This is a genomic window from [Erwinia] mediterraneensis, assembly GCF_900604315.1.
Taxonomy (GTDB): Bacteria; Pseudomonadota; Gammaproteobacteria; order Enterobacterales; family Enterobacteriaceae; genus Pantoea; species Pantoea mediterraneensis_A.
In genome coordinates this window covers 2123300-2180970 of the sequence record NZ_LR026978.1, presented here as the reverse complement: position 1 = coordinate 2180970, position 57671 = coordinate 2123300, and the positions used below count along the sequence as shown (strand labels likewise).

Below are 57671 nucleotides of genomic sequence, written 5' to 3'. Positions count from 1 at the left end.
CGCGCTGAGATGCCGCGCTGGGTGCGCATACCGTCGCCCACCACCGAGATCACCGCCAGCTGCTCCATCACGTCGATGGGATCGAGCAGGCCATCTTTCAGCTCCAGATAGAACTCCTCTTCCAGCACGCGACGTGCCCGCGTCTGCTCATTCTGCGGTACACAGAAGCTGATGCTGTATTCGGAGGAGGACTGGGTAATCAGCACCACGGAAATGCCCGCGCGTGACATCGCGGCAAAGACGCGCGCCGCCATGCCGACCATCCCTTTCATCCCCGGGCCGGAGACGTTAAACATCGCCATGTTATTCAGGTTGGTGATGCCTTTTACCGGACTTTCATCCTGGTCCACTTCGCCGCCAATCAGGGTGCCCGGCGCTTGCGGATTGCTGGTGTTTTTGATCAGGCAGGGGATCTGAAACTGCGCGATGGGCGCGATGGTGCGGGGGTGCAACACTTTCGCGCCAAAATAGGAGAGCTCCATCGCTTCCTGATAGGACATCGACTTCAGCAGGCGCGCATCAGGCACCTGGCGCGGATCGCAGGTATAGACGCCATCCACATCGGTCCAGATCTCGCAACAGTCGGCGCGCAAGCAGGCAGCCAGCACGGCGGCGGAGTAATCTGAGCCGTTGCGGCCCAGCACTACCAGCTCGCCGCGTTCATTACCGGCGGTAAAACCCGCCATCAGGATCATATTCTCCGCCGGGATCTGGCTGGCGGCGATGCGACGCGTTGACTCGGCAATATCGACGGTGGATTCGAGGTAGTGCCCCACCGCCAGCAGTTTTTCTACCGGATCGATCACCGATACGCTGTGACCGCGCGCCTGTAACAGCGCTTCCATAATCGCGATAGAGAGTTTTTCACCGCGGCAGATAATGGCCGCATTCACGCTGTCCGGGCACTGCCCCAGCAGACTGATGCCGTGCAGCATCTGCTTCAGCTGGGCAAACTCCCGCTCCACCTGAGCCTGCAGGCGATCCAGTGCGAATCCCGGCTGCTGCTCCGCCAGCCCCTGCAGCAGTTCGGCGAAAATGCGCCCGGCGTCGTGGATATTCGGCGTTGCGTCCTGGCCACTGATGGTTTTTTCAATCATCGCAACCAGATGATTGGTAATTTTTGCCGGTGCAGAGAGCACGGTGGCTACCTGGCCCTGTTGCGCATTACTTTCCAGAATATCGGCGACACGGGAAAAACGTTCCGCATTTGCTACCGAGGTTCCGCCGAATTTCAGCACTCGCATGTTTAAAATTCTCCTGAATTTTTGCCGAAAAAAAAGCCCGCACTGGTCAGGTGCGGGCTTTTTTCTGTTTTTCTGTATGCGTCAGCCCGCACCGTTACCTGTGGTAATGGTGGTGGTAATAATGGTGGTAGTGTTCAGGCTGTTTTTACGCATGACAATTTGTTCTTTCTTTTGTAACTCTCTCTGCTTTTCAGAATTAAAGCAAAGCGCATGCTAAGTCAATGAATTTGTCGGTGGCCGCCACGGGCACGGCTGCGCACTGCTGCGCCGCCGGTTGCTAAATCAGCGGTGATACTTTGCCGGCAGCTTTTTTTGCCGGATGAGACGCTGAAAACTCATTTTTCCACCGGATAATTATCTGCCAGATTTTTTTCAACATCATGCAGCAGACGATGCAGCATGGCGCTGTCGCGCTGTTCGAGCAGGCCGAGGCGCTGATCCAGCCAGTCGACCATTTTCTGGTCATCGCTGACCGCCAGACGCGTCAGCAGCTGATGGAAGCGCTGACGCAGCGCCTGTAGTTGTTGTCCATCCGCCGCGGGCTCGCTGTCAGCCACTACCTGGTTGAACACCGACAGCTGATAACAGTACACCATCACCGCCTGGCCCAGATTTAACGAGGGATAATCCTGCGCCATTGGGATACCGGTCAGCAGATCCACCTGCGCCAGCTCCTCATTCGTCAGACCGCTATCTTCACGGCCAAACACTAACGCCATGCTTTTTACCCAGTGACGCTTCTCTTGCAGAATGGTTTCTACCTGCTGCGGCGTGGCATAGTAGCGAAATTTCGCCCGGCTACGCGCGGTGGTGGCGACAGAAAAATCGATGTCAGCCAGCGCCGCCTCCAGGGTGTCATAGGTGCGCAGATGGTCGAGGATCTCCCCCGCCCCATGCGCGACGCGCCGCGCCGCGGGATCGCGCCAGGCGTCACTGGCCACAATACGCAGTTCGCTAAAACCCATGGTCTTCATGGCACGCGCGGCAGCGCCAATATTTTCTGGACGGGCGGGGGAGACAAGAATAAGAGGGAAATGCATGTTTCTTCCAGGCGTTAAACACTTATTACACTATGTTGGCACGGGCGGTCAGGAAAAGACAGATGGCGAAGCAAAGCAAAGCCATGTCATTCGCAAATAAGAGATCACAAAATAGCGCTTTTAACGGGATAGAAATAATAAGCGCAAATTTATCCGTAAATTTCTCATTAAAAAACTTTCTTTTCAATCCATTAGCCCCTACATTTCCTGTATTTAACTGCAGTTTTTTTCCCGGCGCGGTAAAGCGGCGAAAAAAGCGCTTGCTGTGGGCTAAGCTGGCCTTCCTTGAGAAGTTTTTCACAAAAGTGTTAACGTGCTACAATTGCATTTGATATAAGTCAACGAAGCGTTGTTTTTATGCTTATCGGTTGTAGTTGGTGCTGTTAGGTGGCTGTTAATGTAGTTAAGATAAGCGCCATTCCAGACATTACCGGGGCAGACAGAATTCATCCGGACCGGATGAACTCACACGGTAGTTGACGTTGATGGATGGTGTATCAATAACATAATTTCGTGCACTGGTTGCGAGCGGCAAGCCGCCATGCTGGAAAAGCAACAACCGCTGTACGTCCTGTTTTCGAGTTGTTGGCAAATTTTAGGTAGCGAAACATGCAGACCCCGCACATTCTTATCGTTGAAGACGAACTCGTCACACGTAACACCCTCAAAAGTATTTTTGAGGCGGAAGGTTACGTGGTTTATGAAGCGACCGATGGTGCTGAGATGCATCAGGTGCTTACTGACAATGACGTCAATCTGGTGATTATGGATATCAACCTGCCAGGCAAAAATGGCCTGTTACTGGCGCGTGAACTGCGCGAGCAGGCGAATGTGGCGCTGATGTTCCTTACCGGACGTGATAACGAAGTGGATAAGATTCTGGGTCTGGAAATTGGCGCGGATGATTACATTACCAAGCCGTTTAATCCCCGTGAGTTAACCATTCGTGCCCGCAACCTGCTGTCGCGCACCATGAATCTGGCAATGCCGAATGAAGAGCGTAAGCAGATTGAGAGCTACAAGTTCAACGGCTGGGAGCTGGATATTAACAGCCGTTCACTGATCAGCCCGAATGGCGAACAGTACAAGCTGCCGCGCAGCGAATTCCGCGCAATGCTGCACTTCTGCGAAAACCCGGGCAAAATTCAGACTCGTGCAGACCTGCTGAAAAAGATGACCGGCCGCGAACTGAAGCCGCACGATCGTACCGTTGACGTGACTATCCGCCGTATTCGCAAACATTTTGAATCAACGCCGGATACGCCGGAAATCATCGCCACTATTCACGGCGAAGGTTACCGCTTCAGTGGCGATATGCAGGATTAAGCTGCCTCACAAAACGCCCGTCCGGGCGTTTTTGCCCCTGCTCTCAGTGCCACGGCATCAGCGGCACCGCGCTCAGCGCATTTTTCGGTGAGCCTTCCACCACCTTGTCCGAATAGGTAAGATAAACCAGAGCGTTGCGTTTTTTATCAAAGAAGCGTACAACCTGCAGCTTCTTAAAAACCAGTGAGGTGCGCTTGCGGAATACTACCTCGCCCTGAGCTTTACCCTGGGCAATCTTCTCGCTGAGCTCCACCGGGCCAACCTGTTGACAGGAGATCGCCGCGTCAGAAGTATCTTCCGCCAGGCCTAATCCCCCTTTGATACCGCCGGTTTTTGCCCGACTGATATAACAGGTTACATTTTTTACGTCAGGGTCGTCGAAGGCCTCCACCACGATTTTATGATCGGGTCCGAACATCTTGAATACTGTATCTACTGAGCCGATCTCTTCAGCATAGAGTGCGCCAGAAAAGAGCAAAGTGGTGAGGATGGCAGGAAGAAAGCGAGATATTGTCATGGCGTTACCATTGCAAATGGAATAGATGAAATTGTAATGTACCGTCCAAAATCCGTGTTGACCTGACTCTGACGGGTTTTACCCGCATTGATATAGCACATTCACGCAGACAAAACCGCCCCTGTCTTTGGTGCATATAGTGCTATTATTCGACAACTTCGTTTAGCTGCGCCTTCAAAGTGTTATGAGGATGTTTTATGGACCAAGCCGGTATCATTCGCGATTTGCTTGTCTGGCTGGAGAGCCATCTGGATCAGCCGCTGTCGCTGGACAACGTAGCCGTGAAAGCGGGTTACTCGAAATGGCACCTGCAAAGGATGTTTAAAGAGGTTACCGGTCATGCTATCGGAGCCTATATTCGTGCCCGCCGTTTGTCAAAAGCGGCGGTAGCGCTGCGTTTGACCAGCCGACCGATTCTTGACATCGCTCTGCAGTATCGCTTTGACTCGCAGCAGACTTTTACCCGTGCGTTTAAAAAGCAGTTTAACCAGACTCCGGCCTGGTATCGGCGCGCCTCGGAGTGGAACTCTTACGGCATTCGCCCGCCGATTCGCCTCGACAATGAGCCGCTGCCCGAACCCACCTTTGTCACGCTGCCGGAAACGGTGCTGGTGGGGCAAACGCAAACCTACAGCTGTACCCTGGAGCAGATTTCCCGCTTCCGTGACGAGATGCGCGTCCATTTCTGGCAGCAGTTCCTGCTGGAGACCGATACCGTGCCGCCGGTTCTGTATGGCCTGCATCAGGTGCGCGCCAGTCAGGAGCGGGATGATGAACAGGAAATTCTCTATACCACGGCCGTGCCCGCCGATCCCACGGTGAAAAATATGCACTCCGGGCAGAGTGTGATTCTGGAAGCGGGTGATTATGTCCAGTTCACCTATTCCGGCCCGCGCCATGGGCTGCAGGAGTTTATTCTGCTGCTTTATGGCACCTGCATGCCGACGCTGGCGCTTACGCGCCGTGAGGGCCAGGATATCGAGCGTTTCTACACCCACGGCGGCAAAAAGCACAGAGAGCCCCCCAAAGAGATTCGTTGTGAATATCTGATCCCTATCCGCCGCCAGATAGCACAATAAGCAAACGTCCTTGCCGACGATCTTCTTCCGGTAATCGGTGTACGCTCAGCGGCCTCATGGTGAGGCCGCTTTCGCAGCCGGGTCAATACCCAACCACGCCGCCATTTTCGCTCTCCTTTCGCTATTCCGGAGTGACAGCAGATAAAGTCTGTTAACCTGACAGCATGTATTCCGGTTATTTTCCCGCATTGTCTGATGATATTTCATTTTTGTTCTCAGGCTTGACACTTCCTGTTAAAAAAAGAAAACGCTATTAACCCGCCATCAACAAAATTTCTCACGCGATGATTATCCCAACACCCATGCTGGCCTGCTGGTAAAAACAAATGCTGCCTGTTTCTTGCAAATATCGCCCATTTTTATTTTATTGAAAACAGCAACAGACAACCATTTCAAAGATTTAAAAATAAAATCACCGAAAGTCTTAATCTTGCGCTTAAGATTATTCTGAACGTTGAATTTTCATTTAACTGCGCGCGTTCATCATTCTGCCTGCTTACTGCCCCTGCCCCATTGAATAAGGAATCCAGGTAATGAATGACTTTCTGCCTTTTTCACGTCCGGCATTCGGCGCGGAAGAAATCGCTGCAGTGACTGAAGTCTTACAATCTGGCTGGATTACAACGGGCCCGCAAAACCAGGCGCTGGAACAGGCATTTTGTCAGTTAACCGGCAACCAGCATGCGATCGCCGTCAGTTCTGCCACCGCCGGGATGCACGTGACGCTGATGGCATCCGGCATACAGGCGGGGGATGAGGTGATTACGCCAGCCATGACCTGGGTTTCCACACTGAATATGATTGTGCTGCTCGGCGCAACACCGGTCATGATTGATGTCGACCGCCATACCTTAATGGTGACGCCAGCCGCGATCGAAGCTGCGATTACCGCCCGCACGAAAGCGATTATTCCGGTACATTACGCCGGCGCGCCGGTGGATATCGACGCGATACGCACTATCGGCGCACGTCACGGCATTCCGGTAATTGAAGATGCCGCCCATGCCATCGGAACGCGATATAAAGGCCAGCACGTTGGCGCCACGGGCACGGCCATTTTCTCCCTGCACGCCATCAAAAATATCACCTGCGCCGAAGGTGGGGTGGTGGTGACCGACGATGAACAACTGGCCCGGCGCATCCGCAGCCTGAAATTCCATGGTCTGGGCGTGGACGCCTTTGATCGTCAGCTTTATGGCCGGGCTCCCCAGGCCGAGGTAATTTATCCCGGCTACAAATATAACCTGGCGGATATTAATGCGGCCATTGCCCGGGTGCAGCTCAGCAAATTGCCGCAATTAAATGCCCGCCGCGAAGAAATTGCGCAGTGCTATCTGACGGCGCTGGTCAATACTCCTTTCCTGCCGCTCTCCCTGCCGGAATGGGAACATCAGCACGCCTGGCATCTGTTTATTATTCGTGTGGATGAAACGCGCTGCGCTGTTTCACGCGACGGCCTGATGAATGCATTAAAAGCACGCGGCATCGGCACCGGATTACATTTTCGTGCCGCTCATACCCAGAAATATTACCGCGAACGTTTCCCGCGTCTGCAATTACCCGACAGTGAATGGAACAGCGAAAGGATATGTTCACTCCCGCTGTTTCCTGGCATGACAGACGATGATATTGCCCGCGTCATTAACGCATTACATGAAATAGCAGGAAATTAAGATGATAATGCCAGCGCCCGTTAAAAAAGTTTCTGTGGTCATCCCGGTTTATAACGAGCAGGAGAGTCTGCCAGAACTGCTGCGCCGTACCTCAGTGGCATGTCAGCAACTCCAGTGCGCCTATGAAATCGTGCTGGTGGACGATGGCAGCAGCGATCATTCTGCCGCGATGCTGACCGAAGCGGCGGTAGCGGCGGAGAGTCACATGATCGCCATCCTGTTGAACCGGAACTATGGGCAGCATGCCGCGCTGATGGCGGGCTTTAGCTATGCCAGCGGCGATCTGATTGTCACCCTGGATGCCGATCTGCAGAACCCGCCGGAAGAGATCCCGCGCCTGGTGGCAAAAGCGGAAGAGGGTTACGACGTGGTGGGTTCCGTGCGCCTGCAGCGTCAGGACAGCGGATTTCGCCGCTATGCCTCAAGGATGATTAACCATCTTATTCAACGTACCACCGGCAAAGGGATGGGGGATTATGGCTGTATGCTGCGCGCTTATCGCCGCCCGGTGATTGACGCCATGTTGCATTGTCATGAACGCAGCACCTTTATCCCGCTTCTCGCCCATAGCTTTGCCCGCCACAGCACAGAGATTCTGGTGCCCCATGCCGGGCGTCAGTTTGGTCAGTCGAAATACAGCGTGATGCGCTTAATTAATCTGATGTACGACCTGGTCACCTGTCTGACGACTACCCCGCTGCGCATGCTGAGCGTGGTTGGCAGCATTATTGCCCTGTCCGGTTTTGCCCTGGCGCTACTGCTGGTGCTGCTACGCCTGGTTTTTGGCGCGCACTGGGCTGCTGACGGCGTCTTTATGTTGTTCGCCGTGTTGTTCACCTTTATCGGCGCCCAGTTTGTCGGGATGGGGCTGTTGGGAGAGTACATAGGCCGGATTTATAACGATGTGCGCGCGCGTCCCCGTTACTTTATTCAGCGCGTGGTGAGTAGTGAAACCTTTTTACCTGCCAGGGAAGATCAAAAATGAGAGCTGTTGTTTTTGCCTATCACGATATGGGCTGCGTGGGCATTCATGCGCTGATGGCTGCGGGCTATGAGATTGCTGCTATCTATACCTGCCCCGATAAAGCGGGCGAGAACCACTTCTTTGGCTCCGTCGCGCGTACCGCGGCGGAATATGGCATTCCGGTCTTTGCGCCCCATGATGTGAATCATCCGCTCTGGGTGGATCGCATCAAAGCCAGCCAGCCGGAGGTGATTTTTTCTTTCTACTACCGTCACCTGCTGAGCGAGGCGATCCTGAACTGCGCGCGCGCGGGTGCCTTTAATCTGCACGGTTCACTGCTGCCTGGATACCGTGGCCGCGCCCCGCTGAACTGGGTCCTGGTGAACGGCGAAACCGAAACCGGGGTGACCCTGCACCGTATGGTAAAAAAAGCGGATGCCGGTGCCATCATCGCCCAACAGCGCGTCGCTATCGCCCCGGAAGATACGGCGCTGACGCTGCATCGCAAACTCTGCGCCACGGCGCAAACGCTGTTAGCAGCGACCCTGCCGGCACTTAAAAGCGGTGACGTGCAGGAGACGCCCCAGGATGAGCGTCAGGCCAGCTACTTCGGCGCACGTAGCGCGCAGGATGGCGTCATTAACTGGCAAGGCGCGGCGCAAGACGCACATAATCTGGTGCGTGCACTCACCGATCCCTGGCCAGGCGCGTTCAGTTACGTGGGCAGCAATAAATTTATCGTCTGGAAAAGCCGGGTGCTGGACGACAGCAGCGGGGCGAAAGCGGGCACGGTGATTTCCGTAAACCCGCTGGTAATTGCCTGCGGCCGTGGCGCGCTGGAAATTGTCGCCGGCCAGGCTGAAAACAGCATTTATATGCAGGGTGCCCAGCTTGCGCAATCGCTGGGTCTGGTGAGCGGCGCCATTCTCAACAGCAAACCGGTGGCGGCGGTGCAGCGCCTGACCCGGGTGCTGATCCTCGGCGTGAACGGATTTATCGGCAACCACCTGACCGAACGCCTGCTGCAAGATGCGCGCTACGAAGTTTATGGGCTGGATATCAGCGCGGATGCAATTCGCCGCTTCCTCGACAACGATCGCTTCCACTTTGTGGAAGGGGATATCAGCATCCATTCGGAGTGGATCGAATATCACATCAAGAAATGCGACATCGTGCTGCCGCTGGTGGCGATTGCGACGCCCATTGAGTACACCCGTAATCCGCTGCGTGTTTTTGAACTCGACTTCGAGGAAAACCTGAAAATTATCCGCGACTGCGTGAAGTACAAAAAACGCGTTATCTTCCCGTCCACTTCCGAAGTGTACGGCATGTGTACCGATAAAAACTTTGATGAAGAGCGCTCCCCCCTGATTGTCGGCCCCATTAACAAGCAGCGCTGGATTTACTCGGTATCCAAGCAGCTCCTTGACCGCGTGATCTGGGCCTATGGCGAGAAAGAAGGCTTGCGCTTCACCCTGTTCCGTCCTTTTAACTGGATGGGCCCGCGTCTGGATAACCTGGACGCGGCGCGTATTGGCAGCTCGCGCGCCATTACTCAGCTGATCCTCAATCTGGTCGAGGGCTCGCCGATCAAACTCATCGACGGCGGTAAGCAAAAACGCTGCTTCACCGACATCAGTGACGGCATTGAAGCGTTGTTCCGCATTATTGAGAATAAAAACCATAACTGCGACGGACGCATTATCAATATTGGCAATCCGGACAACGAAGCCAGTATTAAGGAACTGGCTGAGCTGCTACTGCAGAGCTTTGAGCAGCATCCGCTGCGCCGTCAGTTCCCGCCCTTTGCCGGTTTCCGCGAAGTTGAAAGCAGCGCCTGGTACGGCAAAGGTTATCAGGATGTGGAACACCGTAAGCCGAGCATTCGCAACGCGCAGCGCCTGCTGGACTGGACGCCGCAGGTAGGGCTGGAAAAAACCATTCATGAAACGCTGGATTTCTTCCTGCAAAGCGCCCGGCAGACAGGACCGGCCTCATGAAAAAAGTCGGTCTGCGTATTGATGTGGATACCTGGCGCGGCACCCGGGAAGGGGTGCCCAACCTGCTGGAGATACTGCGCGCCCACGCCATCCAGGCAACCTTTTTCTTCAGCACCGGACCGGACAACATGGGGCGGCATCTGTGGCGGCTGTTTAAGCCCCGCTTCCTGTGGAAGATGCTGCGATCGAATGCCGTTTCGATCTATGGGCGGGAGATTATGCTGGCGGGTAGCGCATGGCCAGGACGCCTTATCGGTGCGGGCAATGCAGAGGTGATCGCGGCAACGGCGGCGCAGCATGAAGTCGGGCTGCACGCCTGGGATCATCACGCCTGGCAGCGCCGGGCGGGCGTCTGGGACCAGCAACAGCTGGAAAACCAGATCCGTCTGGGCATGGACGCACTGCAGAGCATCACCGGACAGCCGGTGCGCTGCTCAGCCGCGGCTGGCTGGCGCGCCGATGAGCGTGTGCTACGGGCGAAGTCGGCGTTCCCGTTCCGCTACAACAGCGACTGTCGTGGAATTGCGCCCTTTATGCCTGTGATGGCGGACGGGCGCCAGGCAACGGTGCAAATCCCGGTGACGCTGCCTACCTGGGATGAGGTGATTAACCGCGAGGTCAGCCAGAGCGGCTACAACCGCTTTATTCTGGATAAAATGCATCAGGATAGCGGAACGCCGGTTTATACCATTCATGCCGAAGTTGAAGGCCTGAAGCTGCAGACCGCTTTCCACCAGTTGCTGACACTGGCGCGCGCCGAGGGCATTACGTTCTGCCCGCTCAGCGCCCTGCTGCCTGCGGATCTCACCACGCTGCCGAAAAGCCGCATTGTGCGCCAGACTATCCCGGGCCGGGAAGGCTGGCTGGGCTGCCAACAACCTGTCGGATCGTAATGTCATGAAATCTGCAAAATATGCCATCAGCCTGCTGGTCGGCTTTGCCTTGTTGTATCTGCTGCCGCTGGAATGGCGCAGCCTGTGGCAGCCTGACGAGACGCGTTATGCGGAGATCAGCCGGGAGATGCTGGCGTCAGGCAACTGGGTGGTGCCGCACTTCCTGGACCTGCGCTACTTTGAAAAACCGGTGCTGGGCTACTGGATAAACAATCTCAGTCAGCTGATTTTTGGCCATCACAACTTTGCGGTGCGTTTCGGCGCCGTTTTCTCCATCACCCTCAGCGCATTACTGACCGGCTGGCTCGCTTTCCGCCTGTGGCGCGATAAAACCGTCGCCGTGCTGGCCGCCGTGATCTTTCTCAGCTGTTTAGAGGTATATGGCGTCGGCACCTATGCGGTACTGGATCCCATGATCACCCTCTGGCTGACGGCAGCCATGTGCAGTTTCTGGCTGGCAGCCACGGCAAAAACAGCGCGCGGGAAAGCGGGCGGCTACCTGTTGACCGGCGTGGCCTGCGGTCTGGGCGTGCTCACCAAAGGGTTTCTCTCGCTGGCGCTGCCGGTTATTGCGGTCCTGCCCTGGGTGATCGGGCAAAAGCGTGGAAAAGAGGTGCTGCTGTTCGCTCCGCTGGCCATGTTAAGCGCCCTGCTGATTAGCCTGCCCTGGGCGCTGGCGATTGCCCGCGCTGAGCCGGATTTCTGGCATTATTTCTTCTGGGTTGAGCATATTCAGCGCTTCGCGGATGAGGATGCCCAGCATAAAGCGCCGTTCTGGTATTACCTGCCGATCCTGATTGTCGGGAGCCTGCCGTGGCTCGGGCTGCTGCCCGGGGCGCTGCGACATGGCTGGCAGGGGCGTCAGGCACAGAGCGGTACGCTGTACCTGCTTGGCTGGGTGGTGATGCCGCTGCTGTTTTTCAGCTGCGCGAAGGGCAAGTTGTTAACCTACATTCTGCCCTGCTTTGCGCCACTGGCGATCCTGCTGGCGCAGCATGCTGTACAGCTGGCGCAGACGGGGGCAAAAACGTTACGCATCAACAGCGCGATCAATCTGCTGTTTGGTCTGCTCTGCCTGCTGTTGGTCGGCGGCGTGCTCGCCCCCTGGGGGCCGCCCCGCTACACACTGTACAGCGCACATGAAACGCGCAAAGTGGTGGCTGGCTGCCTGGCTTTTGCCTGCTGGGCGGGCATCGCGCTGTTTACCCTGCGCAACAGCGCCAAACGGTGGTTCTGGGCGGCACTCTGTCCGCTGGGTCTGGCCCTGTTCGTGGGATCAGCCATTCCGGACAAGGTAATCAACGCGAAACAGCCACAGGCCTTTATCGCTGCCGTGCGTCCGCAGCTGGAGAGCAGTCGCTTTATCCTGACCAATAACGTTGGCGTCGGCGCAGGGCTGGCCTGGGAGCTGCAACGCAGCGATATCCACCTTTACGATCAGGCTGGCGAACTGGATTACGGCCTCCGCTATCCGGAGGGGAAAGCACGCTATGTGGCGCGGGAAGCGTTTGCCGCCTGGCTGGCTGAGCATCGCCAGCAGGGGAAAATCGCGCTGCTGTTACTGGTGCCGCGCGAACAGGCGGAGGAGGAGGATCTGCTTCCGCCTGCGGATCGCCGCACGCAACAGGGCCGCTTTCTCCTGCTGGAGTATGACCCGCGGCCATGACGCCCCTGCTGATTATTCTGGTCAGCCTGCTGAGCTCTGGCGCTCAGCTGTGCCAGAAACAGGCGACGCAGAAGGCGGGCCGCCGCCATCAGCGGCTGTGGCTCGGACTGAGTCTGATATTGCTGACGGCAGGGTTGCTGCTCTGGCTGTTGGTGCTGCAACGCGTCGATGTCAGTGTTGCTTATCCCATGCTGAGCCTGAACTTTATCCTGGTGCCGCTGGCGGCCCGCGCGCTCTGGCAGGAACCGATCGCTGACGGCTACTGGCCGGGAGTGATGTTGATCGTTATCGGCGTTATGCTGGCCGGAGGAGCGCTGTGATCGGCTATCTGTGGGCGACAGGCAGCGTACTGCTGGTCAGCGTAGCGCAGCTCAGTCTGAAGTGGGCGATGATGCAGTTTCCCCCGCTGGCGTGGAACCGCGGCTTTTTGTCTGCGCTGCAAACCAGCACCAGCGGCCTGCTGGTGCTGCTGGGCGGCCTGTGCGCCTATGCCCTGTCGATGTGCTGCTGGTATCTGGCGCTGCGCCGTCTCCCGCTCAGCAAAGTCTACCCGCTGCTCAGCCTGAGCTATGTGCTGGTAGGCATTTTTGCCCTCTGTTTACCCTGGCTGCAGGAAGGGTTCAGTCTGGCAAAACTGGCGGGTCTCCTCACGGTGGTAGCCGGGCTGGTGCTGATCTGCCGGCGCTAGTCCCCCGCCCGTTGCTTGTCCGGGCCGGGGCAGCACCGTTTTCTCAGCGCTGCAGTTCGTCGAGCGCCGGGGCGTCAAGATGCGAGATATCCCCCGCCATCTCCACCACCCAGCCGGACGCCAGCCAGGCGCTCTGCTGATGATCGACCCGCGACAGAGAGCAGTTGCGCAGACGCAGACGCCGTTCCGCATGTGCCGGCAGGCCGAGAATGGTGCTCACCAACACGCCCAGCGCCATGCCATGGCTCACCAGCAACGGTCGGCTGCCTGCTGGCAGATGCAGGCAGGCATTCAGCGCTTCATGCATGCGCGCCGCCATCTCCGCCATCGACTCGCCCTGCGGAATACGGCCATTTTCCGTGCCGTTGACCAGCGTTTGTCGCCAGCCCTCCTCTTCTGCCGTCAGGCCATCGATAGGGCGCTGTTCCAGCACCCCCATATTTAACTCACGCAGACGCGCATCCAGCGTGACCGTACAGCCGCAGGCGTCGGCAATGATCTCCGCCGTGCGCCGGGTTCGGCCCAGATCGCTGGTGATGACATGGGTGATACCCAGCGCCTTGACGCGCTCGCCGACCTGATGCGCCTGCAGCTCACCTTTTTCCGTCAGCGGACTGTCTGACTGCCCCTGAATACGACGCGCCGCATTCCATACCGTTTCACCGTGACGAACAAGATAGACCTGTAGCATGTTTGATTTCCGTTATACTGCGACAAATGTGTCCTGAGGACGTAAGTATGTACCAGGTTGTCGCAGCCACCCTTAATCCGGCAAAAATTCGCGCCATCGCGCAGGCGTTCAACGACGTTTTCGGCGCAGGATCCTGCCACATTGAGGGGGTCGAGGTCGAGAGCGGCGTATCAGCCCAGCCGCTGACCAATCATGAAACGCGAACTGGCGCACGGCAACGCGTGCTGCATGCGCGCCAGCTACGGCCAGACGCCGACTTCTGGGTCGCGATCGAAGCGGGGATGGAAGAAGAGAGCGCCTTTGCGTGGATAGTGATTGAAAATGCCCGGCGGCGCGGCGAATCACGTTCTGCCAGCTTTCCTCTGCCAGCGGTGGTACTGGCAGGATTACAGGCGGGAGCGGAACTGGGCGATGAGATGGCCCGCCTGACCGGAGAAGAAAATATCCGGCAACAAGGAGGGGCGATTGGCGCGTTTACCCATGGTCTGCTGAGCCGCTCCAGCGTCTATCATCAGGCGCTGATCCTCGCGCTCTGTCCCTTTACTCATCCGCTTTATCAGCAGCAGTAAGCAGATGCGCCTCAAGCCAGCGTTTCAGCTCGGGAGGCGCCTCTTTCAGGCTGTTTGAGCCGCGCGTAATGGTGGCGATGCCCACCCCCAGCTCATTTTTCAGCTCGCGCTGGCTCATATCACCGCTCATTAACGCCTCAATAATGCGCAAGCGGGTACCAAAAGCCTCGCGTTCATCTGCGGTCATCATTAACTGCAGCAGCGGCAACGCATGCCCGTCAGCAAAGGCGTGCTGCATCAGCTCGATAAAGCGCAGCCAGCGAGCTTCGGGTTGTGAACGATCGGCTGGGATGAAAGATTGGGTCATGGCGGGCTTCCGTACTCATTAGCGAGTACGGAAGCATAGCACAGTCAGTAACGGCGATTCCACTCGCTGTCAGTAAGGATATTAGCGGGCTGCCCCATAAAATGACGATAGTAGGCGTCATAAGCCAGCACGTTTTTCACATAGCCGCGGGTTTCCGAGAAGGGTATGGTTTCGATAAAAGCCACGGCATCCAGCCGTCCACCGCTGTTGCCTTGCCAGGTCCGCACGCGCGAAGGGCCGGCATTATAGGCCGCCGAGGCAAAAATGCGGTTCTGACCAAACTGCTGATAGACATGCTCCAGATACTGGGTGCCGATCTGGATATTGGTTTGCGGATCCAGCAGCTGACTGCTGTTCACATAGCCGGGAATATCGTACATCTTTACGGTATGGCTGGCGGTGGCTGGCATTATCTGCATCAGACCGCTCGCTCCCACCGGCGAACGCGCTTTCGGATTCCATGCGCTCTCCTGGCGGGAAATCGCCATGGCGTAGCTCTGCGGGATGCTCTTCCCTTCCGTGAAGCGCTGATAAAGGCTGCGCCAGGCGAGCGGGAAGCGCTCGCGCAGGCTATCCCACATCTTCGCGGTAATGGTCGCCTGCACGCTCAGATCCCACCAGTCCTGCTCACTGGCGTAACGGGCCAGCATCTGCTGCTGCGCGCGCGTTTTGCTGTTAATCAAACTGGCCCACTCGCTGCGCGCGAGGTTATCCAGTCCCCAGAACATCAGCTCGCGCACGCGCGCCATTTCCGCACCCTGCACCAGCGAACCGTCAGGTTTGGGCGCTTCCACCACCTGCAACGGATAGCGGACGCCCAGCCGCTGCGCCGCCACCATCGGATAGAAACCGCGCGCCTGCATCAGCTTGCGCAGGAGCTCTTCTGCCTCCTCGTTGCGCCCCTGCTCCAGCAGCAGATCCGCCTGCCAGTATTGCCACTCATCTTTCTCTTTCGCTTCTACCGGCAGACGGGCAATCCAGGTGTTCAGGCCGCGTCGATCGCTGTTGCCCAGCGCCAGACGCACGCGGCGTTCGATCAGCGCGGTAGATTCGCTCTCCATCACCACGCGGTCACGCCAGCGCGCCTGCTCAGAGGTCACAGTTTTATCCATCAGACGCCAGGCAACGATCTCTTTCAATGCCTGCTCATCGGATCGATCCATCTGCTGCAGACGTACCAGCGTCGGGATCATGGCGCGGGCATTTTCCATATCCTGACGCGCCACGCGCGCAAAGGCGAGCGTGGTGGCCTGACGGGTAAAAGGGGTAGGCCCGACGCTGCGGGCAAAGCTCTCGATCGACAGAGGATCGCTCTGCAGCGTCAGGATCGCATTTGCCATGGTCTGATAATCGGCGGGCAGCATTTTAGCCAGATAGCTTACCAGGCTATCGTTGCCCGCTTTCATCGCCAGGCGAATGCGCTCCAGAATGGTGATCGGCGAGAGCTCGCCTGCCGCCTGCCAGGCGGAAAAGAGTTTGTCACAGTCGTTTGGCAGCGCCGTCCCGCGTAGCCATATGCTTTTCGCGCCCTCCCAGGCCGCCTGTTGCTGACCAGTGGCCCATTTGGCGTAGTACCAGTTACAGCGCGCCTGCACCGGCGTCGGTTCCTGTGGGCTGAAACTCAGCACTCCCTGCCAGTCCTGACGCCAGGCGAGCACATTAATAAAACGTGACGAAAGGGAACGGGCTGGCGGTAAGGTCGGATACTGCTGAATGAAATTGCTCACGGCCAGACGCGTCTGCTGATCGAGGTTCTGCGCCAGCAGGCGATATTCTAAATAAGGATAGAGCGGATAATCACGCAGCGTGGGCATCAGCTGCGCGACGGTCTCCATTTGATTGTTGTCCCAGGCCTGTTTGATTTGCTGATAACGCTGCCGCTGCTGGTCCAGCGAGTCGGCACTCGCGCTACCTGCGGCACCGATCAGACAGAGTCCCGTTATCCAGTTACGCCACTTCTCCACTACGCTCTCCTCTTTATAACGCTGTCCGGCTTTGTGCCAGGCTTTCTTCATGCTAACCAGGCGTTCCCGCTCTTGCCATGTTCTTCACAAAATTTACCAAAGCGGCAAAAAAGGCTGCGCAGCGCACTGATATTGTTCACCCTCTGCGCTGCAGCTGTGCAAATTATCATCAGAAAAACTTATGCTTCAGCAAAAAAAGTCCGGTTATTAAGGCTCTGTAAATATGGCACACGCCTTGCTTAAGGGATTCTATCTTGTATACCAGATGGAATTCATGACATGGCCTCAACATTTGGTTTCACGCTTCATGACTGGCAACGCTGCTACCAACAGGATCCGCATCAGGTTTATGCCCTGCTGGAGGCGCATCTCGCTGACTTAACGCACAACGATACGGCCTGGATTACACTGGCGACCCCCGACCAGCTGCGCGCACAGATTGAGCCCCTGCTGATCCGCTATCTGCGTCATCCGGACGATCTGCCGCTGTTTGGCGTGCCTTTTGCGGTAAAAGATAATATTGATGTGGCGGGCTGGCCGACCACCGCCGCCTGTCCGGCCTTTACTTATATCGCGCAGCAGGATGCGTTTGCCGTGGCCCGCCTGAAGGCCGCCGGGGCCATCGTCATCGGCAAAACCAACCTCGACCAGTACGCGACCGGTCTGGTGGGCACCCGCTCTCCCTGGGGCGCTGTGCCGAATACCTTTCATCCCGATTATGTCAGCGGCGGCTCCAGCTCCGGCTCAGCCTCGGTGCTGGCGCGTGGGCTGGTGGCTTTTGCCCTCGGCACCGATACCGCTGGCTCCGGCCGCGTTCCCGCCGCCTTTAACAATATCGTGGGCCTGAAACCCACCAAAGGCTGGCTTTCCACCTGCGGCGTCGTGCCCGCCTGTCGCCTCAACGACACCCTGTCGGTGTTTGCCCTGACGGTGGAAGATGCCTTTACCGTCGCCTGTACCGCGGGCGGCTACGATGACAGCGATCCCTACGCGCGCGTCAACCCGATGACCGCCCCCGCCAGCCTGCAGGCACAACCCCGTTTTGCCATCCCGGCCAACCCGCCGTTTTTTGACGACACCCTGGCAGAAGCGGCCTGGGCGCGCGCGCTGCAGGCGTTAGAGGAGTGCGGTGCGACGCTGCATCCCATCGACTTTACCCCTTTTCATCAGCTGGCCGGGCAGCTCTATTACGGTCCCTGGGTTGCAGAACGCACCGCGGCCGTCGGCGAGATGCTGGATCGCCCGGAGGAGATGGACCCGGTGGTGCACAGCATTATCGCCAGCGGTCGCAACTACAGCGCCGTCGATGCCTATCGGGCGGAGTATCTGCGCGCTGAACTGAGTCGCCAGATCCAGCAAAGCCTGGCGCCGTTCGATGCCCTGGTGGTCCCAACCTCCCCCACCATCCATACGCTGGAAGAGATAAAGCAGGAACCGGTGCGTTACAACTCACAGTTCGGTACCTACACCAATTTTACCAACCTTGCCGATCTGGCGGCGCTGGCGCTGCCTGCGCCCTTCCGTGCCGACGGCCTGCCGGCAGGGATTACATTCATCGCCCCCGCCTGGCATGACCGGGCGCTGGCGAGCTTTGCGCTGCGCTGGCAACAGCAGATGGCGCTGCCGTCCGGCGCCACGGGTAAAAAACGACCTGCACAGCCTCGCCCGTTACCGCCCTCAGATGCCCACGTACGCGTGGCGGTCGTGGGCGCTCACCTGAGCGGGATGCCGCTCAACTTCCAGCTCACCACCCGCGATGCGGTGCTGGTGGAACAGACGCAAACCGCCAGCCACTACCGTCTGTACGCCCTCCCTGATGGCCCGATTAAAAAGCCGGGCCTGATGCGGGCGGAGAGCGGCAGGGCCATTCAGGTGGAATTGTGGGATATCCCGCTGGCGCGCTTCGGCGAGTTTGTTGCGGAAATCCCGCCGCCGCTCGGCATTGGCAACCTGACGCTGACGGATGGTCGTCTCGTGAAAGGGTTTATTTGTGAAGCCGCAGCGCTGAACAACGCGCTGGAAATCACCGAATTTGGCGGCTGGCGTAACTGGCTCGCCTCACAGGAGAGTAACTAATCATGTTTCATACCGTCCTGATTGCTAACCGTGGTGAGATCGCCTGCCGTGCCATTCGTACCCTGAAGCGCCTGGGTATCCGAAGCGTGGCGGTCTATTCCGCTGCGGATAAAAATGCCCGTCACGTCAAAGAAGCGGATATCGCTATCGCGCTGGGAGGTGAAAAAGCCAGCGACAGCTATTTGCGTATCGATAAGATCCTCGCTGCCGCCCGGGAAAGCGCGGCCCAGGCGATCTGGCCCGGTTACGGTTTTCTGTCGGAAAGTCTGCCCTTTGCACAGGCCTGTGAAGAGGCGGGCATCGTCTTTGTCGGCCCCACGGCACAGCAGATTGGCGAGTTTGGCCTGAAACACCGCGCCCGTGAACTGGCCGCCAGCGCGGGCGTGCCGATGACGCCCGGCACCGCCCTGCTCGCCTCGCTGGAAGAGGCATTAAGTGCGGCAGAGCAGATTGGCTACCCGGTAATGCTGAAAAGCACCGCGGGCGGCGGCGGCATTGGCCTGACGCGTTGCGCCGATGCCCGGGCGCTGCGTGACGCCTGGGAAGGGGTGCGCCGTCTGGGGGAGCAGTTCTTCAGCGATGCGGGGGTATTTCTGGAACGCTGCATCGACCGGGCGCGCCATATCGAAGTACAGATTTTTGGTGACGGTCACGGCAAGGTGATCGCGCTGGGCGAGCGCGACTGCTCGCTGCAGCGCCGTAACCAGAAAGTGGTAGAAGAGACGCCTGCGCCCCATCTGCCACAGGCGACGCGCGACGCGCTGCTGGCTTCCGCGGTCCGTCTTGGCGAACAGGTCAACTACCGTAGCGCCGGCACCGTGGAATATATCTATGACAGTGAACAGGACGCCTTTTACTTTCTTGAAGTGAATACCCGCTTACAGGTCGAACACCCGGTGACCGAATGCGTCACCGGCCTCGACCTGGTGGAGTGCATGCTGCAGGTGGCGGCAGGTGAAACGCCTGACTGGGATCGTCTGCAGCAACCCCCACAAGGGGCGGCGATTGAGGTGCGTCTCTACGCCGAAGATCCGCTGAAAAACTTTCAGCCCAGTCCTGGCGTGCTGACGCAGGTGAGTTTCCCGGATGGCGTGCGCATCGACAGCGGTATCGACACCGGTGCCGGGGTTTCGCCCTTCTACGACCCGCTGGTCGCCAAGCTGATTGTCCATGCTGACAGCCGCGCCGCGGCGCTGGAAAAGCTGCAAACGGCGCTGAACGCCACGCAGCTGCACGGCATCGCCACCAATCTGGATTATCTGCGTCAGGTGGTAGCGACGGAAGCATTTCAACAGGGCGCGGTCTGGACGCGCTGGCTGGACAGCTTTACCCCGCGCGCCAGCGTGATTGAGGTCTTACAGCCCGGCACCTTCACCACCGTGCAGGATTACCCTGGCCGTCTCGGCTACTGGGATATCGGCGTGCCGCCTTCCGGTCCGATGGATGACTACGCTTTCCGCCTGGCCAACCGCATTGTCGGCAATGACGACGCGGCTGCCGGACTGGAGTTTACGCTGCAGGGACCGACGCTGCGCTTTCACTGCGACGCACTGATTGCGCTGACCGGTGCCGACTGCCCGGCAGATATCGATGGCGAGCCGGTGGCCTACTGGCAGCCGGTGGCAATAACCGCAGGTCAGACCCTGACGCTGGGGCGCGCGCAGTCGGGTTGCCGCACCTATCTGGCGGTACGCAACGGTTTCGACGTCCCGGAATATCTCGGCAGCCGCTCTACCTTCTCGCTGGGGCAGTTTGGCGGTCATGCCGGTCGCACCCTGCGCGTGGCGGATATGCTGCCGATCTCCCAGCCTCAGCTGGCCGCCTGCACCACGCCGCCTGCGGTGAGCGAGCCCCGGGCGCTGGATCCGGCACTGGTGCCGGTTTACGGCAACGAGTGGCGTATCGGGGTGCTGTACGGACCTCATGGTGCCCCCGACTTCTTTACCCAGGCGGCCATTGATGAATTTTTTTCCAGCCCCTGGGAGGTGCATTACAACTCAAACCGTCTCGGCGTGCGTCTGGTCGGGCCGAAGCCGGCCTGGACACGCGCCAACGGCGGCGAAGCGGGCTTACATCCCTCCAACGTGCACGATTGCGAATACGCCATCGGCGCGGTGAACTTCACCGGCGACTTCCCGGTGATCCTGACGCATGACGGCCCGAGCCTCGGCGGTTTCGTTTGTCCGGTCACCATCGCCAGCGCGGAGCTATGGAAAGTGGGCCAGGTGAAACCGGGCGACCGCATCTTTTTTCATCCCATCAGTTTTGACGAAGCGCTGGCGCTGGAAAACACGCAGGCGCAGCGTATCGCCACGCTGCGTCCGGCTCACGCCCCCAACTTTGCCCTGCCGTCGCTGGCGGAAACGACATTGGGTTCCGCGACCCTGCTGGCAGCCCTCGACGCAACGAGCACAACGCCAGCCGTGGCTTACCGTCAGGCGGGCGATAAATATGTGCTGATCGAATATGGCGATAATGTGCTGGATCTGGCGCTGCGCCTGCGCGTCCATCTGCTGATGAACGCCCTGAGTGAACGGGCGTTGCCCGGTATTGAAGAGCTGTCGCCCGGCGTCCGCTCGCTGCAGGTACGTTACGACAGCCGCCTGCTCAGTCAGTCACAGCTGATGGCGCTGCTGCTGGACCTGGAAGCGACCCTTGGCGACGTCAGCGCCTTGAAAGTGCCGTCGCGTATCGTCTGGCTGCCGATGGCGTTTGAAGACAGCGCCACGCTGGGTGCCGTGGCCCGCTATCAGGAGACGGTGCGCGCCAGCGCCCCCTGGCTGCCAAACAATGTCGATTTCCTGCAGCGCATCAACGGCCTGCCCAACCGCGAGGCGGTACGCGAAACGCTGTTCGACGCCAGCTATCTGATCCTCGGCCTGGGCGACGTCTATCTCGGTGCGCCCTGTGCGGTGCCGGTTGATCCGCGCCATCGTCTGCTCAGCTCCAAATACAGTCCGGCGCGCACCTTTACCGCCGAAGGCACGGTGGGCATTGGCGGCATGTATATGTGTATCTACGGCATGGACTCCCCGGGCGGCTATCAGCTGGTGGGTCGCACGCTGCCGATCTGGAACAAGTTTCTCAGAAACGAGCAGTTCGCCCCGGACGCCCCCTGGCTGCTGCGCTTTTTCGATCAGGTACGCTTCTATCCGGTCAGCGAGGCGGAGCTGACGCAGCTGCGCGAAGATTTCCGCGAAGGGCGTGCCACCATCCGCATTGAAGAAACCGAATTCGATTTCGCCGCTCACCGCCGTTTCCTGGCGGAAAACGCTGCTTCAATTGCTGATTTCCGTCAGCGTCAGGCCACCGCCTTTGAGCAGGAGGTCACCCTGTGGGCACAGGAAGAGCAAAACGTCCCGCAGGCCGTTGCTGATATTCCTGAGCAGCCTCAGGAAGAAGATGGCGCGCTGGCGGTACAGGCGGACATGAACGGCAGTATCTGGAAAGTCCTGGTACAGCCGGGCGACAGCGTTGAAGCGGGCCAGCCGCTGATCATCGTGGAAGCGATGAAAATGGAGCTGGCCATTTATGCCCCACAGGCGGGCCGGGTAAAACGTATCGCCTGTCAGGCGGGTCGCCCGGTCACTCCCGGCGATGCCCTGCTCTGGCTGGAAGCGTGAGGATAACCGATGCAGACCGACTCGCAACGCCGTAAAGAGCGTCCGCAAGCGCTGGCAGAACGCGTTTATCAGGCGCTGAAGAACGACATCTTTGAATTCCGCCTGATGCCTGGCGATCGCTTCAGCGAGAGCGAAATCGCGGCGCGCCTGGCAGTCAGCCGTACGCCGGTGCGTCAGGCGCTGTTCCGGCTCGAGCGGGAAGGTTACGTCGAGGTCTACTTCCGCAGCGGCTGGCAGGTCAGGCCGTTCGATTTCGCCTACTTCGAGGAGCTGTATGACCTGCGCATGGTGCTGGAACGGGAAGCCGTGCGCCGTTTGTGCGCGCTACCCGCCACGTGCTGCGCCAGTCAGCTGGCGGCGTTAAAGCAGTTCTGGATGGACGATGCGCGCCTGGAGGAGGGGAAGACGGTCTCGCTGCACGATGAAGATTTTCATCGGGCTCTGCTGACGGCGGCGGGCAACGCGGAGATGGCGCGTATTCACGCGGAACTCACAGAAAAAATTCGCATCATCCGCCGTCTCGACTTTACCCGTGACGATCGCGTGGATGCCACGTACCGCGAACACGCGGACATTTTACAGGCCGTTTTTCAGCAACAGAGCGAGGAGGCACAGCGCATCCTGACCGCGCATATCACTATCAGCAAGGCGGAAGTCAGGAAAATCACTTTACACATGTTACAGCAGGCCCGGCTTCAACCCATTGAATAATTTATCATCCTTTAGGGGTTTTCATCATGAAAAGACGTTCGTTGCTCAAGGCTTTTGCTCTCTCCGCCAGCGTAGTCAGTCTGGGATGGTCGTGGGGCGCGCAGGCCGCTGACACCATAAAAATAGGCATTATGCACTCCCTCTCTGGCACCATGGCGATATCGGAAACGCCGCTGAAAGATGTCGCGCTGATGACCATCGACGAGATTAACGCCAAAGGCGGCGTGCTGGGGAAAAAGCTGGAGCCGGTGGTGGTCGATCCCGCCTCTAACTGGCCGCTGTTTGCCGAAAAAGCCCGTCAGCTGTTAAGCCAGGACAAGGTGGCGGCGGTGTTTGGCTGCTGGACCTCGGTATCACGCAAGTCGGTGCTGCCGGTGTTCGAAGAGCTGAATGGTCTGCTGTTCTACCCGGTGCAGTATGAAGGGGAAGAGATGTCGCCCAACGTCTTCTATACCGGTGCCGCGCCGAATCAGCAGGCGATCCCGGCAGTGGAATATTTAATGAGTGAAGATGGCGGCAGCGCCAAACGTTTCTTCCTGCTGGGTACGGACTACGTCTATCCGCGTACCACCAATAAAATCCTGCGCGCCTTCCTGCATGCAAAAGGCGTTGAGGACAAAGATATTGAAGAGGTCTATACGCCGTTTGGCTACAGCGATTATCAGACCATTGTCGCCAACATCAAAAAGTTCTCTGCCGCCGGCAAGACAGCAGTGGTGTCGACCATCAACGGCGACTCTAACGTGCCTTTCTATAAAGAGCTGGCGAATCAGGGCATCAAAGCCACTGATATTCCGGTAATCGCATTCTCGGTGGGGGAAGAGGAGCTGCGCGGTATCGATACCAAACCGCTGGTGGGCCAGCTGGCCGCCTGGAACTACTTTGAATCGGTCGACAATCCCACCAATGAGAAATTCGTGGCCGCATACCGCGCCTATGCCAAAGCGCATAACCTGCCGAACGCCAGCACCGTAGTGACCAACGATCCGATGGAAGCCACCTGGGTGGGCATTCATATGTGGGCGCAGGCGGTAGAAAAAGCGGGCACCACCGATGTGGATAAAGTGCGCGCTGCGATGGCCGGTCAGACGGTCACCGCGCCTGATGGCTTTACCCTGACCATGGATAAAACCAACCACCATCTGCACAAGCCGGTGATGATTGGCGAAGTGCAGGAAAACGGCCAGTTCAATGTGGTCTGGCAAACCGAGCAGCCGGTCCGCGCGCAGCCGTGGAGTCCTTATCTGCCGGGCAATGACCAGAAACCGGATCATCCGGTAAAAAGCGCGCTGTAAGGCGCGCCCTGTCCGCCTCTTTACATCTGTAACCTGGCCCACTCCCCTGGCGGGAGTGGGCTGGCGCGAAGACGCGGCTAAAGGATCGACAACCTGTTAAAGGCACCGTCATGACACTACGCCCTCTCCTTTTTCCACTGCTGTCGCTCTGCCTGTTGCTGCCGCTGCTGGCGCAGGCTGGTGCGGGAGCCGATTTCGCTGCCGCCAGCCGCAACCAGCAGGCGGCGCTGCTGCAGCAGTGGGCCGCCGCGCCTGATGCCCGTCGCCTGCCGTTGCTGGAGGCGCTGCGCAACGAAAGCGTGGTTATCGACCAGAACAAACAGCCGTTCAGCAAAGTGGCTGGCAAGCTGATCGCGCTGGATAGCGCGCCGCATCCCGCTGGCAGCAGCAAAAAACTGTTTATGAATAACCGGCTGCGCGTGCTGGTTTCTGCCGCGCTCGCCGCCCATCAGCTGGTCAGCGACAATCCCGACACCCGTCTGCGCGCGGCGCGTCAGTTACAGAACGAAGGGGTCAGCGAACAGCTGCCGCTGATTGAAAAACAGCTTGCTGTCGAACCTGACGCCCGCGTGCGCGATGCGCTGACGCTGGCGGCCGCCAGTCTGCAACTGAGCGATGCCCGCCCCGAAGTGCGTCTGCAGGCGGTGAAATTACTGGGTGAAACCGGCGAACCCGCCGTGCAGGCGAGCCTGCAACCCCTGACGCAGGCGAGCGTCGAACCCGATGCCGCGGTGCGCGCCGCCGCGCTGCACAGCCTGCAACAGCTTAAACAGCGTTTACTGTGGGGTGATCTGCTCGGCCAGGCCTTTACCGGTCTCTCGCTGGGATCGATCCTGCTGCTCGCCGCGCTGGGCCTGGCGATCACTTACGGCCTGCTCGGGGTGATTAACATGGCGCACGGCGAAATGCTGATGCTGGGCGCTTACGCCACCTGGCTGGTACAGAGTCTGTTTCAACATCTGGCACCGCAATGGATCGCCTGGTATCCGCTGCTGGCGCTGCCGGTCGCCTTTCTGCTCACCGCTGCCCTGGGGATGCTGCTGGAGCGCACCGTTATCCGCCATCTCTATGGTCGTCCGCTGGAGACCCTGCTGGCAACCTGGGGCATCAGCCTGATCCTGATTCAGCTGGTGCGCGTGCTGTTTGGCACCCAGAACCTGGAGGTCGCCAATCCGGGCTGGCTCTCCGGCGGTCTGCAGCTGCTGCCCAATCTGGTGCTGCCTTATAACCGCATCGCCGTGCTGCTGTTCGTTATCGCCGTGTTGATCCTCACCTGGCTGCTGCTGAACAAAACGCGTCTCGGTCTGAACGTGCGCGCCGTAACGCAAAATCGCGCCATGGCCGACTGCTGCGGCGTGCCCACCGGCCGCGTTGATATGCTGGCTTTCGGTCTCGGCTCCGGCATTGCCGGACTGGGCGGCGTTGCCCTGTCGCAGCTGGGGAATGTCGGGCCGGAGCTGGGCCAGGGATACATTATCGATTCATTCCTGGTGGTGGTGCTGGGCGGCGTAGGCCAGCTGGCGGGCAGCGTGGTCGCCGCCTTTGGCCTCGGTATTCTGAACAAGGTGCTGGAGCCGCAGATGGGGGCGGTGCTGGGCAAGATCCTGATCCTGATGCTGATCATCCTGTTTATCCAGAAACGTCCGCAGGGCCTGTTCGCCTTTAAAGGGAGGGTAATCGACTGATGTCACAGCCAATGACCTTAACGGTGGCGCGTAAAGCGCCACGCCTGACCCGCAGCCTCGGGGCGCTACTGCTGCTGGCTCTGCTGCTGATGCCCTTTCTGGCGCTGTTACCGGCCGATCATCCGCTGGCGATTTCCACCTGGACGCTGACGCTGACCGGGAAAATTCTCTGTTACGCCGTGGTCGCGGTGGCGCTTGATCTGGTGTGGGGCTATGCCGGTTTACTCTCCCTCGGGCACGCGCTGTTTTTCGCCCTTGGCGGCTACGCGATGGGCATGTATCTGATGCGTCAGGCGGCAGGGGATGGTCTGCCCGCCTTTATGTCGTTCCTCTCGTGGAGTGAACTGCCCTGGTTCTGGAGCGGTACGCAATATTTTGCCTGGACCCTCTGTCTGATCGTACTGGTGCCCGGCCTGCTGGCGCTGCTGTTCGGCTTTTTTGCCTTCCGCTCGAAAATCAAAGGGGTCTATTTCTCCATCATGACCCAGGCGCTTACCTGGGCAGGAATGCTGCTCTTTTTCCGTAACGAAACCGGTTTTGGCGGCAACAACGGCTTTACCGGCTTCACCACCCTGCTCGGCTACAACATCATCGCGACCGGCACGCGCATCGGGCTGTTTGTCGCCACCCTGCTGCTGCTGCTGATCGCCCTTGGCATCGGGCTGGCGCTGGCGCGCAGCAAGTTTGGCCGCGTGCTGACGGCAGTACGTGATGCCGAGAACCGCCTGATGTTCTGCGGTTACGATCCGCGCGGCTTTAAGCTGTTTGTCTGGACACTTTCGGCGGTGCTGTGCGGCCTGGCGGGAGCGCTCTACGTGCCGCAGGTGGGCATTATCAACCCGAGTGAGATGTCTCCCACCAACTCCATTGAAGCGGCCATCTGGGTGGCGCTGGGCGGACGCGGCACCCTGGTGGGCCCGCTGCTCGGTGCCGCCATTGTGAACGGCGCGAAAAGCTGGTTTACCGTGGCTTTCCCGGAGTACTGGCTCTTTTTCCTCGGGCTGATGTTTATTCTGGTCACGCTGTTTCTGCCGCGTGGCGTTATCGGATTATTGCGCCGGAGACGACATGACTGATTCCCCTTTTACGCATCCGCTCCCGGCCGATCGTCACCGGGAGCAGCGCGATCCGGTGCTGCTACTGGAGAAGATTAACGTCTCCTTTGATGGCTTTCGTGCGCTGACCGATCTGTCGCTGCAGATTGGCGCCGGCGAGTTGCGCTGCGTGATCGGCCCAAACGGCGCGGGTAAAACCACGCTGATGGATGTGATCACCGGAAAAACCCGGCCCGATAACGGTCGGGTGCTGTATGACCAGGATACCGATCTCACCACCCTGTCGCCGGTGGCGATCGCCCGCGCCGGGATTGGCCGCAAATTCCAGAAACCCACGGTGTTTGAAGCGCTGACGGTGTTTGAAAATCTGGAAATCGCGTTGAAAAGCGATAAGTCGGTCTGGGCCAGCCTGCGCGCACGGCTGAACAGCGAGCAGCAGGATCGCATCGACGAGGTGCTGAAGCTGTTGCGTCTCGGCGGCGAACGCCAGCGCAAAGCGGGGCTGCTTTCCCACGGCCAAAAGCAATTTCTCGAGATTGGCATGTTGCTGGTACAGGAGCCGCATCTGCTGCTGCTCGATGAACCCGCCGCCGGGATGACCGATGCCGAAACCGCTTACACCGCTGAGCTGTTCCGCAGTCTGGCCGGTAAGCATTCGCTGATGGTGGTGGAACATGACATGGGCTTTGTGGAAACCATCGCTGATCATGTCACGGTGCTGCATCAGGGACAGGTGCTGGCGGAGGGCTCGTTGCGTGAGGTGCAGGCCAACGAGCAGGTGATTGAAGTCTATCTGGGGCGCTGAATGTTACAGGTATCGGAACTGAATCAATATTACAGCGGCAGCCACATTTTGCGCGGCCTGTCGTTTGAGGCACAACCGGGCGAAATCACCTGTCTGCTCGGACGCAACGGCGTCGGCAAGACCACGCTGCTGAAGTGCCTGATGGGGCTGATTCCGGCGAAATCGGGCGAGATCCGCTGGCAGGGCAAACTGATTAACCAGCACAAACCCCATCAGCGCGTGCAGGCGGGCATCGCTTATGTGCCGCAGGGGCGCGAAATTTTTCCCCGTCTGACAGTGGAAGAGAATCTGCTGCTGGGGCTGGCGCGCTTTTCCGGCGCGCAGGCGAAGCAGGTGCCGGAAGAGATTTATCAGCTGTTTCCGGTGCTGCACGATATGCGCACGCGACGCGGCGGCGATCTGTCGGGCGGCCAGCAGCAGCAGCTTGCCATCGGTCGCGCCCTCGCCTGTCGACCGCAGCTGCTGATCCTCGATGAGCCTACTGAAGGGATCCAGCCCTCAGTGATCAAAGAGATCGGCGCGGTGATCCGCCAGCTGGCCGGGCGTGGCGATATGGCGATCCTGCTGGTAGAGCAGTTTTATGATTTTGCGGCGGAACTGGCTGACAGCTATCTGGTGATGTCACGCGGCGAGATTGTACAGCGTGGACGCGGCGCGACTATGGAAGCGGATGGCGTGCGTGCGCAGGTGGCAATTTAAGGCAGCCCGCAGGCTGCCTTGCTCTGCGTTACAGCAGACCGGTTTCCACGCTAAAACTGCGCTGCTCGCCTGACGCCAGCATAATCAGCGTGCCCGCCTGCTGCGCCGCGTTAAAGCCCTCGGGACGACAGGTGGCGGGCAGGACAAAGGCGGCTACCTGTTGATCCTGATTGTAGAGGATCCAGCGCGTCGCATGGGGGAACTGCGCGCTGGAGAAGCGCGTCATAAAGGCGTGCCCCGTCGGTGCATGCAGTTCAAACTGTAACTCATCACCATACTGCGGCAGATGATCGGCGAAAAAGACGATTTCCGGATCGTACATTTCCGGCTGATCCAGCTGGCGCAACGCCTGCGGATCGTTTGCCAGCTGTTCGGTAAAGGCGCGCCAGCGCGGCGTGGGCTGCACATGCGCGGGAATGCTGGTGCGCAGCCGGAAGGCATCATCCGGGATCGACTGGCGAAAACGTCCGCCCTCCACCCAGGCGTAGTTGAGATGACACATATACTGCAGCGGCATTGGCGCGCCGGCGAGGTTGGTTACCTGCATATCGATATGCATACGCGCGGCGTCGGCCTGCAGGCGTACCGCAGGTGCCGCCAGATAGTGATGCCCAAACCCTTTGATGTACTCGCTCTCACCCTCCAGCGCCACGCAGTCCTCTTCCAGCATAATCCATGCGCTGTCCATGCGGGCACAGGCCATCTCGCCATGCAGCGGATGGTTGTCCTCCGCAGAGGGACAGCCGTTAGCCAGCAGGCCGGAGTGAAAGGCGAAACAGCCGTAAGTATCGATAATATTGCTGCCGGGCAGCGGCTGCCTGAAGCGGTTGCCCATTGTCATCTGCTGGCCGTCAAATTCCGCATCCCAGATCATCTGACCGTAAAACGGCAGTATCACCACGCTGCCGCGCCGGTTGCGTAACCTGACCGCTTCAATACCGGCAGGATAACGGAACAGTTCCACGCTGAAGGCATCATTTTCCAGCAGCAGCGTGGGCGTGGTATGAAACTGCTCGCGGCTTAAGGGTAAACGGGTTTTCATGACAGCTCCTCCACCAGCACACCGGCCGCTTTGGCCTGATTTTTATAGCGTAATTCGCCCCAGAAGTAGAAGCCGACCCAGGCAAAGCAGAGCAGTGAAACGCCGAACGCCAGCTGCATGGAGCCGAGGTAATCGGAAACCAGTCCCTGCAGCGCCGGAATAAAGGCCGCGCCGACAATCGCCATCACAATAAAGGCGCCCGCCACTTCGGTATATTTGTTCTCTACCGTCGCCAGTGTACCGGCGTAGATGGTTGCCCAGCACGGGCCAAACAGCACGCTGACAAACACCGCGGCATACACAGCCGTAAAGTTCTGCGCCAGCATCACCCAGGCGAGCGTCGCCACCCCAACGACAGAATAGGCAATCAGCACTTTTTCTGCCCGGAAGCGCGTCATCAGAAAGTTGGCGACAAACTTACCGATAAAGAAGCAGATAAAGCTGTAGATCATAAAGTTCGAAGCGTGACGTTCATTGGTCGCCCCCAGCGTCAGCGCCAGACGAATGGTGAATGACCACACCGCCACCTGCATCCCTACATAGAGGAACTGCGCCATAATGCCGCGTCTGAAGTGACGGTTTTTCGCCAGATAGCGCAGGGTTTCACCCAGTGAAGGCAGCGATTTTTTATGGCTCTCCGGCTTGCAGCGTGGGTAGCGGGTAAACATAAACAGCAGCATGACGACAACCAGCACCAGTACCAGATACTTATAAGGTTCCAGGGTGTGCTCCAGCATGTTCAGGCGGAACGCATGTATTTGCTCTGCGCTCATGTTCGCCATCTGGCTCTCCAGGCTATCGCCCTCCTGGAACACCAGATATTTCCCCAGCACAATGCCCATCAGCGCGCCCACCGGATAGAAGGTCTGGCTGATATTCAGACGCAGGGTCGCATGATCGCGATGGCCGATCATGGAGCTGTAGGTGTTGGCGGCTGTTTCCAGAAAGCTCAGGCCGATAGCGATAGCAAAAATCGCCGCCAGGAACATGGTATAGGTCGCCATATGCGACGCCGGATAGAACAGCACACACCCGAGGATATAGAGCGCCAGCCCCATCAGGATCGCCAGCTTGTAACTGGTTTTGCGGATCACCAGCGACGCCGGAATGGCAATCAGAAAGTAGCCGCCGTAAAACGCGCTCTGCACCAGCGCACTGGCAAAATCACTCAGGGCAAACACGCTTTTGAACTGAGTGATCAGAATATCGTTGAGGCTGGCGGCGCAGCCCCAGAGCGGAAACAGACAAGAGAGCAAAATGAACTGAAAAATCGGTGTCTTATTGAGATAGCCATCCGGCTGCTGAACAATGTTCTTTTGCATAGCTGAACCTCAGTTAACATTGAGAAAACGCTGGAAGCTGTCCGCGTCCGGGTAGGAGCATTGTGTGCCGCGACCGGTGACACTGCAGGCGGCGTAGGCGGAGGCATACTGCATTGCCTGTTTGATATCGCCGGTTTTCAGTAACATGCGCGCAAAGCAGCCGATATAGGCATCTCCCGCGCCGCTGGTATCGATGGCGTTTACCGGTGTCGGCGCCACGAAATGCACCTCGTCGCCCTGCATCCACAGCGAACCGCGGCTGCCCAGCGTAATCACCAGATTTTTCAGCCCGCGCTGCAGCAGCGATTTTCCGGCCAGCCTGACCTGCTCATCACTCTCCACCGGCATACCGGTAAGAATTTCCAGTTCGGTTTCGTTGGGCATAAAGAAATCGCACTGGCAGGCGTAGTGGATATCCAGTTCCGGCACCGCAGGTGCCGGGTTCAGAATCACCTGAATGTTGTGCTGACGGGCAAAGTCGATGGTGTAATAAACGGTTTCCAGCGGGATCTCCAGCTGCAGAATCAGCAGGCGGCAGGCCTTCAGATCCTCTGCGGCGGCATCGATATCGGCCGGTTTCAGCTGCTGATTGGCCCCTTTCACAATCAGAATGCGGTTTTGCGACCGATCGTCGACAAAAATCGGCGCCACGCCGCTGGAAGTGCCGGGCGCGGTGGTCACATAGCGGGTATCGACGCCCTGCTGCTGCAGGTTGGCCAGCGTATTGGGCGCAAACAGATCGTCGCCCACTTTACTCACCATCATCACTTTCGCCCCCAGCCGCGCGGCCGCGACCGCCTGGTTCGCCCCTTTGCCGCCGCAGCCAATGGCAAAATCGGGGGCTTCAAGGGTTTCTCCTGCTTTAGGCAGGTTATTGGTATAGGTAATGAGATCCACCATGTTGGATCCAACAACCGCTATCTCCATTTCTCACTCCCGGCGTATGTTTACTGAAAATGTTATAAAATTAACAATATCAGTTCGCAAAAGTTAGTTTTGTGACAAAACACACAACCTGAGCAGGAAGTTTTATCCAGAAACTGCCGTTGACAAGGGCCGCTTGATGTTATTATTTTAACAAAACAACATCAAAATGGAGACCGTTATGACTCAGCCTGAACCCGATTACGCCCGCTATATCGATCATACTCTGCTGGCCGCCGATGCCACCGAAGCGCAAATCTGCCAGCTGTGTGACGAAGCCAGAGAGCACCAGTTCTACGCCGTGTGCGTGAATGCCGGTTATGTGCCGCTGGCCAAAAATTGTCTGCAGGGCAGCAACGTCCAGCTCTGCGCAGTGATCGGCTTTCCGCTCGGGGCCACCCTGACCTGTGTAAAAGCGTTTGAAGCGAAAGCGGCCATCGCGGCGGGCGCGCAGGAAATTGATATGGTGATCAACGTGGGTTGGCTGAAGAGCGGCAATCTGGCCGCCGTAAAAGCTGATATTGCCGCCGTGCGCGAGGTTTGCGGGCCCATCCCTTTAAAGGTAATATTGGAAACCTGCCTGCTGGATGAGGCGCAAATCGTTAAAATATGTGAAATTTGCCGCGATTTGCAGGTCGCTTTTGTCAAAACCTCTACCGGCTTCAGCCGCGGCGGTGCCCGGGTGGAAGATGTGGCATTAATGAAAGCCAGTGCCGGGGAAAAGGTGGCAGTGAAAGCCTCCGGCGCGGTACGCGATCGTCAAACCGCACGCGCCATGATCGACGCAGGCGCCACCCGTATCGGCACCAGCTCCGGCGTGGCCATCGTCACCGGCACCTCTGCGGCTGCCACAGGATACTAATCAGACAGAGATAATCATGGAAACCCGGCGTGACGAACGTATCCACAAGCTGACTCAGGCGCTGAAACACACCGATAAATTGCACCTGAAAGATGCCGCCCAGCTGTTAGGCGTATCAGAAATGACCATTCGCCGCGATTTGAGCGAATCGGCATCCAGCGTGGTATTGCTCGGCGGCTATCTGGTCAGCGACCCGAAAAACCACGCCGGACACTATTTTATTTCCGATCAGCACGGCCAGAACGCGGCGAAGAAGCAGCGGCTGGCGCAGGCTGCCGCCAGTCTGATCGGCGAAAACGACACGGTGTTTTTCGATTGCGGCACCACGATCCCCTATATTGTCGATGCCATTCCTGACACCCTGCCTTTCACCGCCCTCTGCTGTGCGATGAACACCTTTCTGGCGCTGAAAGAGAAGCCGGCCTGCAACGTGATCCTGACCGGCGGCGAATTCCATGCCGATAACGCGCTGTTTACGCCGATAGGCACCCATTCTATCCTCGACGACCTTTGCCCGACGCTGGCGTTTATTTCCGCTGCCGGTATCGATCAAGAACAAGGCGCCACCTGTTATAACCTCAATGAGCTGGCCATGAAGCACCATGCCATGCAGCGGGCACGCCAGCGCGTGCTGGTGGCGGACAGCAGCAAATATGGCAAAGTGCTGCCGGCGCGTATTGGCGCGTTAACCCGCTTTCATCTGCTGGTCAGCGACAGCGCACCCGACAGCGCGCTGGCGCAATGGCTGGCGCAACAGCAGATCGCCCTGCGTTTGCCCTGAATCACAACAAAGCGCTTTTCCGGCGGAATTTACCCCGCTGGCGGCTGTGATTGCACCGGGAAAAAGGCTAAACTCCGCCATCTGAGGTTAATAGCAACACAAGACTCCTGGAGGCCCTGATAACGTGGCTCAATTCGTCTATAGCATGCATCGCGTCGGCAAAGTGGTTCCGCCGAAGCGTCATATTCTGAAGAACATCTCTCTCAGCTTTTTCCCGGGCGCGAAAATTGGCGTACTCGGCCTGAACGGCGCCGGTAAATCTACCCTGCTGCGCATTATGGCGGGCATCGATAAAGATATCGAAGGGGAAGCGCGTCCGCAGCCCGGTATTAAAGTAGGCTACCTGCCGCAGGAGCCGCAGCTGAATCTGGAGCACAGCGTCCGTGAATCGGTTGAAGAAGCGCTCTCGGAAGTGGTGGGCGCACTGAAACGTCTGGATGAAGTGTATGCGCTCTATGCCGAGCCCGATGCCGACTTCGACAAGCTTGCCGCTGAACAGGGACGTCTGGAAGAGATTATCCAGGCGCACGACGGTCATAACCTGAACAGCCAGCTGGAACGTGCTGCGGATGCGCTGCGTCTGCCGGACTGGGACGCCAAAATTGGCAACCTCTCCGGGGGTGAGCGTCGTCGTGTCGCACTGTGCCGTTTGCTGCTGGAAAAGCCGGACATGCTGCTGCTTGATGAACCGACCAACCACCTGGATGCCGAATCGGTCGCCTGGCTGGAACGCTTCCTGCACGACTTTGAAGGCACCGTGGTCGCCATCACCCACGACCGTTACTTCCTTGATAACGTAGCGGGCTGGATTCTGGAGCTGGACCGCGGCGAAGGCATTCCGTGGGAAGGCAACTACTCCTCCTGGCTGGAACAGAAAGATCAGCGCCTGGCGCAAGAAGCCTCTGCCGAAGCGGCGCGGCGTAAGTCGATTGAGAAAGAGCTGGAGTGGGTGCGTCAGGGCACCAAAGGCCGTCAGTCAAAAGGCAAGGCGCGTCTGGCCCGTTTCGAAGAGCTGAACAGCACTGAATATCAGAAACGTAACGAAACCAGCGAACTCTTTATTCCGCCGGGTCCGCGTCTTGGTGACAAGGTCATTGAGGTGAACAACCTGACCAAATCCTATGGCGATCGCGTACTGATCGATAACCTCTCCTTCTCGGTGCCGAAAGGGGCGATCGTGGGGATTATCGGTCCGAACGGCGCGGGTAAATCGACCCTGTTCCGCATGATGACCGGCCAGGAACAGCCTGACAGCGGCACCATCGAACTGGGTGATACCGTGAAACTGGCTTCCGTGGATCAGTTCCGTGACGCCATGGACGGTTCAAAAACCGTCTGGGAAGAGGTGTCGGGCGGGCTGGATATTATGCGCGTCGGCAACTTCGAGATGCCGAGCCGCGCCTATGTAGGCCGCTTCAACTTCAAAGGCACCGATCAGGGCAAACGCGTCGGCGAGCTCTCCGGTGGTGAGCGTGGCCGTCTGCACCTGGCCAAACTGCTGCAGGTGGGCGGTAACGTGCTGCTGCTCGATGAACCGACCAACGACCTCGACGTAGAAACCCTGCGTGCGCTGGAAAACGCCCTGCTGGAATTCCCGGGCTGCGCTATGGTGATCTCGCATGACCGCTGGTTCCTTGACCGTATTGCCACCCATATTCTTGATTATCAGGATGAGGGCAAAATCGAGTTCTTTGAAGGTAACTTCACCGAATACGAAGAGTACAAAAAACGCACCCTGGGCGCCGATGCGCTCGAGCCGAAGCGTATGAAGTACAAACGTATGACGAAGTAAAAGTCGGAACAGAAGTCAATGAAAGGCGGCGTAGAGCCGCCTTTTTCATATCCCGGATGAGACAGCGCTCTGGAGAAAACCTGCAGCTTTATCTCAGCGATAAAAATCCTTAAACGCCGTGCACTGCAAGGCAAATTCGATAAAGCAGGCCAGCGCCGGTGAGTTCAGTTTCCGGCTCGGATAGACCAGCCAGAGCTCATTGCCCTCCACTTCCCACTCCGGCAGTACCTGCACCAGACGCTTTTCCTGCGTCATTTCATCGGTCAGAAAACGCGGCAACAGCGTAATGCCAGCTTCCCGCAGCGCACATTCCCGGGCATAGATCAGATTGTCCGTGAAATGGGCAGGCGGCAGCAGCCAGCGATAGTACTCCTCCTGGCGTTTCAGGATCCATTCCGTCCAGGCACGATGGGCAATGCAGCGATGCTGTGCCAGCTGCTGCGGATGAGTAATGGGCGGATGCTGTTGCAGGTAGCGATCGGACGCCACCAGCAGACGTTCACAATAGCCAACACGACGGCCAATCAGCGAAGACTCCTGCGGCTTGCCGGTGCGTAACGCCACGTCAAACCCCTCCTGTACCAGATCACGGATATCGTCCGAGACCGAGATATCCAGCGTAACCTCCGGATAGAGACGCAGGAACTCTGCATTGCAGCGCGCCAGCAGCGTAGCGCCAATCCCTGCCGGGCTGGTAATGCGCAGCCGTCCACTGGGGTTTTCCCGCAGGCTGGCGATCGCCTGATCGGCCCGTTCACTCGCCTGCATCATCTCCTGACAATGCAGCAGATAGCGCTCGCCGGCAAAGGTCAGATTAAGCTGGCGTGTGGTGCGATTCAGCAGCCGGATACCCAGGCTCTGCTCCAGCTGACTGATGCGCTGACTGACGCTCGACTTCGGCAGCCCGACGCGTGTTGCCGCGGCGGTAAAGCTGCCGCACTCGGCGACCAGCGCAAACAGCGCCATATCCTGCCACTGCCGGTAATCCATTGTTCACCTCAGACGAACACTCTGTGAATTATTGTCCATCTTATCATTGTTAAGCGTGCAGACTACACTGAGTGCATTCACTAAGGAGAACCCTGATGACAATTCGCGCTATCGCTGTTAACCCGGCCAGACCAGAAGAGTTTATTGAAATCCAGCAGGAGACGCTCACGCCCGCTGAGTATGACCTGCTGGTGGAAGTAAAGGCGGCATCGGTCAATCCGGTCGATACCAAAGTACACAAAGGCGCCGTGAAGAACGGGCTGCAGCAGCCGCGTATCCTGGGCTGGGACGCCAGCGCTGTGGTGCTGGAAGTGGGCAGCAAAGTCAGCGGCTTTAAGCCGGGCGATGAAGTCTATTACGCGGGCGATCTTACCCGCCCCGGCAGCAACAGCACGCAGCAGCTGGTGGATGCACGTATTGTCGGCCATAAGCCGAAAAGCCTCGACTGGGCTGCCGCCGCCGCGATCCCGCTGACTGCCCTGACCGCCTGGGAGGGCCTGTTTGAGCGTCTGCATATTCAGGACGCGCGCGAAGGAGCACGCCTGCTGATTATCGGCGGTGCAGGCGGCGTTGGCTCGCTGGCTATCCCCTTTGCCCGCCTGAACAGCAAGGTCGAGATCATCGCCACCGCCTCGCGCGCAGACTCTGCGCAATGGTGCCGCGATCGCGGTGCCCATCGCGTCATCAGCTATCACGATATGGCAGGCGAGCTGGAAAAACAGGGCATCAAACAGGTGGATTACATTTTCTGCCTGAATGATACCGACGGACACTGGGAAGCGATCGGCCAGCTGATTGCGCCGCAGGGCGATATCTGTACCATCGTGGAAAATGAACATCCTCTGTCGATGGATCAGCTGAAGCTGAAAAGCGCCGCGTTACACTGGGAGTTTATGTATACGCGCAGCATGTTTAGCACGCCGGATATGGCGCGCCAGGGGGAGATCCTCAATGAAGTGGCGCAGCTGCTGGATGCCGGTAAAGTGCAGAGTACTCTGAACGAGACCTTACAGGGACTAAGCGTAGAGACGCTGACCGCGGCGCATCAGCGCGTACTGGAAGGCCATATGCGCGGCAAAGTAGTGATCGCTTACTGATGGTGTTTTCCCTCTCCCCGCTGCGGGAGAGGGCTTAGCGCGTGCGGTTAAATATTTAGCCGCTCTTTTACCAGTTCGATACAGCGCAGAAAACGGCTGTCGTAATCATCCTCTTCTACCTGCACAAACTCGACGTTGTTTTCCCGCAGCAGTGTCACCAGCAGCGACTGAAACTCCCGGCGATCCACCGAGCTGCCGAGGCTGCGCAACCCGTCCGCCACCCAGGGCACATTGTTTTCCAGCAGGATCACCAGATCGAAACGGTATTCATCAATCAGCGCCTGCACAAAAGGATGTTCACGCCCTTCATATTTCAGGCAAAAGGCCTGAGTGGTAATGAAGTCAGTATCAATAAAGGCGACTTTACTGGCGTGCTTGATAGCGAAATCGATGTACTGCGCCTGCCCCAGCGCAATTTTGTCGTAGTCTGAATATTGCAGTGCAATCTCGTCACCACCCAGATGGGAGAAGACGTAATCGCGGCCATACTCCCAGGCGCTGGTGGTGTTAAAAATATTTGCCAGCTTGTTCACCAGCGTCGACTTGCCGCTCGACTCGCCGCCCAGAATCGCCACGGTGCGCACGAAAAAAGGTTTTACCTCGGTGGGAATATACTCCCAGTAGCGGAAGGGATCCTGGCGGATCTGCGCGCCGCTGATATTCATAAAAGATCGCTGAGGATCGATCACCACCGCACGCGCCCCGAGATACTGCTGATACATTGGCGCATCCGCTTCTTCACTGGTATAAACGCAGTCCGGCTCAATGCCCTGCTGCGCCAGAAAACGTTTTACCCCTTCGCTCCAGATATCCCAGCCGTGTGGATAAGGCTCGATGCCCTCTTCGTTGAAAGAGTGAATACGAATATTCTTCTGATACTTAAAGGTCTGCAGCAGCCAGCGCAGACGATCGCTCACCGTGGGCTGCTGCGACATCGCACTGTTCTCAAACAGCGCACGGTCACGCGGTTCGTCATGCCCCATAATGATATGCAGTTCATCCACCTGACTGCAGGCGCGCTGAATCAGATAGATATGGCCGGTATGCAGCGGATAAAACTTGCCAAATACCACGCCGATCGTTTTTTCCCGCCGCGGAAACTCCAGTCCGAGAAAGCGGTGCAGCGCCTCCAGTTTTTGGGCGCTGGGACTTTTGATTTTGGCGTTCAGCAACTGGCTGAGATAGCCTTTGGTCATGCCGCTGGCGTCGGCCACCTGTTGCAGCGTATGGCCCTGCTGCCGGATTGCCGTTTTCAGATATTCAAAAGACGACATATATTGCCTCCTGCATAAGATGGCGGAATATCATCAGGCGGCGCACAGCCGCCTGTGCCCGCCAGCCGCGTTACAGTTCATCCAGGATCGCCAGCGCATCCGCCAGCTTCTTCACGCTGAAGACCTGCATGTTATCGATGGGCTTTTTCGGCGCGTTGGCGGCAGGGACGATAGCGCGTTTAAAGCCATGTTTCGCCGCCTCAGAGATACGCTCCTGGCCGCTGGGCACCGGACGGATCTCCCCTGCCAGCCCCACTTCGCCGAAAATCACCAGATCCTGGGGCAGCGGTCGATCGCGCAGGCTGGACACCATCGCCAGCAGCAGCGCCAGATCGGCAGAGGTTTCCGTCACTTTCACCCCACCCACCACGTTCACAAATACATCCTGATCCGCCATCTGCAGACCGCCGTGACGATGCAGCACTGCCAGCAGGATCGCCAGCCTGTTCTGCTCCAGCCCCACCGCCACGCGACGCGGATTGCCGAGCATGGAGTGATCGACCAGCGCCTGGATCTCCACCAGCAGCGGCCGGGTGCCTTCCCAGACCACCATCACTGAACTGCCTGGCGTCACCTCATCGCCACGCGAAAGGAAAATGGCGGAAGGGTTGCTAACCTCGCGCATCCCCTGCTCGGTCATGGCGAATACACCCAGCTCGTTAACCGCGCCAAAGCGGTTTTTATGACTACGCAGGGTTCGAAAACGCGAATCAGCATCGCCATCCAGCATCACCGAGCAGTCGATGCAGTGCTCCAGCACCTTCGGACCCGCCAGCGAGCCATCTTTGGTGACGTGGCCGACCATCACGATCGCCACGCCACGCGTTTTCGCGAAGCGCGTCAGGTAAGCAGCGGTTTCCCGCACCTGCGCCACGCTGCCGGGCGAGGACTGGATATCCGCCATATGCATCACCTGAATGGAGTCGATCACCATCAGCTTCGGCTGCTCCTGCTCGGCAATCAGACAGATCTGCTCGATGCTGGTTTCCGACAGCATGTTGAGATTTTCGGTCGGCAGATGCAGACGGTGCGCGCGCATCGCCACCTGCTGTAACGACTCTTCACCGGTGACGTAGAGCGTTTTCATGCTCTCAGAGAGCTTGCACAAGGTTTGCAACAGCAGCGTCGATTTCCCGGCGCCGGGATTGCCGCCAATCAGAATGGCGCTGCCCGGCACCACGCCGCCGCCCAGTACGCGGTCAAACTCTTTAAAGCCGGTAGAAAAACGGGGCAGCTCTTCCAGGCTGATTTCCGACAGCTTCTGCACCCGGCTGGGGCCTGCGCTGCCAGCATAGCCGCTCAGGCGCTCGTTGCGCGCCGCCGCCGGAGAGGCGGCCAGGCGCACCTCCGTAATAGTGTTCCAGGCGTGGCAGGCGCTGCATTGCCCCTGCCAGCGTGGATAGTCAGCGCCGCATTCGTTACAAACGAAGGCGCGTTTTGCCGCTTTGGCCAAATCAATACCTCAGTTAACGCTCTTCATGAACCAGACTGCCGCTCAGGATGCAGAAAACACCCATCAGATCGGCGTGGCGGATAGTCACTGCGGTCTGCTCATTGACTTTAGGTTTAGCATGGTAGGCGATCCCCAGCGCAGATGCTTTGATCATCAGCAGATCGTTAGCGCCGTCGCCGATCGCCACGGTTTGTTCCGGCGCGATATCAAAACGCTGCGCCAGCTTGCGTAGCGTCTCTGCTTTGTATTCCGCATCGACAATCGGTCCAGTCACTTCGCCGGTCAGCACGCCATCGCGCATCTCCAGTTCGTTGGCGACGATCGCCGACAAATGCAGGCGATCGCGCAGGTATTCAGCAAAGTAAGTGAAACCGCCCGAGGCGATGGCCACCTGCCAGCCGAGCGCCTGCAGCTTGTGCACCAGCGTGGTCAGGCCCGGCATCAGCGGCAGTTCATCACGCACCTGCTGCAGAATATTGGCATCGGCCCCTTTCAGGGTCGCCACACGCTGACGCAGGCTGGCTTTGAAATCGAGCTCGCCGCGCATGGCGCGTTCGGTGACTTCAGCCACCAGCTCGCCGCTGCCCGCCAGTTTGGCAATTTCATCAATGCATTCAATCTGAATGGCGGTCGAGTCCATATCCATCACCAGCAGGCCCGGCGTTTTCAGATGCGGAATTTTGCCAAGCGGCGCCACATCCAGCCCGGCTTCATGCGCCAGCTTGCCGGCACGCGGCGTCAGTGAACCGGCGAGGCGTATCACCTGATATTCATCCACATTCCAGGCGCTGACGATAACCATCGCCGCGCCCAGCTGACGCTGATAATCTGTGAGTCGCTGTTTATCGAGCCCGCGTCCATACAGCAGCCAGCCTGTTCGACCAGCACGGTAATCCAGCGGCATCACTTCGTCGCCGCTGAGGGAGAGGGGTAAACCCGGCCAGAGTGAGACATCGGCGGGCAGATCGCACCAGGTAAGTCGATTTGGCATTACAGCTCCTGTAGGGACAACAAAACCACGCAAGAGGCTACCTTGTCTGCGCCGCTTCTGGCAACATAATCTCCAGGCTTTCTGCGCTTACGTGAGACGGGTTAATGATGGTTAAGAGCAAACTGAAATTTCGCCTGCATCGTACGGTGATTGTGCTCATTTCGCTGACACTGCTGGTGATCCTGATGCAGGGCGCCTCCTGGTTCAGTCTGGGCCATCAGATGGCACGCTCTGAACAGGTGGAGGAGCTGGCCCATACCCTGACCAAACAAGTGGCTTTCAGCCTGCAGCCCCTGCTGGACAGCGGCGACGACAATCGCAGCCAGATTCAGGCCATTCTCGATCAGATGACCAGCAACAGCCGCATTCTGGATGCCTCGGTGTACGCCGATGACGGCAGCCTGCTGGCGCACAGCGGCGAAGGCATCGATATCCGCGACCGTCTGGCGCTGGACGGGAAACGGGCCGGCAGCTACTTTAACCACCAGATTGTGCAGCCGCTCACCAGTCAGGAGGGACCGCTCGGTTTTCTGCGCGTCACGCTCGATACCCATGTGCTGATTACCGAATCGCGTCAGGTGGATAACACCACCAACGTACTGCGCCTGATGATGCTGCTTTCGCTGGCTATCGGCATCATTCTGACCCGTACGCTGCTGCGCGATCGGCGCACCCGCTGGCAGCAGTCGCCCTTTCTGCTCACCGCCAGCAAGCCGGTGCAGGAAGAGAGTGAGGCCGGAACAGAGGAGACGCCGCGTTAATCCTGTTTTTTCACGCCGGGTGAACAGAGATTTTGCGCGTTTCAGGGCCCGGTTAACAGCGTTTCCAGTTCCTTCAGCGAGCTGACGCGCCAGGTGGGCGTGATATGCGCCGGCAACGGGCGCGTGCCATGATCGAGCCAGCAGGTTTTGATCCCGGCGTTCATACCACCAAGAATATCGGACTCCGGCGTATCGCCGACCATCAACACCCGATCGCGCGGCGGATTGCCCAGCAGCTGCAGCGCATAGTCAAAAATCGCCGCATCCGGCTTGGGCAATCCTACCTGCTCGGAGATCACCAGCGCATCGAAATAGCCCATAAAACCGGTGCGTTCAAGACGCGCCTGCTGCAGCGCCGTAAAACCGTTGGTAATGATCGCCAGACTGACCTTGCCCTTCAGGGTATCCAGCAGGCTGACCGCTCCTTCCAGCGGCGTGCAGATTTCCGCCATCGCGGAGAGAAAGCCGCTGTTAAGGATATCGGGCGTGACATTGAGTTTTTCCGCCCAGCCGGTAAAGCGGCGCGTCTGCAGCTGTAACGCGGTGATAGCGCCGTTCTGGTAATCGACCCACAGCGGTTTGTTGATCGCCTGATAGTCGGCATAATCGCGATCGGTAAACTGCACATCATATTCCGCAAACAGGCGCTGCAGGCCGGTAAAGGCATCAAAGTGAAACAGTGTGTCATCCGCATCAAACAGAATGCAGTCCCAGTTCTGTAACATAGTGTTCCTTATGAAAATGGCTTATAGCGTCAGGGCCATGATGATGGCGTCTTCGCGCCCGCTGGCGGCAGGGTAGTAGCTCGGGCGACGGGTAACCTGATGAAACTCCAGCTGCTCATAAAGCGCGATGGCGGGCTGATTCGAGGCGCGCACTTCCAGCCACAGCGTCATCACATCGCGCTGCTGCAGCGCCGCGATCAGATGCTGCAGCAACTGACGTCCCAGACCGCGCCGTTGATACGCAGGATCGACCGCGATATTGAACAGCGAGGCTTCATCCAGCACCACCTGGGTAATGGCGAAGCCCACCATTTTCCCGTCGACATCAAGCCGCAGATTCAGATAGCGTTCACCCTGATTGCTGGCAAAGGTCTGCTCGCTCCACGGAAAAGCGTGGCAGCGACGCTCAATGGCGTACGCCTCGGTCAGATGATCAGGGGTGAGAAAAGAGATAGCTGTCATGTTTACACATCTGTTGCCAGAGCACACGCTTTGCCGCGCTGCTGCTGATTAATTCATTCAGGGAGGCGGTGCGCAACGCAATGCCGTTAAAGGCCTGGGGGCTTTCCACCCCCAGCAGCCAGCCCGCACAATCGAGCGCGTCCGGCAGCATCACCAGCTGATCGGGCGTCAGACTCATCACCTGTGAACGCTGCAGGCCCAGCGTACGCAGCACATCGAGAATCAGCGCTTCCTGCAACGTGGGGGGCGTCTCGGCCACAATCAGCAGGCGGGTATCGGGGGGCAGGCTGATGGCGATCTCGCCCTGCAGCACACGCGGACGCCGCAGTTGATACTGCGTTATCCCCATTTGCTGTAACAACCAGTCGCGTCTGTTACCCATACTTTTTACCCGATGTACTGCATGATTGCGACGCTATGCTAGCAAACCCATCGAACATGCGCCAACAAACCACTATAATCGCTGCTCTGACACAACAGGAGCCCTCCATGTCTGCTTTTACCCCGGCCAGCGAAGTGATACTGCGCCACAGTGATGAATTTTCTAACCGCCATGTGTTATTTGCTGGCGATCTGCAGGACGACCTGCCTGCTCAGCTGGAAACAGCCTCGACCCGGGTGCATACCCAGCAATATCATCACTGGCAAAATCTGCGTCGCCACCTGGGTGATGCAGCGCAGTACGGTCTGGTGGCAACAGCAGATGCGGTACAGGGTTGCGATACGCTGATCTATTACTGGCCGAAGAATAAGCCCGAAGCCCAGTTCCAGCTGCAGAATTTGCTGGCACTGCTGCCGACAGGCTGCGATGTTTTTGTGATCGGTGAAAACCGCAGCGGCGTGCGCAGCGCTGAAGGGATGCTGGAGGCCTGGGCCACACTGGAGAAAATCGACAGTGCGCGCCGTTGCGGCCTTTATCACGGTCGCCTGGCGCAGCAGCCCGCCTTCGACCCGGACGAATTTTACAACAGTTATGCACTGGGCGATCTCACTATCAGCACCCTGCCTGGCGTGTTCAGCCGCGACGGTCTGGATACCGGCAGCGCCCTGCTGCTTTCTACCCTGACGCCCCATGCCAAAGGCAAGGTGCTGGATATCGGCTGCGGCAGCGGCGTCATCGCCACAGCGCTGGCGCGCCAGTCGCCGAAAGTGCGTCTCTGGCTGTGCGATGTTCATGCGGCGGCTATCGCAGCGAGCAAAGCCACGCTGGCGGCAAACGGACTGGAGGGCGAGGTGTTCGCCAGCAACGTTTTTTCCGAGGTGACCGGCCGTTTCGATATGATCATCTCCAATCCGCCGTTCCATGAAGGCATTCAGACCAGCCTTGAAGCAGCTCATACTCTGATTCGCGGCGCGGCCAAACATCTGAATACCGGCGGTGAGCTGCGTATCGTGGCGAACGCCTTCCTGCCCTACCCGCAGGTGCTGGATGAGACCTTCGGCAGTCACGAAGTGCTGGCGCAAACCGGGCGCTTCAAAGTCTATCGTGCCGTGTATGGCCGTGGCGCGCGCGGTCGTTAAACGCGCCTGCTGTGCTGAAAATCACAGGCGCAGCGCATGAAACGTTGCTTTTTGCAGCAATCGTTTCATCGCTGCGAAATATGTGTTGACGCAAGGTGGAAAATCTCTAAAATGCGCCTCCGTGGTTGCAATACTGTCAGGTATTGCTGGTAGGCGAAGGTGGCGGAATTGGTAGACGCGCTAGCTTCAGGTGTTAGTGTCCTTACGGACGTGAGGGTTCAAGTCCCTCTCTTCGCACCAACAACCACAAGTTTCATATCGCACAGCATCGCGCGAAGGTGGCGGAATTGGTAGACGCGCTAGCTTCAGGTGTTAGTGTCCTTACGGACGTGAGGGTTCAAGTCCCTCTCTTCGCACCAATGCGGTGATATGAACAGACAACTCAATGCGAAGGTGGCGGAATTGGTAGACGCGCTAGCTTCAGGTGTTAGTGTTCTTACGGACGTGAGGGTTCAAGTCCCTCTCTTCGCACCAGGTTGTCCTCTTCTTTCCTTCTGTTGTACGCTTCCCTTTGGCAGTTTTCTGAAAGTACCTGGCTATCAGCTGGCCTGATAAACGCTGCTATTTGCCTGGCGACCTCCCCTTTTGCTACCGACGAAAAACTGAGCAAACCCGATTTAAAAAGGCCTTACCGCGTAAAGCCACAATCTTCTGCCCTTTTCCGTGCGCTTTTTCCTTCTCCGTTTTATCACGCCCGTGACGCGACCCCGCTTTGCTTTCCTGTGGCAGGCAGATGACAGACCAGTTGGAAAATGTTAGATTGCGGATAATAAAAATTTTTAATTACACAGCAAAATTGCTCTACGCCTGACAATTTATTATTTCGTCGGGTAGTGCTTTGATATTTCAGGGCAGTCACGAGTATTTATAATGAAATTACAATCCTATGAAGAATTGAAACACAGCAAATATTGGCTTTCGCTGCTGCTTTTTTTGTTTTTAAATGTCGCTGTTGCCCTGTTTTCTCTGCTTCCTTTTTTTGATAAAAGCGAGCAGGAAAATGTTTTACCCGCTTTTGCCATCATGTTATTCAGTGTGCTGGCGCTTTTCGGCTGTTTTCTCAGGCCTAAACTTAAATTGTCACTACTCTATCCGGTGGCATTAGTGACGGGCGCGCTCTGGGCCTGGCATATTGATTGCCGTTACCATCAGGTATTTTATTTCGATGGCGGTTTTTTAATGCTTAGCCTGATCAGCGTTTTTTTCGTCAGCGCCATTGCTCTGAGCGATTATCTGCTGGCTTTTTGCCTGCATATCGCCCCCCCGGTATTTACCGTGCTGCTGCTGGATAAGGGGCAACATCTGGCGCTGATTCTGTTTGCCATTGCCCTGCCGCTTATTGGTTTTTCTCTGCAGCATCTGATGCGCCGCCGGGTGGAAAATTTTACCCGCCGCCTGATGAGTCAGTTGTATGAAGAAAAAGAGACGTTCAGCGATTTAAGTATGCTCGATCCGCTGACCGGCCTTTATAACCGACGGGGACTGAAAAATCGTCTGGAAAATATTCTGGAAAACCATGCCGGTAGCCATTTTGTTCTGCTGCTCGATATCGATCACTTCAAAGCCTATAACGATAATTACGGCCATGCGATGGGTGATCAGGCACTGGCACGCGTCTCGGTAGCGATTCGCGATGCAGTACGCTCGCGGGATGTGGTAACGCGTTATGGCGGCGAAGAGTTTCTGGTACTGTTGACCAACGTTAACGCCTCTATTGCTATGAAACTGGCCGAGCGCATTCGCCAGTATGTGGTCGATCTGGAAATCCCCCACCGCTTTAACGCAAAAGTCTCTACCCATGTCACTGTCAGCGCCGGCATTGCGCCGATATTTGATGATGATTTTGAACAGGCAGTGGCGAATGCCGATCGCGCCCTCTATGTGGCGAAAAACCAGGGACGCAACACGATTCTGGCATGGGATGATTTACCTAAAATCACATCGGGCGCGGCCAGCGACTCTGATGTAACCTTTTCCTGACCAGTCTGCCATCTTCCGCCTGCTCCGGCGTGCGGTTGCTTAATTGTGATTCCGGTACAGCAGGACGAGCGTGTCCTGCTGCCTTCACCGCGACGTCGCTTCAGGTGCGCGCGGCGATCTGCGCCCCCTGCCACACTCTCCAGCTTTTTTATCTGTTGGGATGCAAACGAGACGTTTTCTCACTTGTAGACAGAATCAAGAACGATTATCATTTGTTTTTCTATCCCGGTTTGTGTGCAACAGGACAAGCATGTCTACTCTCACTCCTCAGGCTCACCGTTTCAGTCGTTACCCGCTGATCTTTATGCAGAGCGACCGTTCGCTCGCTGCAGCCTTGCATGATTTGATGAGTGAGAAATTCAGCTGGATGCTGGATGCGGTCAGGCTGGGTCAGCAGGCCCCTGAGAACGCGATGACGCTGGATGCGTGGTCACAACCGGCGGTATTTCGTCTGCTGGAACAACGTTACGGCGATGATCTCTACCGTAATCACCCCACCATGCCGCGGGAAGCCAAACCGCTGCAATCCCTGTGGGCGCAGTGGTATTTCGGTCTGATTTTGCCGCCCATGATGTTGGCGCTGCTGCAGGAGCCGCGAGCGCTCAACTGCTCACCGCAGCATATTCATGTGGAATTTCATGAAACCGGTCGCCCGGCCACCTTCTGGATCGATGTGCAGGAAGATGAGGTGGCCCGTTATCTCAGCGCCACTCAGCGCATCGATCGTCTGATTCAGCAACACCTTATCCCGGTGGTCGACGCCATCGCCCGTCATGGCGATATCAACAGCAAGCTGATCTGGAACAATCTCGGCTACGGCTTCTGGTGGTTCCTCGGCGAGCTGAAAAGCGTGCTGGATGACGCCACGCTGCTGCAGCTGGAACAGGCGCTGTTTTTCTCCAGTCGTCTGCTGGATGGCAGCGACAATCCCCTCTATCGCACCATGATCCCGCGTAACGGCATCATGGAACGCCGCAGCTGCTGCCAGCGCTATCGCATCCCCGATGTGGCGCGTTGCGGCAACTGTACCCTGAAAGCGGTCTGATTCCGCCGTCGCAGAGACGAATTCTCTTTTGTCCCGTTTACACGCCTGAGCGCTTATGGCAGCTTTTAGGCATTTTCATGACGGGAGAAAAACATGAGCCTGGAGTCGGTACGGCAGTTCTTTGCCGAACACGCACCTGAAATCGCGATTATTGAATTACCGCAAAGCACCGCGACCGTGGAGCTGGCGGCGCGCGCCCATGGCGTCACGCCTGGCCAGATCGCCAAAACGCTGTCGCTGAAGGTCAAAGATGAGGTGGTGCTGATTGTCACACGCGGTGATGCCCGTCTGGATAATCGCAAGCTTAAAGCGACGCTGGGCGCCAAAGCGCGCATGCTGAGCGTCGATGAAGTAATCAACTGGACCGGCCATCCGGTGGGGGGCGTCTGTCCGTTCGGGCTGGAAAATCCGCTGCGCGTCTATTGCGACGTGTCGCTACGCAGCTTTGATGAAGTGCTGCCCGCAGCAGGCGCCATCCACAGCGCCGTGCGTATTTCGCCACAGCGTATGGCTGAGCTGACGGCGGCGAAATGGGTAGATGTCTGCGATCCGCGCTAAGGTCGCCGCCGTGCCCGTTACCAGAAACGGCTAAAAACGGGCATTGTTGAGCGCCTGCTCAATCATGTTAAGCAACAGCGCATTATCCACACTGTGAAGCACATGAATCAGCGCTCCGCTATTCTCCGGCACACCCACTTTGACGCGCAGCGGCGTACGATAGCGCCAGCTTTTACCGCGCGTGGCTCCAGCGCGCAGTTCAATATCGACGTGATAGTCGATGCCGGTAGCCACACGCTGATTCAGCAGCCAGGCGACCGCCAGCACATCATGAATCCAGCTGCCCGGCAGCTGGCGCGTCAGAATTGAGTAGTCGAGCCAGGGACGCAGCGTTTCACGGACATATTGCGCTAAGGGATGCCCGGATGCGGTGATACGCTGTAAATCCTCATGGGTCATCAGCGTTTGCGTGGTGACATCCATCGGTATCAGCGTCAGCGTTGCGCCACTGTGCAGCACCTGATGCGCCGCTTCCGGATCAAAGCCAAAGTTGGTGTCTTTAATGTAATTATCCAGCGCGAACACGCCGCCCATAATGACAATTTCCGCCACCGCCTCCGCCATGGCCGGATAACGCTGCAGCGCCTGCGCCACGTTGGTCAGCGGACCGATGGCGATCAGGGTAAATTCGCCGGGATGATCGCAAATCAGCTGGCCAATCGCTTCCGCAGCGTCAAAGCCATCGGCAATTCTGGGCTCCGGCTGGCGGACATTGCGCCAGAGCGCTGCCAGCGACGGTGAGCAGCTCAGCTGCTCGCGCCAGGGAGCCGGATCCTCTTTCAGCGCACGCGTTGCGCCCTGTACCACCGGCACAGAGAGACCGAGCCGCGTGATTAAATCTTTCGCTACGCTGGCCCCGGTGTCGCTCGGAGTATTGCCCGCCACCGTCGTGATCAGTTCCAGCGACAGATCCGGCGAGGCGAGCGCCAGCGCTAATGCCAGTCCATCATCAATATTTGCACCCGCAATACCATTTCCCGGATCGCAGTCAATAATCACTCGCTTCATTGGTCTCGTTTTTATTCATTAAAGACGTCAGATTTTTACAGCCGCAAGACTCACCGAGCTCCAGCTGATGACTAAATTCCTGGTGTTTTACCCCGTCCTGCGGGTTTTTCAGCATCGCAATGGCGCAGCGGGCCATCTCGCGCAGCGGCTGCCGGACAGAGGTTAGAGAAGGAACATGAAACAGCGACTGCTCAGTCCCGTTAAAACAGACCAGCGCCACATCTTCCGGGACGCGGATACCCTGTTCAAAAAAAGCGCGAATACAACCTGTCGCCTGCCCTTCATTACTGGCGAACAGCGCACGTGGCAGCCGGTTCTCACTCAGCATCCACTGCGCCGCAGCATAGCCGCCCTCACGCGTATAGCTGGCAGGAAAAATCAGCTGCTCATCGACCTCAAGCTGGTACTCCTCCATCGCATCGCGCCAGCCCTGAATACGATCCTGCGCATTCAGCATCTCCGGCGGGCCGCTGATCATACCGACACGCTGATAACCGTGGCTGAGCAGATGCGTCGTCGCCTGACGCGCCGCCTCACGTTCGTTGACATACAGCATATTCACTTCCGGCTGGGCGGCGACGCGGTCCAGCATCACAAAGGGCGTACCGCTGGCCAGCAGGACATCAATATAGGGATGCCGATCGACGCTGGTATAAAACAGGCCATCCACCTGACGATTCAACAGGCTATGAATCAGCTCCAGCTCGCGCTGGCGATCGTCACCCGCATCCCCCAGCAACATAACGTGACCGTGATTCAGCGATTCCTGGAGCAGCAGGTGTGCCATGGAGGCCACAAAAGGATTGGCAATATTCGGCACCACCAGGCCAAAGGTTTTGGTGCTGCCTGATGCCAGCGCACGCGCCACGCCATTCGGCCGGTAGCCCGTCTGCTGGATCGCCTTGAGGACGCGCTTCCGCCACCGCGCGCGGGCCATTGTTAATGACATAACTGACCACCGCGACCGATGTCCCGGCAGCTTTGGCGACATCAGTGCGGGTCACACGTCCGGAATGCTGTTTTGCCACTGACGCTGTCTCCAGAATAAAAAATCACTGACCAGTGGCGACTGGTCAGCATCTTGCCCGGCCTGAAAAGAGAAATTACACAGCGTCTTCTGTCAGGTTAAGATCGCGTCCGCGCGTCTCCGGGGCTAAAAAGGTGGTGATAAAGCCGATAGCAGCCATCGCTGAAAAGTAGAGCGCAATCGGCCACCAGTGTCCCGTAAAAGAGAACATGGCTGCCGCCAGCAAGGGAGCGGTTCCTCCTGACAGAATGGAGCCCAGCTCTTTTGCTACCGCCATCTTAGTATAGCGATGCTTCACGCCAAACATCTCCACGCCCCACGCGGCCTGCACGCCAAAGATGCCCAGCGAAGCCAGCGCCATACCCACCACAATCGCCGTAATCACCAGTGCCGGTTCACGGCTCTCCAGCAGCATAAAGGCGGGCCAGGCGTAGAACATCAGCAGCAGACAGAAACCGCGATAGGTGATGCGGCGGCCAAAGCGGTCAGAGAGCCAGCCGGCGAAAGGGATAACCAGAAAACCTAAAAAGGAGGCGATAAAGACCGCGGTGGTGGGCACCGTTTTATCCATGGTTAATACTTTCGCCACGTACCCCACCATAAAACCCTGCGCCAGGTAAGAGGGCCCATTTTCTCCGATACGCAGGCCGACCATCAGCCAGAATGACCGGCTGCGCTGCCAGAAGCTGCCCGATGTCTCGCAGGCCACCTCTTCTTTATACTTAGCGGCCATTTCCCGCTGTTCGGCCTGACGCCGTGCGAATACCGGCGTTTCCTGCAGGTGGCGACGGATCCACAGCGCCGCCAGCGCAATCAGGGCACTGCTCAGAAAAGGAATGCGCCAGCCCCACTCCAGCAGCTGTTGTTGATCCATCTGAATCACCGCCAGCCAGACCAGTGAGGCCAGCAGGGTGCCACTGTTAGAGCCCAGCGCAATCACCGAAGCGACCAGTCCGCGGCGCGTAACGGGCGCATACTCACCCAGCACCACGGTGCCGCCTGAGAGTTCCGCCCCGGCGCCCAGTCCCTGGCTGAAACGCAGCAGCACCAGACAGGCGGGGGCCCAGAGGCCAATAGTATCATAACCGGGGATAGCGCCGATCAGCGTGGTGGAGACGCCCATCAGGATAATGGTGGTGATCATCACCACTTTGCGTCCTTTGCGATCGCCTAACCAGCCAAAAAACAGGGCGCCAATCGGACGGGCAATAAAGCCCACCGACCAGGTGGCAAAGCTGGAAAGTAGCGCCATGGCGGGTGACGCCTCAGGAAAGAAAACATCGCCGAAAATCAGACCGGCAGCCAGGCCATAGAGAGCAAAATCCGCATACTCCATGGCGGTGCCAAGCCAGCAAGAGAAAGTGGCGCGCCAGAATGCTTTGCGTCCGGCGCGATCGTTCAGCCGCTGATCGGCGGGGGAGAGAGGCGAGGCCTCTGTTTTTGCTGAAGTCATCATCATTTCCTTATGTCGCTGTTGAATGTGTTCCCTTCCGTGGGAAAACTCCCTCCTTAGAGAGAGAACTCCCCGGCAACGAGGCTGGATGTGCTGCGTGGTAAAAATCAGTAAAAGGTTCCCTGGTGTTGAACGCAATCTTCTTTGCTGATGTTGCCGGTGTTTTACCGATCGTTTTAATACAGCAAATGCAACGTGATTCTTTGCAGTCTAAACAACACTCGTGATGCGTGAGTTATCACTCGTTGCCCAGTGTATCTACGCGCGTAGATAAATCAAGTGGAAAACGCAAAAAAACATTAGATTAAATACATAGTGACAAATGGTCACTATCTGCAAGTTTTCAAGCAAAATTCATAGCCCTGCATTTTCGCTCGCAAAACAGGCATTTTATTTGCATTTCAGCCATTATCTTTGCCATATTGATAAATCAGTCTCAGGAGAGGGATTATTAACTTCTGTTATTACAAAGTTTTTCTGTAGTTAACCTGGGCCTGACGCGCAGAACTGGCGCTGACAATAGATACGCTTTCAGGCTGAAAAGCGATAAGGCAGATGCAATATGACAATCATTTTGATGCGCCACGGTAAACCCGAACAGCAGACTGCAGGCCGGATAAATGCGCAGGCGCTTGCCGCCTGGTGCAGGGCGTATGATATGGCCCCGGTGTGCGACGCTCCGCCAGCGCGTAGCCTCGCGATTGCGCGCCAGGCAGAAGTGATTGTCTCCAGCCCGTTGCCGCGGGCGCGCTCCTCACTGACCCAACTGGGTATGCAGCCCAATGAGATTGATGCGTTGTTTCGCGAAGTGGCTGTGCCGGAACTGCCTTCTGAGCGCCTGCATCTGCCGCCCACGCTCTGGCTGGCACTGCTTTATTTCCTGTGGCTGTGTGGCCTGGCCGGACGTACCGAGTCTCTGCAGCATGCGCGGCAACGCGCGCGCCAGGCGGCGGATAAGTTGGTGGCCCTCTCGCGACGCGGCACCGTGCTGCTGGTCGGGCATGGTCTGATGAACAAGATGATTACCCGTGAGCTGCGTAAACGGGGCTGGCAGGCGGAGAAGCATGCCAGCAGCCGCCACTGGAGCACCTCCATCTATCATCGTCCCTTTATTTAGTCGTTGAGCTGGAAGTAGCTCAACACTTCACAGCCGGTACCGACGCGCGGCGTGGCTATCACTTTTTGCTGCTGCAGATCGATCACGCTCAGGGTGCCGTCCCCCTGGTTAGCGATCAGCAAGGTGCGGTTATCCTCACTGAAACAGCCATCCATCGGCTTGCTGCCGACATGTATATCTCCCAGCGGATTCAGCAGCTCATCAAACAAGGTGATGATCGGCTCCTGATCGCCAATCACCACCAGCCGTTCGCCGTTAGCGCTGAAGCGCGCCACCCGACACGGTCGGGTATGTCCCGGCAGCGGCAGGCGCTGGCGTATGCGATGACTCTGACGATCAATGACATACAGCACCGGTTCATCTGCCGCCGTGGCAACCAGGTAAGGATGGCGTGGCGAGGCCGCCAGACCCGCAATGGGCCCGTGCAGCAAAATGTTGTCAATCACCCGTCCTGAGGCCTCACAAAGATCAACCACGGTAATCGAGGCGTCCTCTTCGTTATCGGTAAAAAGCTTGCGGCCGCTCGGCGACAGAGCCAGCCGATGGGCATGATGCGACGGAACAGGGATAGTGCGCTCCAGCTGATCGCTGTGCGGATCCACCACCGCCACCACAGCACTTTTCTCGCAGCAGAGGTAGACCTTACCGTCACGCCCCAGCTGGCCAAAGCGGGGGGAAATTAACGGATGCAAATTGATAAACTTACTGATACGTCGCTGGCGCAGGTCGATCACTGCGATTTTATGACCGGCATGGGGGTGATGCCCCTGGGTATCATCGCCAAAGACAGGAACATAGGCTTTTGCCAGATGCGGCAGCATCAGCAACTCATGTGGAGAGGGTGGAAACGCATTCAGCTCCTGTTCAACGGCAAAGGTGTCAGGATTAAGAAACAGAACGCGGTTGCCCTGCTTATCCACGGCCAGTAACCCGTTTTTTGCATGTGTCATAAATCCTTCCTTCCTGAGAAACCTGCTTTAAGCGTAGACAACCGATGCAGCTGCGTTCATATTCCGGCGGGATCCTGCGCCAGGCTGATGAATGACACCGTGATCCATATCGCCCTTTATGACACTAAAAAACGCAGGCCCGAAACTGATTGTTATGGCGGGAATAAAATAATAGCGATTAAGATAATCCTCAGGCTATCCCTGAGCACATCCGTAATATAATCAAAAAACTAATCCTGCTGTATGGCCGCACTTCTCTATTCTTCCGCTGGCGGCCCCTTTTCAAGATAATCCTAATTTTCGGGAAATAGATAGCTTCTTTCCCGAGAATGTTTTATTAAGCAACGGTACGACTGATTTAAACACAGCAATAAGGATACCTCCCGCGCGTCTTTTGACGCGTTAGCATCAGGGAAGCTTAACCACTATAACGACAACAAACAGGTGCATTATGAATAAAAAAATCATACAACCTGCGCGTAAACTCTGGCATAACTGGAAACGTATCGCTTTTACCAGCCAGATGCTTATCCATAAAAAGCAACAACAAGCTGTAAAGGCGCCGGAATATGATCCCGCACTGGAAGATGATGTCATTATAATTTCCGGGAAGAAAACGCTGCCTGAGATTCCACACGTTATCTGGATGTACTGGCACGATATTACCCTGCCAAAATCCATTGCGTTAATGGTAGATGCCATTCGCGCTAAAAATCCGGATCACGATGTCAGGATATTAAATCAGCGTACGCTGGCAGACTGGTTACCGGAATTGAATTTCACCTCCTCCGATCTGACCATCGCGCTGAAAAGCGATATTATCCGCCTGGAGCTGCTTTACCGCTATGGCGGCATCTGGCTCGATTGCAGCACGATCCTGTTTGAGGATCTCTCCTGGGTGCACCGTATCCATCAGGATAAGCCCATGGATCTTATTGGCTATTATCGTGATGTCTCTACGGTTAATTATCTCTCTCCGGTTATTGAGAGCTGGTTCCTGGCGACGCCGCCACAGAATCCCTTTATTCGCGAATGGTTAAAACAGCTGACGCCGGTAAAACACCTGGGTGCGCAAAACTATTTTTATGAAATGAAAAAGCGTGATGACTATCCCTTTATTGTGCAGAAAATCGCGGATCCTCCGTACCTGCTTATTTATCTGGCCCAGCAGGCGGCAATAAAAGAGTATCGCCGGATTAATGTTTTCTTACGTAAATGCGAAGCGAACGCCTTTTATTATCAGCGTATGCACAGCTGGGACAGCGACGCCTTTGCCCGCATGGTAATGTTTAATCAGCGGCCACAAACGCCACCGCCTATTATTAAATTAACCGGTAATGAGCGTCTGCATCTCGATTTCAATCTGAAGCTCGGCTTTTATAATCGCACCAGTATTATTGGTGAAATGATGCACGCGCGTACGCAACAGCTGCCCGCCTCACTGCCATCACCGGCCGACAAAGCGCGCGCCTAGTCCGTGAAACACGGTGCAAATCGCGCGTGGAGCCTGAATCTGGCTGGAGCGCACGATCCAGAAACGAGCGGCACAGGCATCCTGCGTCTCTCCCCTGCGGCAGAATCTGCTACCCTGCCTCTGATGCCAGCGCCGCCCGGGCGCTGAAATCGGGCAGCATCGCTATTCCTCAGCCTCCCCCTGTTAAACCATTTTCAAACCGCCAGCACAAATCTGGCGGGATATGTTGCAGCCGTATGACAGGCGGGATAGATTGACGGATCATGCAGTCTGCATTCGCAGGGAGCCGCCCGTTCACAGAGAGAGAGGAATTGACGTTGTCCGAATTCTTGTCAGTAATCTTATTTCTGGCATCCATTGCTGTCTATTCATATAAAGCCGGGCGCAACAAATTCTGGTTTACCCTGATTTTACTGCTTCTTACCCTGTTTATTCTGCTCAATGCTGCCCTTTACGCCAGTAACTACTTTACGGGCGAAGGGATTACTGATGCCGTGATCTATACGTTGACCAACAGCCTGACGGGGGCCGGAACGGCAAAATATATCGCTCCGGCCCTTGGGTTGCTGGCGGTGCTCTGTTTGTTGTTTTTTCTGCTCTCGTGGATTTTACGTCGTCAGAATCGGCCGCATCATCTGGGCTGGAGCCTGTTCGCCGTCGCCTGTGCTGTCGGTTCAGTGCAAACCACCCCCGCGTTTCAGCAGGTCACCAGCCTGTTCGCCACTCATACGCGGCTGGGAGACTCCGATTTTGCCAGCTATTTCAAAGTGCCGCAGAAAAAGATTCCTGAACCAAAGCTTAATCTCGTCTATATCTATGGCGAGAGCCTTGAGCGTACTTACTTCAATCAACAGACCTTTCCCGGCCTGGCGCCGGAGCTGAGCCGGGAAATCGCGCAGAGCCTCGATTTCAGCGGTACCGAGCAGCTGCCCGGTACCGATTACACCATTGCCGGTATGGTCGCCTCCCAATGCGGCATTCCGCTGTTTGCTCCCTTTAATGGCAACGCCTCCGCTTCGCTCTCCAGTTTTTATCCGCAGAATCTTTGCCTCGGCGATATCCTGAAGAACTCCGGCTATGAAAACTGGTTTATTCAGGGAGCCGACCTGCGTTTCGCCGGTAAAGATATTTTTCTGCAATCACACGGTTTCGAGCCGCAACATATGTATGGCGCGCAGGAGCTGATGAGCAAGGTGGCCGATCCCGCCTATCGTAACAACTGGGGTTTTTATGACGATACCGTGATGGATGAGGTGTTTGAGCAGTATGAAGCGCTTTCTCGTCAGAATAAGCGTTTTGCCCTGTTTACCCTGACGGTAGATACCCATCATCCGGACGGCTTTATTTCCCGCAGCTGTCAGCGCAAAAGCTTTAGCTATGAAGGTAAACCGAATCAGTCATTCAGTGCTGTTGCCTGTTCGCAGGAACATATTGCGCGCCTGATTGAACGCATCAAGGCGTCCCCGTGGTTTAAAAACACCGTGATTGTTGTCGCTTCCGATCATCTGGCGATGAACAATACGGCGCATCAGTATCTGGTTCAGCAGCCGCGTCATAATCTCTTTTTTGTTATTCGCGGCGACCAGCCGCAGGCAGATGTGATCGCCGGACGGCGTAACACCCTCGATAACGGTGCCACGGTGCTGGATATTCTGGGTGGGGATAATTTCCTGGGTCTCGGGCGCAGCAGCCTGTCAGGCACCTCTTTATCGGTGGTGTTTAAAGACCTGAAGCAAAAAGCCACGACCTGGAAACCCGATATTATCGGGATGTGGAATTTCCCTGAAACGCTCGACGAATTCACTATCGACCAGACGGCAAACAGCTTCAGCTTTTCAGGCACGACCTTTAAGTTACCTATCCTGTTCCGCGTCGGCAAAGGACGTGTTGAGCCGTTGCCGGAAGGGGAATATGCGGCGCCGCTGCGTTATCAGCTGGCGGACTTCGCACCGGAAGACAAATTCGTCTGGGCCGATCGCTGTTTTAAAATGGCGCGACTGTGGAAACCGGAACTGACGTTGTCGACCGATCTCTGTCTGGCCATCGGACAGATGGGCGGAGAGCCCAGCGTCATGCCGGTGCCCTCTGCACTTTATAAGAGCAAAGTGCGTTTCCCGGCCAGCAAAATCAGCACCGAACAGTATCAACGTAACGTCGCACTGATGCGGGTTAATGATAACGATATCCGCTATCAGGCGGACCACTTCCTGTTTGCTGTACCGGGCGCGCCTGCCAGCGTGAAAAGTTTTAAAGGCATTTCCCGCCCGGAGAGTTGGGGACGCTGGTCAAATGCCAATCTGGCTCCTGAAGTGGAGATTGAATATGTTGAACCGCTCCCGCCGCGCTTTGATGTGGTGATTACTGCCCGCGCCTATGGCCCGAATGCCCATCGCCCTATTCCGGTACGCGTTGGCGATCAGCAGCAACTACTGACGTTGAGTGAAAAGGACACCACTACCACGTTGCATTTCGTTAATCCAGCGGGCAGCCGT

General features: G+C 57.4%; 51 protein-coding genes, 3 tRNA genes, 1 pseudogene and 1 other annotated feature (2 of these 56 running past the window's edge). Of the genes and pseudogenes, 33 read left to right on the top strand and 22 right to left on the bottom strand.

The window, feature by feature from the left end; all coding sequences use genetic code 11:
* From thrA to E0E17_RS10110, 4 genes are all read right to left on the bottom strand, one after another.
* Positions 1 to 1244, bottom strand: the 5' portion of a protein-coding gene (gene thrA, locus E0E17_RS10125) for a bifunctional aspartate kinase/homoserine dehydrogenase I (RefSeq protein WP_130833949.1). It extends 1219 nt beyond the left edge of the window; 1244 of the gene's 2463 nt are visible here — the first part of the coding sequence; its start codon is at positions 1242 to 1244; the stop codon falls past the left edge of the window.
* Between the two features lie 26 nt (positions 1245 to 1270).
* Positions 1271 to 1390, bottom strand: a sequence feature (Thr leader region).
* A complete protein-coding gene (gene thrL, locus E0E17_RS20620) occupies positions 1326 to 1397 on the bottom strand; it encodes a thr operon leader peptide (RefSeq protein WP_130835513.1) in 72 nt (23 codons plus the stop codon). Its footprint overlaps the feature before it by 65 nt.
* A gap of 182 nt (positions 1398 to 1579) precedes the next feature.
* Positions 1580 to 2284: a tRNA/rRNA methyltransferase gene (locus E0E17_RS10115; RefSeq protein ID WP_130833948.1), complete on the bottom strand. Its 705-nt coding sequence runs from the start codon at positions 2282 to 2284 to the stop codon at positions 1580 to 1582.
* Positions 2285 to 2309: 25 nt separating this feature from the next.
* A complete protein-coding gene (locus E0E17_RS10110; protein ID WP_130833947.1) occupies positions 2310 to 2585 on the bottom strand; it encodes a hypothetical protein in 276 nt (91 codons plus the stop codon).
* Between the two features lie 308 nt (positions 2586 to 2893).
* Between E0E17_RS10110 and arcA the strand changes: the two genes are divergently transcribed.
* Entirely contained in the window at positions 2894 to 3610 is a 717-nt protein-coding gene (arcA, locus tag E0E17_RS10105) for a two-component system response regulator ArcA (RefSeq protein WP_130833946.1), read from the top strand.
* 43 nt (positions 3611 to 3653) lie between these two features.
* On the opposite strand, the gene creA is transcribed toward arcA, so the two are convergent.
* Positions 3654 to 4127, bottom strand: coding sequence for a protein CreA (gene creA / locus E0E17_RS10100; RefSeq protein WP_130833945.1), 474 nt, complete (start codon positions 4125 to 4127; stop codon positions 3654 to 3656).
* Between the two features lie 197 nt (positions 4128 to 4324).
* Between creA and robA the strand changes: the two genes are divergently transcribed.
* The 8 genes from robA (at position 4325) to arnF (ending at position 13090) form a co-directional block, all read left to right on the top strand.
* A complete protein-coding gene (robA, locus tag E0E17_RS10095; RefSeq protein WP_130833944.1) occupies positions 4325 to 5206 on the top strand; it encodes an MDR efflux pump AcrAB transcriptional activator RobA in 882 nt (293 codons plus the stop codon).
* A 533-nt stretch (positions 5207 to 5739) separates the two neighbouring features.
* A complete protein-coding gene (gene arnB, locus E0E17_RS10090) occupies positions 5740 to 6879 on the top strand; it encodes a UDP-4-amino-4-deoxy-L-arabinose aminotransferase (RefSeq protein WP_130833943.1) in 1140 nt (379 codons plus the stop codon).
* Between the two features lies 1 nt (position 6880).
* The gene (arnC, locus tag E0E17_RS10085; RefSeq protein ID WP_130833942.1) at positions 6881 to 7864 is read left to right on the top strand and encodes an undecaprenyl-phosphate 4-deoxy-4-formamido-L-arabinose transferase; all 984 of its coding nucleotides are present in this window, start codon (positions 6881 to 6883) and stop codon (positions 7862 to 7864) included.
* Complete coding sequence (gene arnA, locus E0E17_RS10080) at positions 7861 to 9843, top strand: bifunctional UDP-4-amino-4-deoxy-L-arabinose formyltransferase/UDP-glucuronic acid oxidase ArnA (protein WP_130833941.1); 1983 nt, start codon at positions 7861 to 7863, stop codon at positions 9841 to 9843. Before arnC ends, arnA begins: the two co-directional genes overlap by 4 nt.
* The gene (gene arnD / locus E0E17_RS10075; RefSeq protein ID WP_130833940.1) at positions 9840 to 10736 is read left to right on the top strand and encodes a 4-deoxy-4-formamido-L-arabinose-phosphoundecaprenol deformylase; all 897 of its coding nucleotides are present in this window, start codon (positions 9840 to 9842) and stop codon (positions 10734 to 10736) included. Before arnA ends, arnD begins: the two co-directional genes overlap by 4 nt.
* Before the next feature lie 4 nt (positions 10737 to 10740).
* Positions 10741 to 12402 (top strand): lipid IV(A) 4-amino-4-deoxy-L-arabinosyltransferase, encoded by a 1662-nt coding sequence (gene arnT, locus E0E17_RS10070; RefSeq protein WP_130833939.1) that lies wholly within the window; start codon positions 10741 to 10743, stop codon positions 12400 to 12402.
* Positions 12399 to 12722 carry a 4-amino-4-deoxy-L-arabinose-phosphoundecaprenol flippase subunit ArnE gene (gene arnE / locus E0E17_RS10065; protein WP_130833938.1) on the top strand — a complete coding sequence of 108 codons (324 nt, stop codon included), beginning with the start codon at positions 12399 to 12401 and terminating at the stop codon, positions 12720 to 12722. The genes arnT and arnE overlap by 4 nt, the downstream gene beginning before the upstream one ends.
* The gene (gene arnF / locus E0E17_RS10060) at positions 12719 to 13090 is read left to right on the top strand and encodes a 4-amino-4-deoxy-L-arabinose-phosphoundecaprenol flippase subunit ArnF (RefSeq protein ID WP_337587006.1); all 372 of its coding nucleotides are present in this window, start codon (positions 12719 to 12721) and stop codon (positions 13088 to 13090) included. The genes arnE and arnF overlap by 4 nt, the downstream gene beginning before the upstream one ends.
* 43 nt (positions 13091 to 13133) lie before the next feature.
* On the opposite strand, the gene gpmB is transcribed toward arnF, so the two are convergent.
* Positions 13134 to 13781 carry a 2,3-diphosphoglycerate-dependent phosphoglycerate mutase GpmB gene (gpmB, locus tag E0E17_RS10055; RefSeq protein ID WP_130833937.1) on the bottom strand — a complete coding sequence of 216 codons (648 nt, stop codon included), beginning with the start codon at positions 13779 to 13781 and terminating at the stop codon, positions 13134 to 13136.
* Between the two features lie 47 nt (positions 13782 to 13828).
* On the opposite strand from gpmB, the gene yjjX reads away from it, so the two are divergent.
* The gene (gene yjjX, locus E0E17_RS10050) at positions 13829 to 14350 is read left to right on the top strand and encodes an inosine/xanthosine triphosphatase (protein WP_130833936.1); all 522 of its coding nucleotides are present in this window, start codon (positions 13829 to 13831) and stop codon (positions 14348 to 14350) included.
* On the opposite strand, the gene trpR is transcribed toward yjjX, so the two are convergent.
* Positions 14322 to 14657, bottom strand: coding sequence for a trp operon repressor (gene trpR / locus E0E17_RS10045; protein ID WP_130833935.1), 336 nt, complete (start codon positions 14655 to 14657; stop codon positions 14322 to 14324). The two genes, yjjX and trpR, sit on opposite strands and share 29 nt — an antisense overlap.
* A gap of 44 nt (positions 14658 to 14701) precedes the next feature.
* Positions 14702 to 16621 carry a murein transglycosylase gene (gene sltY, locus E0E17_RS10040; RefSeq protein ID WP_130835511.1) on the bottom strand — a complete coding sequence of 640 codons (1920 nt, stop codon included), beginning with the start codon at positions 16619 to 16621 and terminating at the stop codon, positions 14702 to 14704.
* Between the two features lie 279 nt (positions 16622 to 16900).
* Here sltY and atzF point away from each other — a divergent pair, with 279 nt between their 5' ends.
* From atzF to urtE, 8 genes are all read left to right on the top strand, one after another.
* Entirely contained in the window at positions 16901 to 18697 is a 1797-nt protein-coding gene (gene atzF, locus E0E17_RS10035) for an allophanate hydrolase (protein ID WP_130833934.1), read from the top strand.
* A gap of 2 nt (positions 18698 to 18699) precedes the next feature.
* Positions 18700 to 22320: an urea carboxylase gene (gene uca, locus E0E17_RS10030; RefSeq protein ID WP_130833933.1), complete on the top strand. Its 3621-nt coding sequence runs from the start codon at positions 18700 to 18702 to the stop codon at positions 22318 to 22320.
* A gap of 9 nt (positions 22321 to 22329) precedes the next feature.
* Positions 22330 to 23031, top strand: a complete 702-nt coding sequence (locus E0E17_RS10025) for a GntR family transcriptional regulator (protein WP_130833932.1) — start codon at positions 22330 to 22332, stop codon at positions 23029 to 23031.
* A 26-nt stretch (positions 23032 to 23057) separates the two neighbouring features.
* Complete coding sequence (gene urtA, locus E0E17_RS10020) at positions 23058 to 24326, top strand: urea ABC transporter substrate-binding protein (protein ID WP_130833931.1); 1269 nt, start codon at positions 23058 to 23060, stop codon at positions 24324 to 24326.
* Between the two features lie 110 nt (positions 24327 to 24436).
* The gene (gene urtB, locus E0E17_RS10015) at positions 24437 to 26011 is read left to right on the top strand and encodes an urea ABC transporter permease subunit UrtB (protein WP_130833930.1); all 1575 of its coding nucleotides are present in this window, start codon (positions 24437 to 24439) and stop codon (positions 26009 to 26011) included.
* A complete protein-coding gene (gene urtC, locus E0E17_RS10010) occupies positions 26011 to 27087 on the top strand; it encodes an urea ABC transporter permease subunit UrtC (protein ID WP_130833929.1) in 1077 nt (358 codons plus the stop codon). Before urtB ends, urtC begins: the two co-directional genes overlap by 1 nt.
* Positions 27080 to 27871, top strand: a complete 792-nt coding sequence (gene urtD, locus E0E17_RS10005; protein WP_130833928.1) for an urea ABC transporter ATP-binding protein UrtD — start codon at positions 27080 to 27082, stop codon at positions 27869 to 27871. The genes urtC and urtD overlap by 8 nt, the downstream gene beginning before the upstream one ends.
* Complete coding sequence (urtE, locus tag E0E17_RS10000) at positions 27872 to 28570, top strand: urea ABC transporter ATP-binding subunit UrtE (RefSeq protein WP_130833927.1); 699 nt, start codon at positions 27872 to 27874, stop codon at positions 28568 to 28570. It begins immediately after the preceding gene.
* Positions 28571 to 28598: 28 nt separating this feature from the next.
* Here urtE and E0E17_RS09995 read toward each other — a convergent pair whose 3' ends face one another.
* The 3 genes from E0E17_RS09995 to rbsK are packed head-to-tail and all read right to left on the bottom strand — an operon-like array spanning position 28599 to position 31861.
* The gene (locus tag E0E17_RS09995) at positions 28599 to 29612 is read right to left on the bottom strand and encodes an aldose 1-epimerase family protein (protein WP_130833926.1); all 1014 of its coding nucleotides are present in this window, start codon (positions 29610 to 29612) and stop codon (positions 28599 to 28601) included.
* Complete coding sequence (gene fucP / locus E0E17_RS09990) at positions 29609 to 30934, bottom strand: L-fucose:H+ symporter permease (RefSeq protein ID WP_130833925.1); 1326 nt, start codon at positions 30932 to 30934, stop codon at positions 29609 to 29611. The genes E0E17_RS09995 and fucP overlap by 4 nt, the downstream gene beginning before the upstream one ends.
* A gap of 9 nt (positions 30935 to 30943) precedes the next feature.
* Positions 30944 to 31861 (bottom strand): ribokinase, encoded by a 918-nt coding sequence (gene rbsK / locus E0E17_RS09985; protein ID WP_130833924.1) that lies wholly within the window; start codon positions 31859 to 31861, stop codon positions 30944 to 30946.
* Positions 31862 to 32039: 178 nt separating this feature from the next.
* On the opposite strand from rbsK, the gene deoC reads away from it, so the two are divergent.
* The 3 genes from deoC to ettA all read left to right on the top strand — a co-directional run bounded on the left by deoC (position 32040) and on the right by ettA (position 35293).
* Complete coding sequence (gene deoC / locus E0E17_RS09980; RefSeq protein ID WP_130833923.1) at positions 32040 to 32720, top strand: deoxyribose-phosphate aldolase; 681 nt, start codon at positions 32040 to 32042, stop codon at positions 32718 to 32720.
* Between the two features lie 16 nt (positions 32721 to 32736).
* Positions 32737 to 33501: a DNA-binding transcriptional repressor DeoR gene (gene deoR, locus E0E17_RS09975; RefSeq protein WP_130833922.1), complete on the top strand. Its 765-nt coding sequence runs from the start codon at positions 32737 to 32739 to the stop codon at positions 33499 to 33501.
* A gap of 124 nt (positions 33502 to 33625) precedes the next feature.
* A complete protein-coding gene (gene ettA, locus E0E17_RS09970) occupies positions 33626 to 35293 on the top strand; it encodes an energy-dependent translational throttle protein EttA (RefSeq protein WP_130833917.1) in 1668 nt (555 codons plus the stop codon).
* 93 nt (positions 35294 to 35386) lie between these two features.
* On the opposite strand, the gene E0E17_RS09965 is transcribed toward ettA, so the two are convergent.
* A complete protein-coding gene (locus tag E0E17_RS09965) occupies positions 35387 to 36283 on the bottom strand; it encodes a LysR family transcriptional regulator (protein ID WP_130833915.1) in 897 nt (298 codons plus the stop codon).
* A gap of 95 nt (positions 36284 to 36378) precedes the next feature.
* On the opposite strand from E0E17_RS09965, the gene E0E17_RS09960 reads away from it, so the two are divergent.
* Positions 36379 to 37380, top strand: a complete 1002-nt coding sequence (locus E0E17_RS09960; protein ID WP_130833913.1) for a zinc-binding alcohol dehydrogenase family protein — start codon at positions 36379 to 36381, stop codon at positions 37378 to 37380.
* 47 nt (positions 37381 to 37427) lie between these two features.
* Here E0E17_RS09960 and nadR read toward each other — a convergent pair whose 3' ends face one another.
* From nadR to serB, 3 genes are all read right to left on the bottom strand, one after another.
* Entirely contained in the window at positions 37428 to 38654 is a 1227-nt protein-coding gene (nadR, locus tag E0E17_RS09955) for a multifunctional transcriptional regulator/nicotinamide-nucleotide adenylyltransferase/ribosylnicotinamide kinase NadR (RefSeq protein WP_130833911.1), read from the bottom strand.
* A 70-nt stretch (positions 38655 to 38724) separates the two neighbouring features.
* Complete coding sequence (gene radA, locus E0E17_RS09950; protein WP_130833909.1) at positions 38725 to 40107, bottom strand: DNA repair protein RadA; 1383 nt, start codon at positions 40105 to 40107, stop codon at positions 38725 to 38727.
* A gap of 13 nt (positions 40108 to 40120) precedes the next feature.
* Positions 40121 to 41098, bottom strand: a complete 978-nt coding sequence (gene serB / locus E0E17_RS09945; RefSeq protein WP_130833907.1) for a phosphoserine phosphatase — start codon at positions 41096 to 41098, stop codon at positions 40121 to 40123.
* Between the two features lie 107 nt (positions 41099 to 41205).
* On the opposite strand from serB, the gene E0E17_RS09940 reads away from it, so the two are divergent.
* Positions 41206 to 41859 (top strand): YtjB family periplasmic protein, encoded by a 654-nt coding sequence (locus E0E17_RS09940; protein ID WP_130835510.1) that lies wholly within the window; start codon positions 41206 to 41208, stop codon positions 41857 to 41859.
* Positions 41860 to 41900: 41 nt separating this feature from the next.
* Here the strand turns inward: E0E17_RS09940 and yjjG are convergent, their stop codons facing one another.
* Genes yjjG through E0E17_RS09925 form a run of 3 tightly spaced genes read right to left on the bottom strand, consistent with a single transcriptional unit; the run spans position 41901 to position 43428 of the window.
* Complete coding sequence (gene yjjG, locus E0E17_RS09935; protein ID WP_130833905.1) at positions 41901 to 42584, bottom strand: pyrimidine 5'-nucleotidase; 684 nt, start codon at positions 42582 to 42584, stop codon at positions 41901 to 41903.
* A 21-nt stretch (positions 42585 to 42605) separates the two neighbouring features.
* Positions 42606 to 43046 (bottom strand): ribosomal protein S18-alanine N-acetyltransferase, encoded by a 441-nt coding sequence (rimI, locus tag E0E17_RS09930; protein ID WP_130833903.1) that lies wholly within the window; start codon positions 43044 to 43046, stop codon positions 42606 to 42608.
* Positions 43018 to 43428, bottom strand: coding sequence for a DNA polymerase III subunit psi (locus E0E17_RS09925; protein WP_130833901.1), 411 nt, complete (start codon positions 43426 to 43428; stop codon positions 43018 to 43020). Before E0E17_RS09925 ends, rimI begins: the two co-directional genes overlap by 29 nt.
* A gap of 107 nt (positions 43429 to 43535) precedes the next feature.
* On the opposite strand from E0E17_RS09925, the gene rsmC reads away from it, so the two are divergent.
* The 7 genes from rsmC to E0E17_RS09890 all read left to right on the top strand — a co-directional run bounded on the left by rsmC (position 43536) and on the right by E0E17_RS09890 (position 48150).
* Positions 43536 to 44567 (top strand): 16S rRNA (guanine(1207)-N(2))-methyltransferase RsmC, encoded by a 1032-nt coding sequence (rsmC, locus tag E0E17_RS09920; RefSeq protein ID WP_130833899.1) that lies wholly within the window; start codon positions 43536 to 43538, stop codon positions 44565 to 44567.
* A 153-nt stretch (positions 44568 to 44720) separates the two neighbouring features.
* A tRNA-Leu gene (locus tag E0E17_RS09915) sits at positions 44721 to 44807 on the top strand.
* 32 nt (positions 44808 to 44839) lie between these two features.
* Positions 44840 to 44926, top strand: a tRNA-Leu gene (locus tag E0E17_RS09910).
* A gap of 28 nt (positions 44927 to 44954) precedes the next feature.
* Positions 44955 to 45041: transfer RNA gene (locus E0E17_RS09905), tRNA-Leu, on the top strand.
* A 396-nt stretch (positions 45042 to 45437) separates the two neighbouring features.
* Positions 45438 to 46547, top strand: a complete 1110-nt coding sequence (locus E0E17_RS09900) for a GGDEF domain-containing protein (RefSeq protein ID WP_130833897.1) — start codon at positions 45438 to 45440, stop codon at positions 46545 to 46547.
* Positions 46548 to 46797: 250 nt separating this feature from the next.
* On the top strand, positions 46798 to 47592 hold the full coding sequence (gene fhuF / locus E0E17_RS09895; RefSeq protein WP_130833894.1) for a siderophore-iron reductase FhuF: 795 nt from the start codon (positions 46798 to 46800) through the stop codon (positions 47590 to 47592).
* A 93-nt stretch (positions 47593 to 47685) separates the two neighbouring features.
* Positions 47686 to 48150 carry a YbaK/EbsC family protein gene (locus E0E17_RS09890; RefSeq protein ID WP_130833891.1) on the top strand — a complete coding sequence of 155 codons (465 nt, stop codon included), beginning with the start codon at positions 47686 to 47688 and terminating at the stop codon, positions 48148 to 48150.
* 30 nt (positions 48151 to 48180) lie between these two features.
* On the opposite strand, the gene E0E17_RS09885 is transcribed toward E0E17_RS09890, so the two are convergent.
* The 3 genes and pseudogenes from E0E17_RS09885 to E0E17_RS09875 form a co-directional block, all read right to left on the bottom strand.
* Positions 48181 to 49158: a nucleoside hydrolase gene (locus E0E17_RS09885; protein WP_130833889.1), complete on the bottom strand. Its 978-nt coding sequence runs from the start codon at positions 49156 to 49158 to the stop codon at positions 48181 to 48183.
* Positions 49139 to 50186: pseudogene (locus E0E17_RS09880) on the bottom strand (LacI family DNA-binding transcriptional regulator). Before E0E17_RS09880 ends, E0E17_RS09885 begins: the two are co-directional and overlap by 20 nt.
* A gap of 75 nt (positions 50187 to 50261) precedes the next feature.
* The gene (locus E0E17_RS09875) at positions 50262 to 51641 is read right to left on the bottom strand and encodes an MFS transporter (protein ID WP_439654640.1); all 1380 of its coding nucleotides are present in this window, start codon (positions 51639 to 51641) and stop codon (positions 50262 to 50264) included.
* 559 nt (positions 51642 to 52200) lie between these two features.
* On the opposite strand from E0E17_RS09875, the gene E0E17_RS09870 reads away from it, so the two are divergent.
* On the top strand, positions 52201 to 52755 hold the full coding sequence (locus E0E17_RS09870; RefSeq protein WP_130833887.1) for a histidine phosphatase family protein: 555 nt from the start codon (positions 52201 to 52203) through the stop codon (positions 52753 to 52755).
* Here E0E17_RS09870 and E0E17_RS09865 read toward each other — a convergent pair.
* On the bottom strand, positions 52752 to 53705 hold the full coding sequence (locus E0E17_RS09865) for a beta-propeller fold lactonase family protein (protein ID WP_130833885.1): 954 nt from the start codon (positions 53703 to 53705) through the stop codon (positions 52752 to 52754). The genes E0E17_RS09870 and E0E17_RS09865 overlap by 4 nt on opposite strands.
* 451 nt (positions 53706 to 54156) lie before the next feature.
* On the opposite strand from E0E17_RS09865, the gene E0E17_RS09860 reads away from it, so the two are divergent.
* Positions 54157 to 55179 (top strand): glycosyltransferase family 32 protein, encoded by a 1023-nt coding sequence (locus E0E17_RS09860; RefSeq protein WP_130833883.1) that lies wholly within the window; start codon positions 54157 to 54159, stop codon positions 55177 to 55179.
* Between the two features lie 317 nt (positions 55180 to 55496).
* On the top strand, positions 55497 to 57671 hold the 5' portion of the coding sequence (opgB, locus tag E0E17_RS09855) for a phosphatidylglycerol--membrane-oligosaccharide glycerophosphotransferase (protein WP_130833881.1). It continues 123 nt past the right edge of the window; only the first 2175 of its 2298 coding nucleotides appear in the window; its start codon is at positions 55497 to 55499; its stop codon lies off the right edge, out of view.

Coding starts and splice junctions, on each gene's coding strand:
- nadR (WP_130833911.1), bottom strand. CDS start 38,654: ATGTCGTCTTTTGAATATCTGAAAACGGCAATCCGGCAGCAGGGCCAT.
- fucP (WP_130833925.1), bottom strand. CDS start 30,934: ATGCAAAAGAACATTGTTCAGCAGCCGGATGGCTATCTCAATAAGACA.
- E0E17_RS10025 (WP_130833932.1), top strand. CDS start 22,330: ATGCAGACCGACTCGCAACGCCGTAAAGAGCGTCCGCAAGCGCTGGCA.
- E0E17_RS09860 (WP_130833883.1), top strand. CDS start 54,157: ATGAATAAAAAAATCATACAACCTGCGCGTAAACTCTGGCATAACTGG.
- gpmB (WP_130833937.1), bottom strand. CDS start 13,781: ATGCTACAGGTCTATCTTGTTCGTCACGGTGAAACGGTATGGAATGCG.
- urtB (WP_130833930.1), top strand. CDS start 24,437: ATGACACTACGCCCTCTCCTTTTTCCACTGCTGTCGCTCTGCCTGTTG.
- creA (WP_130833945.1), bottom strand. CDS start 4,127: ATGACAATATCTCGCTTTCTTCCTGCCATCCTCACCACTTTGCTCTTT.
- arnC (WP_130833942.1), top strand. CDS start 6,881: ATGATAATGCCAGCGCCCGTTAAAAAAGTTTCTGTGGTCATCCCGGTT.
- E0E17_RS09940 (WP_130835510.1), top strand. CDS start 41,206: ATGGTTAAGAGCAAACTGAAATTTCGCCTGCATCGTACGGTGATTGTG.
- arnE (WP_130833938.1), top strand. CDS start 12,399: ATGACGCCCCTGCTGATTATTCTGGTCAGCCTGCTGAGCTCTGGCGCT.
- E0E17_RS09865 (WP_130833885.1), bottom strand. CDS start 53,705: ATGACACATGCAAAAAACGGGTTACTGGCCGTGGATAAGCAGGGCAAC.
- urtE (WP_130833927.1), top strand. CDS start 27,872: ATGTTACAGGTATCGGAACTGAATCAATATTACAGCGGCAGCCACATT.
- urtC (WP_130833929.1), top strand. CDS start 26,011: ATGTCACAGCCAATGACCTTAACGGTGGCGCGTAAAGCGCCACGCCTG.
- trpR (WP_130833935.1), bottom strand. CDS start 14,657: ATGACCCAATCTTTCATCCCAGCCGATCGTTCACAACCCGAAGCTCGC.
- rbsK (WP_130833924.1), bottom strand. CDS start 31,861: ATGGAGATAGCGGTTGTTGGATCCAACATGGTGGATCTCATTACCTAT.
- rsmC (WP_130833899.1), top strand. CDS start 43,536: ATGTCTGCTTTTACCCCGGCCAGCGAAGTGATACTGCGCCACAGTGAT.
- E0E17_RS09965 (WP_130833915.1), bottom strand. CDS start 36,283: ATGGATTACCGGCAGTGGCAGGATATGGCGCTGTTTGCGCTGGTCGCC.
- E0E17_RS09995 (WP_130833926.1), bottom strand. CDS start 29,612: ATGAAAACCCGTTTACCCTTAAGCCGCGAGCAGTTTCATACCACGCCC.
- yjjG (WP_130833905.1), bottom strand. CDS start 42,584: ATGTTACAGAACTGGGACTGCATTCTGTTTGATGCGGATGACACACTG.
- atzF (WP_130833934.1), top strand. CDS start 16,901: ATGGCCTCAACATTTGGTTTCACGCTTCATGACTGGCAACGCTGCTAC.
- uca (WP_130833933.1), top strand. CDS start 18,700: ATGTTTCATACCGTCCTGATTGCTAACCGTGGTGAGATCGCCTGCCGT.
- deoC (WP_130833923.1), top strand. CDS start 32,040: ATGACTCAGCCTGAACCCGATTACGCCCGCTATATCGATCATACTCTG.
- E0E17_RS09960 (WP_130833913.1), top strand. CDS start 36,379: ATGACAATTCGCGCTATCGCTGTTAACCCGGCCAGACCAGAAGAGTTT.
- E0E17_RS09925 (WP_130833901.1), bottom strand. CDS start 43,428: ATGGGTAACAGACGCGACTGGTTGTTACAGCAAATGGGGATAACGCAG.
- E0E17_RS09890 (WP_130833891.1), top strand. CDS start 47,686: ATGAGCCTGGAGTCGGTACGGCAGTTCTTTGCCGAACACGCACCTGAA.
- E0E17_RS09870 (WP_130833887.1), top strand. CDS start 52,201: ATGACAATCATTTTGATGCGCCACGGTAAACCCGAACAGCAGACTGCA.
- arnB (WP_130833943.1), top strand. CDS start 5,740: ATGAATGACTTTCTGCCTTTTTCACGTCCGGCATTCGGCGCGGAAGAA.
- E0E17_RS09885 (WP_130833889.1), bottom strand. CDS start 49,158: ATGAAGCGAGTGATTATTGACTGCGATCCGGGAAATGGTATTGCGGGT.
- robA (WP_130833944.1), top strand. CDS start 4,325: ATGGACCAAGCCGGTATCATTCGCGATTTGCTTGTCTGGCTGGAGAGC.
- urtA (WP_130833931.1), top strand. CDS start 23,058: ATGAAAAGACGTTCGTTGCTCAAGGCTTTTGCTCTCTCCGCCAGCGTA.
- yjjX (WP_130833936.1), top strand. CDS start 13,829: ATGTACCAGGTTGTCGCAGCCACCCTTAATCCGGCAAAAATTCGCGCC.
- arcA (WP_130833946.1), top strand. CDS start 2,894: ATGCAGACCCCGCACATTCTTATCGTTGAAGACGAACTCGTCACACGT.
- fhuF (WP_130833894.1), top strand. CDS start 46,798: ATGTCTACTCTCACTCCTCAGGCTCACCGTTTCAGTCGTTACCCGCTG.
- arnA (WP_130833941.1), top strand. CDS start 7,861: ATGAGAGCTGTTGTTTTTGCCTATCACGATATGGGCTGCGTGGGCATT.
- urtD (WP_130833928.1), top strand. CDS start 27,080: ATGACTGATTCCCCTTTTACGCATCCGCTCCCGGCCGATCGTCACCGG.
- E0E17_RS09900 (WP_130833897.1), top strand. CDS start 45,438: ATGAAATTACAATCCTATGAAGAATTGAAACACAGCAAATATTGGCTT.
- E0E17_RS10115 (WP_130833948.1), bottom strand. CDS start 2,284: ATGCATTTCCCTCTTATTCTTGTCTCCCCCGCCCGTCCAGAAAATATT.
- arnD (WP_130833940.1), top strand. CDS start 9,840: ATGAAAAAAGTCGGTCTGCGTATTGATGTGGATACCTGGCGCGGCACC.
- arnT (WP_130833939.1), top strand. CDS start 10,741: ATGAAATCTGCAAAATATGCCATCAGCCTGCTGGTCGGCTTTGCCTTG.
- rimI (WP_130833903.1), bottom strand. CDS start 43,046: ATGACAGCTATCTCTTTTCTCACCCCTGATCATCTGACCGAGGCGTAC.
- serB (WP_130833907.1), bottom strand. CDS start 41,098: ATGCCAAATCGACTTACCTGGTGCGATCTGCCCGCCGATGTCTCACTC.
- E0E17_RS09875 (WP_439654640.1), bottom strand. CDS start 51,641: ATGATGACTTCAGCAAAAACAGAGGCCTCGCCTCTCTCCCCCGCCGAT.
- deoR (WP_130833922.1), top strand. CDS start 32,737: ATGGAAACCCGGCGTGACGAACGTATCCACAAGCTGACTCAGGCGCTG.